The 57,671-nt window shown below is 39.1% G+C and carries 53 protein-coding genes and 1 rRNA gene (1 of these 54 running past the window's edge); 42 read left to right on the top strand and 12 right to left on the bottom strand.

Annotated features, from left to right (window positions below):
- The 3 genes from GWJ01_RS01535 to GWJ01_RS01525 form a co-directional block, all read left to right on the top strand.
- A protein-coding gene (locus GWJ01_RS01535; RefSeq protein WP_161710619.1) for a YgeY family selenium metabolism-linked hydrolase crosses the window boundary here: on the top strand, positions 1 to 243 show its end. The gene continues 942 nt to the left of window position 1, outside the view; only the last 243 of its 1,185 coding nucleotides appear in the window; its start codon lies off the left edge, out of view; it ends in the stop codon at positions 241 to 243.
- A gap of 72 nt (positions 244 to 315) precedes the next feature.
- Positions 316 to 1,902, top strand: a complete 1,587-nt coding sequence (locus GWJ01_RS01530; protein WP_161710618.1) for an N-acyl-D-amino-acid deacylase family protein — start codon at positions 316 to 318, stop codon at positions 1,900 to 1,902.
- A gap of 95 nt (positions 1,903 to 1,997) precedes the next feature.
- Positions 1,998 to 3,272, top strand: coding sequence for an MFS transporter (locus tag GWJ01_RS01525; protein ID WP_109394600.1), 1,275 nt, complete (start codon positions 1,998 to 2,000; stop codon positions 3,270 to 3,272).
- A 221-nt stretch (positions 3,273 to 3,493) separates the two neighbouring features.
- Here the strand turns inward: GWJ01_RS01525 and prfH are convergent, their stop codons facing one another.
- The 4 genes from prfH to deoC all read right to left on the bottom strand — a co-directional run bounded on the left by prfH (position 3,494) and on the right by deoC (position 7,058).
- Positions 3,494 to 4,105 carry a peptide chain release factor H gene (prfH, locus tag GWJ01_RS01520; protein ID WP_109401937.1) on the bottom strand — a complete coding sequence of 204 codons (612 nt, stop codon included), beginning with the start codon at positions 4,103 to 4,105 and terminating at the stop codon, positions 3,494 to 3,496.
- Positions 4,105 to 5,241, bottom strand: a complete 1,137-nt coding sequence (locus tag GWJ01_RS01515) for an RNA ligase RtcB family protein (protein ID WP_161710617.1) — start codon at positions 5,239 to 5,241, stop codon at positions 4,105 to 4,107. Before GWJ01_RS01515 ends, prfH begins: the two co-directional genes overlap by 1 nt.
- Before the next feature lie 316 nt (positions 5,242 to 5,557).
- Positions 5,558 to 6,334, bottom strand: coding sequence for a DeoR family transcriptional regulator (locus GWJ01_RS01510; RefSeq protein WP_109394595.1), 777 nt, complete (start codon positions 6,332 to 6,334; stop codon positions 5,558 to 5,560).
- A gap of 55 nt (positions 6,335 to 6,389) precedes the next feature.
- Positions 6,390 to 7,058 (bottom strand): deoxyribose-phosphate aldolase, encoded by a 669-nt coding sequence (gene deoC / locus GWJ01_RS01505; RefSeq protein WP_109394593.1) that lies wholly within the window; start codon positions 7,056 to 7,058, stop codon positions 6,390 to 6,392.
- A gap of 179 nt (positions 7,059 to 7,237) precedes the next feature.
- Between deoC and rbsK the strand changes: the two genes are divergently transcribed.
- The 12 genes from rbsK (at position 7,238) to ilvN (ending at position 18,924) form a co-directional block, all read left to right on the top strand.
- Positions 7,238 to 8,158 (top strand): ribokinase, encoded by a 921-nt coding sequence (gene rbsK, locus GWJ01_RS01500; protein WP_161710616.1) that lies wholly within the window; start codon positions 7,238 to 7,240, stop codon positions 8,156 to 8,158.
- A gap of 237 nt (positions 8,159 to 8,395) precedes the next feature.
- Positions 8,396 to 9,307, top strand: coding sequence for an N-acetylmuramic acid 6-phosphate etherase (murQ, locus tag GWJ01_RS01495; RefSeq protein WP_109401929.1), 912 nt, complete (start codon positions 8,396 to 8,398; stop codon positions 9,305 to 9,307).
- Between the two features lie 42 nt (positions 9,308 to 9,349).
- Positions 9,350 to 10,714, top strand: a complete 1,365-nt coding sequence (locus GWJ01_RS01490) for a PTS transporter subunit EIIC (protein ID WP_109401928.1) — start codon at positions 9,350 to 9,352, stop codon at positions 10,712 to 10,714.
- A 24-nt stretch (positions 10,715 to 10,738) separates the two neighbouring features.
- Positions 10,739 to 11,590: a MurR/RpiR family transcriptional regulator gene (locus GWJ01_RS01485; protein WP_109401927.1), complete on the top strand. Its 852-nt coding sequence runs from the start codon at positions 10,739 to 10,741 to the stop codon at positions 11,588 to 11,590.
- The gene (locus GWJ01_RS01480; protein WP_109401926.1) at positions 11,590 to 12,378 is read left to right on the top strand and encodes a sulfite exporter TauE/SafE family protein; all 789 of its coding nucleotides are present in this window, start codon (positions 11,590 to 11,592) and stop codon (positions 12,376 to 12,378) included. Before GWJ01_RS01485 ends, GWJ01_RS01480 begins: the two co-directional genes overlap by 1 nt.
- Positions 12,379 to 12,679: 301 nt before the next feature.
- Entirely contained in the window at positions 12,680 to 12,781 is a 102-nt protein-coding gene (speFL, locus tag GWJ01_RS19000; RefSeq protein WP_109372621.1) for a leader peptide SpeFL, read from the top strand.
- Positions 12,782 to 12,917: 136 nt separating this feature from the next.
- Positions 12,918 to 13,910: an ornithine carbamoyltransferase gene (gene argF, locus GWJ01_RS01470; protein ID WP_109401925.1), complete on the top strand. Its 993-nt coding sequence runs from the start codon at positions 12,918 to 12,920 to the stop codon at positions 13,908 to 13,910.
- A gap of 15 nt (positions 13,911 to 13,925) precedes the next feature.
- Positions 13,926 to 14,873, top strand: a complete 948-nt coding sequence (arcC, locus tag GWJ01_RS01465) for a carbamate kinase (RefSeq protein WP_161710615.1) — start codon at positions 13,926 to 13,928, stop codon at positions 14,871 to 14,873.
- A 104-nt stretch (positions 14,874 to 14,977) separates the two neighbouring features.
- Positions 14,978 to 16,489: a YfcC family protein gene (locus GWJ01_RS01460; protein ID WP_098941307.1), complete on the top strand. Its 1,512-nt coding sequence runs from the start codon at positions 14,978 to 14,980 to the stop codon at positions 16,487 to 16,489.
- A 242-nt stretch (positions 16,490 to 16,731) separates the two neighbouring features.
- On the top strand, positions 16,732 to 16,830 hold the full coding sequence (ivbL, locus tag GWJ01_RS18995; RefSeq protein ID WP_088493917.1) for an ilvB operon leader peptide IvbL: 99 nt from the start codon (positions 16,732 to 16,734) through the stop codon (positions 16,828 to 16,830).
- Between the two features lie 108 nt (positions 16,831 to 16,938).
- Positions 16,939 to 18,636 carry an acetolactate synthase large subunit gene (gene ilvB, locus GWJ01_RS01450; RefSeq protein ID WP_109401922.1) on the top strand — a complete coding sequence of 566 codons (1,698 nt, stop codon included), beginning with the start codon at positions 16,939 to 16,941 and terminating at the stop codon, positions 18,634 to 18,636.
- Between the two features lie 3 nt (positions 18,637 to 18,639).
- Positions 18,640 to 18,924 carry an acetolactate synthase small subunit gene (gene ilvN, locus GWJ01_RS01445; protein WP_098941305.1) on the top strand — a complete coding sequence of 95 codons (285 nt, stop codon included), beginning with the start codon at positions 18,640 to 18,642 and terminating at the stop codon, positions 18,922 to 18,924.
- A 70-nt stretch (positions 18,925 to 18,994) separates the two neighbouring features.
- On the opposite strand, the gene GWJ01_RS01440 is transcribed toward ilvN, so the two are convergent.
- Together GWJ01_RS01440 and GWJ01_RS01435 are read right to left on the bottom strand one after the other, a co-directional pair.
- Entirely contained in the window at positions 18,995 to 19,891 is an 897-nt protein-coding gene (locus GWJ01_RS01440; RefSeq protein ID WP_109401921.1) for a cation diffusion facilitator family transporter, read from the bottom strand.
- 212 nt (positions 19,892 to 20,103) lie between these two features.
- On the bottom strand, positions 20,104 to 20,682 hold the full coding sequence (locus tag GWJ01_RS01435) for a helix-turn-helix domain-containing protein (RefSeq protein ID WP_069368071.1): 579 nt from the start codon (positions 20,680 to 20,682) through the stop codon (positions 20,104 to 20,106).
- A 184-nt stretch (positions 20,683 to 20,866) separates the two neighbouring features.
- On the opposite strand from GWJ01_RS01435, the gene GWJ01_RS01430 reads away from it, so the two are divergent.
- Together GWJ01_RS01430 and GWJ01_RS01425 are read left to right on the top strand one after the other, a co-directional pair.
- Positions 20,867 to 21,613, top strand: a complete 747-nt coding sequence (locus tag GWJ01_RS01430; RefSeq protein ID WP_161710614.1) for a sulfite exporter TauE/SafE family protein — start codon at positions 20,867 to 20,869, stop codon at positions 21,611 to 21,613.
- Between the two features lie 200 nt (positions 21,614 to 21,813).
- Entirely contained in the window at positions 21,814 to 23,001 is a 1,188-nt protein-coding gene (locus GWJ01_RS01425) for an MFS transporter (protein WP_161710613.1), read from the top strand.
- Between the two features lie 102 nt (positions 23,002 to 23,103).
- Here GWJ01_RS01425 and tnpA read toward each other — a convergent pair whose 3' ends face one another.
- On the bottom strand, positions 23,104 to 23,529 hold the full coding sequence (tnpA, locus tag GWJ01_RS01420) for an IS200/IS605 family transposase (RefSeq protein ID WP_161710612.1): 426 nt from the start codon (positions 23,527 to 23,529) through the stop codon (positions 23,104 to 23,106).
- Between the two features lie 56 nt (positions 23,530 to 23,585).
- Here tnpA and GWJ01_RS01415 point away from each other — a divergent pair, with 56 nt between their 5' ends.
- The 5 genes from GWJ01_RS01415 (at position 23,586) to GWJ01_RS01395 (ending at position 30,403) form a co-directional block, all read left to right on the top strand.
- Complete coding sequence (locus GWJ01_RS01415; protein WP_161710646.1) at positions 23,586 to 24,755, top strand: RNA-guided endonuclease TnpB family protein; 1,170 nt, start codon at positions 23,586 to 23,588, stop codon at positions 24,753 to 24,755.
- A 753-nt stretch (positions 24,756 to 25,508) separates the two neighbouring features.
- Positions 25,509 to 26,855: an NCS2 family permease gene (locus GWJ01_RS01410; RefSeq protein ID WP_109401919.1), complete on the top strand. Its 1,347-nt coding sequence runs from the start codon at positions 25,509 to 25,511 to the stop codon at positions 26,853 to 26,855.
- 127 nt (positions 26,856 to 26,982) lie between these two features.
- Complete coding sequence (locus tag GWJ01_RS01405; protein WP_109401918.1) at positions 26,983 to 27,486, top strand: GNAT family N-acetyltransferase; 504 nt, start codon at positions 26,983 to 26,985, stop codon at positions 27,484 to 27,486.
- A gap of 392 nt (positions 27,487 to 27,878) precedes the next feature.
- Entirely contained in the window at positions 27,879 to 29,528 is a 1,650-nt protein-coding gene (locus GWJ01_RS01400; RefSeq protein WP_099660254.1) for a Na+/H+ antiporter, read from the top strand.
- A 2-nt stretch (positions 29,529 to 29,530) separates the two neighbouring features.
- Positions 29,531 to 30,403 (top strand): carboxylate/amino acid/amine transporter, encoded by an 873-nt coding sequence (locus tag GWJ01_RS01395; protein WP_109394575.1) that lies wholly within the window; start codon positions 29,531 to 29,533, stop codon positions 30,401 to 30,403.
- Here GWJ01_RS01395 and metR read toward each other — a convergent pair.
- Positions 30,318 to 31,271: an HTH-type transcriptional regulator MetR gene (metR, locus tag GWJ01_RS01390; RefSeq protein WP_075672279.1), complete on the bottom strand. Its 954-nt coding sequence runs from the start codon at positions 31,269 to 31,271 to the stop codon at positions 30,318 to 30,320. The two genes, GWJ01_RS01395 and metR, sit on opposite strands and share 86 nt — an antisense overlap.
- Positions 31,272 to 31,377: 106 nt before the next feature.
- Here metR and metE point away from each other — a divergent pair, with 106 nt between their 5' ends.
- Together metE and GWJ01_RS01380 are read left to right on the top strand one after the other, a co-directional pair.
- Positions 31,378 to 33,651, top strand: coding sequence for a 5-methyltetrahydropteroyltriglutamate--homocysteine S-methyltransferase (gene metE / locus GWJ01_RS01385; protein WP_161710611.1), 2,274 nt, complete (start codon positions 31,378 to 31,380; stop codon positions 33,649 to 33,651).
- A gap of 181 nt (positions 33,652 to 33,832) precedes the next feature.
- Positions 33,833 to 34,660, top strand: coding sequence for a hypothetical protein (locus tag GWJ01_RS01380; protein WP_161710610.1), 828 nt, complete (start codon positions 33,833 to 33,835; stop codon positions 34,658 to 34,660).
- Positions 34,661 to 34,738: 78 nt separating this feature from the next.
- Here GWJ01_RS01380 and GWJ01_RS01375 read toward each other — a convergent pair whose 3' ends face one another.
- Complete coding sequence (locus tag GWJ01_RS01375; protein WP_109394569.1) at positions 34,739 to 35,131, bottom strand: YidB family protein; 393 nt, start codon at positions 35,129 to 35,131, stop codon at positions 34,739 to 34,741.
- 374 nt (positions 35,132 to 35,505) lie between these two features.
- Between GWJ01_RS01375 and udp the strand changes: the two genes are divergently transcribed.
- The 10 genes from udp (at position 35,506) to tatC (ending at position 44,062) form a co-directional block, all read left to right on the top strand.
- Complete coding sequence (udp, locus tag GWJ01_RS01370) at positions 35,506 to 36,264, top strand: uridine phosphorylase (RefSeq protein WP_023583501.1); 759 nt, start codon at positions 35,506 to 35,508, stop codon at positions 36,262 to 36,264.
- A 148-nt stretch (positions 36,265 to 36,412) separates the two neighbouring features.
- Positions 36,413 to 37,195: a tyrosine-protein phosphatase gene (locus tag GWJ01_RS01365; protein ID WP_161710609.1), complete on the top strand. Its 783-nt coding sequence runs from the start codon at positions 36,413 to 36,415 to the stop codon at positions 37,193 to 37,195.
- A 71-nt stretch (positions 37,196 to 37,266) separates the two neighbouring features.
- A complete protein-coding gene (locus GWJ01_RS01360) occupies positions 37,267 to 37,797 on the top strand; it encodes a DedA family protein (RefSeq protein WP_161710608.1) in 531 nt (176 codons plus the stop codon).
- Positions 37,798 to 37,899: 102 nt separating this feature from the next.
- Positions 37,900 to 39,240, top strand: coding sequence for a DNA recombination protein RmuC (rmuC, locus tag GWJ01_RS01355; RefSeq protein ID WP_109394566.1), 1,341 nt, complete (start codon positions 37,900 to 37,902; stop codon positions 39,238 to 39,240).
- An 83-nt stretch (positions 39,241 to 39,323) separates the two neighbouring features.
- Positions 39,324 to 40,079 (top strand): bifunctional demethylmenaquinone methyltransferase/2-methoxy-6-polyprenyl-1,4-benzoquinol methylase UbiE, encoded by a 756-nt coding sequence (gene ubiE, locus GWJ01_RS01350; RefSeq protein ID WP_075672293.1) that lies wholly within the window; start codon positions 39,324 to 39,326, stop codon positions 40,077 to 40,079.
- A 1-nt stretch (position 40,080) separates the two neighbouring features.
- Entirely contained in the window at positions 40,081 to 40,722 is a 642-nt protein-coding gene (locus tag GWJ01_RS01345; RefSeq protein ID WP_075672295.1) for a ubiquinone biosynthesis accessory factor UbiJ, read from the top strand.
- On the top strand, positions 40,722 to 42,359 hold the full coding sequence (gene ubiB, locus GWJ01_RS01340; RefSeq protein ID WP_023583497.1) for a ubiquinone biosynthesis regulatory protein kinase UbiB: 1,638 nt from the start codon (positions 40,722 to 40,724) through the stop codon (positions 42,357 to 42,359). Before GWJ01_RS01345 ends, ubiB begins: the two co-directional genes overlap by 1 nt.
- 125 nt (positions 42,360 to 42,484) lie before the next feature.
- A complete protein-coding gene (tatA, locus tag GWJ01_RS01335) occupies positions 42,485 to 42,754 on the top strand; it encodes a twin-arginine translocase TatA/TatE family subunit (protein WP_006535549.1) in 270 nt (89 codons plus the stop codon).
- Between the two features lie 3 nt (positions 42,755 to 42,757).
- Positions 42,758 to 43,273, top strand: coding sequence for a Sec-independent protein translocase protein TatB (gene tatB, locus GWJ01_RS01330; protein WP_109394564.1), 516 nt, complete (start codon positions 42,758 to 42,760; stop codon positions 43,271 to 43,273).
- A 3-nt stretch (positions 43,274 to 43,276) separates the two neighbouring features.
- The gene (tatC, locus tag GWJ01_RS01325) at positions 43,277 to 44,062 is read left to right on the top strand and encodes a Sec-independent protein translocase subunit TatC (protein WP_109401912.1); all 786 of its coding nucleotides are present in this window, start codon (positions 43,277 to 43,279) and stop codon (positions 44,060 to 44,062) included.
- Positions 44,063 to 44,124: 62 nt separating this feature from the next.
- Here the strand turns inward: tatC and rfaH are convergent, their stop codons facing one another.
- Positions 44,125 to 44,625, bottom strand: coding sequence for a transcription/translation regulatory transformer protein RfaH (gene rfaH, locus GWJ01_RS01320; protein WP_109401911.1), 501 nt, complete (start codon positions 44,623 to 44,625; stop codon positions 44,125 to 44,127).
- Between the two features lie 288 nt (positions 44,626 to 44,913).
- Here rfaH and pepE point away from each other — a divergent pair, with 288 nt between their 5' ends.
- From pepE to fre, 3 genes are all read left to right on the top strand, one after another.
- Complete coding sequence (gene pepE / locus GWJ01_RS01315; protein ID WP_023583493.1) at positions 44,914 to 45,639, top strand: dipeptidase PepE; 726 nt, start codon at positions 44,914 to 44,916, stop codon at positions 45,637 to 45,639.
- 120 nt (positions 45,640 to 45,759) lie between these two features.
- Positions 45,760 to 47,229 (top strand): 4-hydroxy-3-polyprenylbenzoate decarboxylase, encoded by a 1,470-nt coding sequence (gene ubiD / locus GWJ01_RS01310; protein ID WP_109401910.1) that lies wholly within the window; start codon positions 45,760 to 45,762, stop codon positions 47,227 to 47,229.
- Positions 47,230 to 47,244: 15 nt separating this feature from the next.
- Positions 47,245 to 47,946 (top strand): NAD(P)H-flavin reductase, encoded by a 702-nt coding sequence (gene fre / locus GWJ01_RS01305; protein WP_109394558.1) that lies wholly within the window; start codon positions 47,245 to 47,247, stop codon positions 47,944 to 47,946.
- A gap of 142 nt (positions 47,947 to 48,088) precedes the next feature.
- On the opposite strand, the gene fadA is transcribed toward fre, so the two are convergent.
- Entirely contained in the window at positions 48,089 to 49,252 is a 1,164-nt protein-coding gene (gene fadA / locus GWJ01_RS01300; RefSeq protein WP_161710607.1) for an acetyl-CoA C-acyltransferase FadA, read from the bottom strand.
- 11 nt (positions 49,253 to 49,263) lie between these two features.
- Entirely contained in the window at positions 49,264 to 51,444 is a 2,181-nt protein-coding gene (gene fadB / locus GWJ01_RS01295; protein WP_109401908.1) for a fatty acid oxidation complex subunit alpha FadB, read from the bottom strand.
- A 267-nt stretch (positions 51,445 to 51,711) separates the two neighbouring features.
- Here fadB and pepQ point away from each other — a divergent pair, with 267 nt between their 5' ends.
- From pepQ to GWJ01_RS01270, 5 genes are all read left to right on the top strand, one after another.
- The gene (gene pepQ / locus GWJ01_RS01290; protein ID WP_109401907.1) at positions 51,712 to 53,046 is read left to right on the top strand and encodes a Xaa-Pro dipeptidase; all 1,335 of its coding nucleotides are present in this window, start codon (positions 51,712 to 51,714) and stop codon (positions 53,044 to 53,046) included.
- Positions 53,046 to 53,666 (top strand): IMPACT family protein, encoded by a 621-nt coding sequence (locus GWJ01_RS01285; RefSeq protein WP_161710606.1) that lies wholly within the window; start codon positions 53,046 to 53,048, stop codon positions 53,664 to 53,666. Before pepQ ends, GWJ01_RS01285 begins: the two co-directional genes overlap by 1 nt.
- Before the next feature lie 25 nt (positions 53,667 to 53,691).
- Positions 53,692 to 55,143 (top strand): Trk system potassium transporter TrkH, encoded by a 1,452-nt coding sequence (trkH, locus tag GWJ01_RS01280; protein WP_109394548.1) that lies wholly within the window; start codon positions 53,692 to 53,694, stop codon positions 55,141 to 55,143.
- Positions 55,144 to 55,163: 20 nt separating this feature from the next.
- Positions 55,164 to 55,694 (top strand): menaquinone-dependent protoporphyrinogen IX dehydrogenase, encoded by a 531-nt coding sequence (gene hemG, locus GWJ01_RS01275; RefSeq protein ID WP_161710605.1) that lies wholly within the window; start codon positions 55,164 to 55,166, stop codon positions 55,692 to 55,694.
- 419 nt (positions 55,695 to 56,113) lie between these two features.
- Positions 56,114 to 57,656 (top strand): 16S ribosomal RNA (locus GWJ01_RS01270).
- The last annotated feature ends 15 nt before the right edge of the window (positions 57,657 to 57,671 follow it).

Here is a 57,671-nt window from a genome sequence, read left to right as displayed (position 1 = left end):
GATCCTTATGTACAAAGCGTTTTAAAAGGGCTGCATGAATCGGGCTTTAACCCTACAGTCACACAATACTCTTTCTGTACTAACGGTAGTCACTATGCAGGTGAAGCGGGTATTAAAACCATTGGTTTTGGTCCATCCCGAGAAAACTTGGCGCACACCATTGATGAATATATCGAAATTGAACAACTAACAGGTGCTGCGAGCGGTTACTACAGCATTATGAATAGCCTTTACCACCTTTAATTCTTACGAAATAAATCCTTACTAGAAGAGTATCTGACAAAACAGTCAGATGCTCTTTGGAGAAATAACAGAATGAAAACAATATTTAAAAACGCCACTGTTATTGATGGAACAGGGGCAAGTGCATTTCAAGCTGATGTTGTGGTTAATGAAGGAAAAATAATAAAAATCGGCCAGTTTGATGCAAAAACAAATGATCAGATTATTGATGCAACAGGGAAAATAGTTTGTCCCGGTTTTATTGATACGCATACTCACTCTGATTTGTCTGCTCTGCTTAATCCTGCTTTATCCGCCAAAATTCGCCAAGGGATCACTACTGAATTGTTAGGGCAAGATGGTGTCGCGTTAGCACCATTGCCAGAACAATATATTTCAGCATGGCGCAAGAATATTGCAGGTTTAGATGGTGATTCTGACAGTATTGATTGGCATTTTAAGAATACCGAAGGTTACTTAGGTATGTTGGAAGCTAGAGGCTCTGCAACGAATCTTGCTTACCTTGTTCCTCATGGCAACATCCGAATGGAAGCGATGGGATTAGAAGGTAATCCTTCTACTCGTGAAGATGTCGCTAAGATGTGTGAGATCTTAGAGCGTGAATTAAAAGCTGGTGCATTTGGTTTATCAACAGGATTGATTTATATGCCTTGTGCCTTTGGTGATACGGCTGAAATGATCGAACTTTGTAAGGTGACAGCAAAACACAATGGTATTTTTGTCGTTCACCAGCGCAGTGAAGCTGACGATATTATTCAATCGACTCAAGAGCTTATTGATATTGCTAAAGCATCCGGTGTTTGGTTGCATATTTCCCATATGAAAGTTTGTGGTAAGAAAAACTGGGGATTAATCGATGAAATGCTTGGTATGTTAGATCAAGCACAAAAAGAGGGCATCCGTATCTCTTTTGACCAATATCCGTATGTAGCTGGTAGTACCATGCTTGGGGTGATCTTACCGCCTTGGGTTCACGCAGGAGGTACAGAAAAATTATTAGAGCGCTTAGCTTCTCCTGAATTGCGTAAAAAGATGATTGAAGATATCGAAAAAGGCATTCCGGGTTGGGATAACTTTATTGATTTCGCAGGGTTAGAAAATATTTATGTCACTAGTTCTAAAACAGAAAAAAACCAAGATGCCGTTGGCCTTAGCCTTGTAGAGCTAGGGGAATTGAGAGGTAAAGATCCGTACAACGCAACTTTCGATCTGCTATATGAAGAAGAAAATGCGGTAGGAATGGTGGATTTTTACGGTACAGAAGAACACGTTATCAAATTCTTATGTCGTCCTGAACAAAACGTATGTACTGATGGGTTAATGGGTGCAGGTAAGCCTCATCCCCGTGTATTCGGTGCATTCCCTCGTGTTTTAGGGAAATACGTCAGAGAAGAAAAATGTCTCACTTGGGAACAAGCTATCCGCAAAATGACAGGTAAACCTGCCGAAGTCCTTCGATTAACCGACAGAGGCTTAATTAAAGAGGGATATGCCGCAGATATTGTGATGTTTGATCCTGAAACCATTATTGATAAAGGTACGTTTGTTGAACCAAACCAATATCCAGAAGGGATCGACTTGGTAATGGTCAATGGTCGTATCGCATTAATTAATGGGGTCGAAAGTTACGCTTGTAGCGGTCATGTTTTAAGAGCATAGCCGCACAATAGCGCTCTTAAACGTTAAACCTTATCTCTGTTTATCACGGTTGTTATTCAACCGTGATGGTTTCCCCTTACCTGAGGAACAGGAAAATGAGTTCAAATATTATTCCAGACCTTCATCAGAAGAAAACATGGAAAGCTCGTTATACCGTTTTATCCTTAATTTGGTTAGCATGGTTACTTTCATTCTTAGATAGAATGGTAATGAGTGTTTCATTACCCTTTATTGGACGTGATCTTAATCTTGATACCACCCAACAAGGCTTAATAATCAGTGCGTTTTTTGTCGGTTATGCGGCATTCCAAATACCAGGTGGTTTCTTAGCTGACCGCTTCGGTGCGCGTAAAATCATGGCGATCGGTATTGCATGGTGGTCAGTATTCACCAGCTTAACGGGTATGGTGTTTACATTACCGTTAATGCTTGCCGTGCGATTCTTATTTGGTATTGGTGAAGGCTGTTTTCCCTCTGCCTCTTGGAAAATGATCTCAACTTATTTCCCATCTAAAGAGCGTGGTCGTGCAACGGCAATTCAATCAACAGTAAATACCTTAGGGCCAGCATTAGCTGTCATTGTTGCAGCGAGTATTATCGGTGCTTTTGGCTGGCATATGGTGTTTATTGTTTTAGGTATTCCGGGTTTATTAATTGCTGCAGGTATTTACTTCTTCACTCGTGATAATCCAAAAGATCATCCAAGTATTACTCAGCAAGATCTCGATGAATTAGCGGCAGATGGTACATTAACGGATAAACCTGTTGAAGCGGTACCTTTTAAAGACGTTTTAAAGATGCCAGTATTGTGGCAAATGGCAGCGATTTGGTTTCTGTTTGATATTACCTTCTGGGGATTCTCAACATGGTTACCAAGTTATTTAATTACTGTTCGTGAATTCTCTTTGGCTAAAACCGGGGTAATGGCGGCTATTCCATTCTTATTTGGTGCTGGTGGTACATTATTAGGGGGTTATGTTTCTGATAAATGTAAATCACAGCGTAAATGGTTATATATGGTTACCGCAGTGATTGCAGCAGGCTTCTTATATATGACATATACCGTTGAAAGTGCCGATATGGCTGTTGTATATCAGTGTATTTCAGCATTATTTATGTTCTTCGCCATGGCAATGTTCTGGGGTATTTTAATGGATACTATCCCGAATAAAATCATGGGCCGTGCTTCAGGAATTGTTAACTTCGGTGGGCAAATGGCGGGTGTGGTTTCCGCACCGGTGATGGGATTCTTAATTAAAGCCAGTGGCGGTAGTTATGACAGTGCATTTATGTTTATGATAATTGCATTGGTTGCCTCTGCTGTTGTGACGTTCACTGTTAAAATGAGAAATACACCAGCACCCGTTTAATTAATCAGTATTGATAACGTTTATATTTAAATAAGTGTGATGTTATTAAAAGAAATAAGATTAATTAAATAAAATAAATGTATTAACTGTAAGATTTATTTATTAAAACTCACTATACGCTTTATTGATTTTTTAATTTAAAAAATCTTATTGCAGGATACTTTTGTCTTAAAAAAGCCACGATTAAAAATCGTGGCTTTGCTTTTGTTAGATTAATAACATTATTTGTTTATTAGAACAAAGTCATTACCACTAAAACAGAGTGTGGCATCGCCACGAATAACTCGGTGATGGGCAATATGGCGTTGGCTATTTAATGAGGCGTGTTGCTTCCTCATATAAGCCTCTAAATGCCATGCAATAAGTTGTTTAGCGAGCTTTTTATTAGCGTGCTGACTACGCTCTGATTGCACTTTTACACTAATACCAGTGGCAATATGTGTTGCTCTGACCGCAGATTCTGTTTTGTTAACATGCTGTCCACCGGGGCCATTGGAACGCATGGTTTCAAAGACAATGTCTTTGTCATTAATTTCATCAGGTTGTTCAAAACAAGCAACACCAATAAACCAGTTTTTACGCTTATGTCGTGGTCGTAATGTGCTTGCACACTGCCATTGCACTGAACCTGCCCATTGTTGTGCGATAGCTTGTGCATCACTACCTTCAAGAGAAATTAACGCAGATTTTAAACCATGACGTGAAGGCTCTTTTTCAAGAACAGTAACCTTCACTTGCTGTTTTATCGTTGATTTCAAAAAGTAATTTAAGGCTTTTTCAACGGCTAAACAACACTCTTCAGGGCCTTGTGCGGAGGTGAATTGTAATAACATTACGCCATCTCCCCACTTGTTTTATAGGTGATCACCGGTTTTAAACGTGCAATAACTTCGACTAATCCAATGTTCACCATACTTTCAATCACAGTCTCAATTGATTTGTAAGATTGTGGTGCTTCTTCATAAATCAGCTGTTTATTGGCACAAATAATACGGCTACCTAATGCAGTTCGTGAAAGTTGTAAGGGTGTAAAACGGTGTGATAAACGGCCTTTACACTCGGTACGCATCCATTTTCTGCCTGCACCATGTGGTAATGAATGAAGGCTTAATTCAGACACAATTGGCTTAACAATATAGCTATAATCACCGCGTGAACCTGGAATAACGACCATATCGTGATGTGCCGGTGTTGCACCTTTTCGATGTAACCAGCCTTGTTGACCATATAACTCACAAGGCTCCACAAGATTATGATTTACATCAGAAATAACTTCACCTTGAGTACGGATTTGGCGCATCATTCTTTCACCAATAAGGCGACGATTAATCTTTGCATAATCAAGTGCATTATTGTGAGCTTGCAAATATTCATTTGCATCTTCGGTGTTAGTAATCAGCCCTTTATGACCAAACTGTTCTGTATGGGCACGTAAGATAGATTGTCCTAAGCCTCTCGATCCGCTGTGAACGAGTAGCAATAACTGTTTTTTATTGATACCACTTTCAGCGAAAAGCGTTTCATTGATCACTTGGTCAATTTGTTGGAATTCAGCAAAGTGATTACCACCACCAATAGAGCCTAAAGATCCAGCAAAAGGGTGGTTTTGCATTTCAGTCGGTAGATGTGTTTCTAACCATTCTGAAGGTGCGATATCACTCATTTCACTTAACTGTTTTTCTGCTTTATCTAAGTTAAGTTTGCTGTTTTTAAATTCAGTTTGAAAGAGTGTCATACCACAGCCAATATCATTTCCGACTAAGGCAGGGTAAAAACGATTAACAGAAAAAAAGGCTGCTCCAATAGGATAACCGCGACCTGGATGTAGGTCTGGCATACCTGCTACATAAGCCATATCAGGAAGTTGAGCCGTTGTTTCTAATTGTTGGATTGCTTTGCTTTCAATCCAAGTATTATCCGATGCGATATAACAAACGCTATCAGATAAATAATGAACACACTTGTCCATATACCAATCCATATAATGTAAAGGATAAAAAAATAAATTGATTGGCGGACAGCAAAAAGAAGGAAAAAAGGATTACTTCTGAGATTGTCCGCAAAGAGTATTCATATTTGTAGTTGTCATGGGATACCTCCTTGCGTTAATTAAAATGGGGAGAAATAATAAATCGCGGGCATAGTAACCACTTTTTTTTGCCTTGGCAATCAAAAAGTGGCGTGAATTTTCTTTGTTTTTATAAAAGAGAATAAATGTAATTTATTTAATTTAAGGCTAAATTTTTTTTATTATCTATTTTAGTTAGCTCTCTATTTTAAATTAATTAATAAATCACTTTTACTGAGCTTTTTCGGCAATAATCTTCGTAATCATCCGTCAATTTTCTATCTGTGATCACAACATCAAACTGAGCTAAATCGCCCATATTGCCTGTCGCTGTTTCATCAAAATAGTGATATTTGGTGAGTAAAATTTTACGAATAGATTTATCCATCGCTTTTTTCTTCATATAAAGATCGTCGATGTTATAACAGGTAACGCCAAAATCGAGATGAACACCTTCAGCTGAAATAAAAGCTTTCTTAGGATTAATGCTATCAAGATAAGAAGGTTGGGTAGGATTATAGAAAGAATCACTTTTAGGGCGATATTCACCTCCGCAGAGTAATACGGTGGCATTTTTCTTCTGGCTTAATGCCAAAAATACGCGATGAGAATAACAAATTCCGGTGAAATGCAGGTTATCGGGAATCAGCTCAATCAGTGTAGGAATAAGTTGTCCATTATCGAAAAAAAGAACATCGCCATCAGAGACCATACCTGCGGCAAGGTTAGGAATATGAAGTTCTTCGGTTTGATCCGGCGTAATAATACCAGAGGATGTTGAAATTAACCCTGAATGAGGCTGGGCTAATGCAACAACATAACCACCTAATAATGACATTGGAAAAGGGTTTTCGGCGTCAGAACTAAGGTCGCGCCTAATTGTCATTTCAGAAACTTCAAGGATCCTCGCGGCATCTTTAAGATGTATGCGACCTGAGCGTTTAATGCATTCACTGAGGCGGCGCAAACGTTCGTGCTGTTTGGTCTCTATCACCGAAGGATCCTTGTGTTATCGAATAGCGTACTCCAAGAAAATATACGCTAAATAATTAGTAGTTTGATTCAGGTGCATCTGAATCTGTTGCGATAGCGACACTTGCGCTAGCACCGATACGTGTTGCACCTGCTTTGATCATGTTTAATGCTGTTTGACGATCGCGAACACCACCTGATGCTTTCACGCCCACTTCATCACCCACTGTTTTACGCATTAATGCAACATGATGTTCTGTAGCGCCCATTGTACTGTATCCTGTTGATGTTTTCACAAAATCAACGCGGATCTCACGACATATTTCACAAACTAAACGTACTTCGTCGTCAGTTAATAAGCAAGTTTCTAAAATAACTTTCAGAGTTGTATTACCACAAGCTGCTTTTACTGCTTCAATATCTTGTTTTACGAAGTCTAAACGACCGCTTTTTAACATACCGATATTGATAACCATATCGACTTCTTGTGCGCCTTGACGAATAGCTTCAGCCGCTTCAAATGCTTTTGTTGCTGTTAAACCAGCACCAAATGGGAAGTCGATAACACAACATACTTTTACATCACTTCCTTTAAGGCAAGTTCTTGCTAAAGGGATGTAAGAAGTGTTAATACAAACAGAGAAGAAACCATGTTCAGCTGCTTCAGCACACAATTTCTTGATTTGTGCTTCAGTTGTATCTGCAGCAAGAAGGGTATGATCGATATAATTAGCTAATGGACGCATTGTATATTCCTTAATAAGAAGATTGTTATTTATCATTCATGTTAGTTTGGCAACATATTAGTGCTGTTTTAACGAGATAACAATCACAAATGATATTTAAATAACATGATACTGTTATATATCTATCAAAATGTCACTATTTTCACATTTATAAATTTAACATAAGAGTAAGAGGCGCTATGGATATCGCAGTGATTGGTTCAAATATGGTGGATTTGATCACCTATATAGATAGGATGCCAAAAGAGGGGGAAACCCTTGAGGCGCCGGCATTTAAGATTGGTTGTGGTGGTAAAGGAGCAAATCAAGCGGTTGCTGCTGCTAAATTAAATTCAAAAGTGATGATGTTAACAAAGGTTGGCGATGACATTTTCGCGGATAACACCATCATGAATTTAGGATCTTATGGCATTAATACACGCTATGTTGAAAAAGTACCGGGTACAACAAGTGGCGTTGCACCTATTTTTGTGACTTCTCAATCATCAAATAGCATTTTAATTGTTAAAGGTGCTAATCAGCATTTGTCGCCAGAAGATATTGATAGAGCGACCGATAGTCTGAAAAAATGCAAAATAATTGTACTGCAATTAGAAATCCCGCTTGAAACCGTCTATCACGCTATTGAGTTCGGTAACAAACACCATATTCCTGTGTTATTTAACCCAGCACCCGCTTCAAAAGAATTAGATCTTGATATTGCTGCTCGTTGTGACTTTTTTGTTCCAAATGAAACAGAGCTGGAAATTTTAACGGGGATGCCAATCACTACAATGGATGAAATTCGTGAAGCCGCCTGTTCTTTACTACATAAGGGTTTTAAGAATGTCATCGTTACATTAGGTGAAAAAGGGGCATTATGGATGAATGGCGAAATTGAGAAGTACATTCCTGCTATTGAAGTTGATGCAATAGATACCAGTGGAGCAGGCGATGCCTTTATTGGTTGTTTCTCTCATTATTATGTTCACACCAATAATATTGAAGAAGCATTAAATAAAGCCGTTATGTTTTCAGGCTTAAGCGTTACCGGAAAAGGTACGCAATCTTCTTATCCAAGCATTGAAGAATTTGGGCAGTTTTTATCACAAACAAAATAATATCCTTTCTCCACAATCACTTCTTTCTATCCTCTCAATTATCTAATTTATAAGATAATTGAGAGGATCATTTTAAAATCAATCAATTAAGTTATATTGATGTTCACTATTAAACTTATCTCTACATAAAAACTCGTGTTATGTGATTTATTTCACACCATCATGATAAATAGCGTTGAAATGTTATTTCATAAGATGTAGTTTTGATTGAAATTTGGTTTCATTGAGGTTGTTGTGATGAAAGAAGATGCATTGAGCGAATGTCTCAAAAATGAAAGTAATCAAGAAACAGCACAGTTTTCAGAATTAAGCGCTTTAGAGTTGGTCACGCTTATCAATAGTGCAGATATGACTGTTGCAAATGCCGTTAAAAAAGAATTACCCGTTATTGCTAAAGTAGTAGAAAAAATTACCGAAAGTTTGCAAAAAGGTGGGCGTATTTTTTATGTCGGCGCAGGAACAAGTGGTCGATTGGCGGTATTAGACAGTGCGGAATGTCCTCCTACTTTTGGTGTATCTCCTACATTAGTTCAGGCGATTATTGCTGGTGGTCATGATGCAATGCTAAAAGCGGTTGAAAATATTGAGGATAGCCAAGAAGCGGCAATTGAAGAACTTCAACGTCGTCATGTCAGTGATAAAGATGTGGTTATTGGCATTGCTGCAAGTGGTCGTACCCCCTTTACTGTCGCAGCTTTGCAATATGGTAAAAAGCTAAAAGCGTTGACAGTCTCCATTACCACTCGTGGCAAAAGTATGATGAGTGAAATTGCTGACTTATCTATTGCGCCAGATGTGGGGGCAGAGGTGTTAACCGGCTCCACAAGAATGAAAAGTGGCACAGCTCAAAAAATGATTTTGGGTATGTTAAGCACCAGCGTAATGACTAAACTTGGAAAAGTGCATAAAAACCTGATGGTGGATGTGATCGCGAGTAATGAGAAATTACAACGTCGTGCTGAAGGTATTGTCAGCGAAGTTTGTGGAATTTCAAATGAAAGAGCCAGAACGCTGTTACAAATGGTTAATTATCATCCTAGAAAAGCCATTTTAATGTACGAACTTCACTTGAGTGTGGAGCAAGTCGATCAAATTACACAGCAATATCCTTATCGCTCGCTACAACAGCAACTTGCCCTATTTAACTAATACCAATATGAATAAACACTCTGAACTTTAGCAGGCACATATATGGCTAATAAAATAGAACATCTCGACACGTTAGCAATAGAAATAGAAAAACACGCTGGTGGGTTTCAAAATGTGGCAACCCTAACACATTGTATGACCCGTATTCGATTGATTTTAAAAGATAGCTCGCTATTTGATGCGGATGCTTTAAAACAAGTCGAAGGCGTTAAAGGTGTTGTATTTAATGGCGAACAACATCAAGTGATTGTAGGAATGGGAACAGCAGCAAAAGTTTATTCCATTATGAATAAGCGTATGCAAAATAGCTCTGTAAGTAGTGAAGGTGAGCCTGTGCCAACACCAGTGAAAAAAGGCTTCTCTATTCGCCGTATGCTAAATACATTAGCAGCTATTTTTGTTCCGACAATTCCTGCTTTAATTGGTTGCGGTTTGATTATGGGGCTAATTAATATTATCCGTTTAGTCGCACCAGGCTTAGTTGAGCAATTCCCCGAGCTATTTAAATTATTCAAATTAATTGGTAGTACGGTATTTGCCTATCTCTCTATTATGATTGGGATAAATACAGCTAAAGAGTTGGGAGCATCAACCTCGATTGGCGCTGTAATGGCAGGATTATTAGCCATGCCAGGGCTTGCAGATATCACTTTATTTGGTGAGAAATTACAGCCAAACAGTGGTGGTATTTTTGCGGTATTAATGGTGGTAGTGTTCTCTTCAAAATTAGAGTTATGGTTTCGTAGTATTGTTAAAGAGAGTCTCGATCTTATCTTAACGCCGTTTGTGACTATTTTAGTCTCTTCACTTGTGGCGATTATGATATTCCAACCAATTGGTCATTATCTTAATCAGTTATTAGCACAGGGCGTTTCATTATCACTTTTAAATCAAGGTGGTGGCGCAGTTGTAACGGGGGCAGCGTTAGGGGGAAGTTTCTTATTTTTACTCTTAACTGGATTACACCAAGGGTTAATTCCTATTCATACCGAAATCTTAAATACTTTTGGTTTAAATTACCTGTTCCCTATTTTAGCTATGGGTGGAATGGGGCAAGTAGGCTCTTGTTTTTGGGTTTACTTACGCACTAAAAATCAGCGTTTAAAGAAAACATTAATGGGTGCATTACCTGTTGGTATTTTTGGTGTCGGTGAGCCTTTATTATTTGGTGTTTCTCTTCCATTAGGAAAACCGTTTGTCGCGGGATGTATTGGTGGCGCTGCTGGTGGTGCATTAATGGCATATTTCCAAGTTGGGATCATTATTCCATTTGGTACTGCTGGGTTATCATTAATTCCGTTAGTTGGTGATGGGCAAATTATTAAATTCCTGATCGCAGTATTAGGTGCATGGATTGTCGGTTTTATTGCCAGTATGCTAATGGGATTTACGGATCCAGAGAAATAAGTCAGAAATAAAAAGGATAACAGAATGTCGACACTGACCAAAAAGCTTGAAAGTTTGCTAATACAAGGCAAAGGCACGGAACAACGTATTGCTCATTATTTATTAGAGAATAGTGAAAATATTGCCAGTATGAATGCCGCTGATCTGGCACTTAAAGCAGGTGTAAGTAGTGCTTCTGTTATCCGTTTCTCTCGTCAAATGGGATATCGTGGTTATCCTGAATTCAAAATTGATTACCTTTCAGAAGAAAAGCAACAAAAAAGTAGTGGCGATATTCTTTATGGCAATCTTGCGAAAACAGACTCGACAGAATTAATTATTTCCAAAACCGGACATCTGTTTACCAGCGCTATTTTGGATTCATTGGCTTTGTTAGATCCCAATACTATTGATGTGTTAGCTGAGAAAATGGTATCAGCAAAACGTATTGTATTGTTTGGTATTGGCGCATCGTCGGTTGTGGCAAGTGATATTTTTCATAAATTAATTCGTGTAAATAAAAACACGTTATTTAGCCCAGATCTTCATGCTCAACTGGCTTATTCCGCTAATTTATCTGCTGATGATATTGCTGTTGCTGTCACGGCTAGAGGGAATACGGTGGATATTAATCGAATGCTGAAATCAGCAAAAGATGAAGGTTGTTTAACGGTGGCATTAACGCGTTTTGGGCAAGATGAAGCAACGCGATTATCTGATTATACGTTGCCTTATTTTTATGACGAACAGCACTCTCAATTAGGGGTGATCACGCCACAAGTTTTACAGATGGTCGCCTTTGATGTGCTGTTTTTTAAATATATGACATTAGCCAGTCAGTCAGCAGAAAAAGCCTTATTAAAAGGGCGAGAAGCTGTTATGCAAGGAAATCAATAATGTTACTTATCACCACATTAGCGGTGGGTGCGGCTATTGGTTTAGTTATCAGTACGACGGGTGTCGGTGGTGGTGTTATTGTTTTACCTGTACTGACCTATTTCTTTGGCATGAATGCGTTAATGGCAGTGGCAACGGCTAATTTATTATCCATGTTGATGAAAGTCACTTCGTCTTATATGCATTTTCGCCTTGGAAATATACCCTTTAAAAGGGCGATGATTGTATTAGGAATAATGCTACCAAGTACCTTCTTGGCCAGTGTTTTAGTTAATTATTTAGGTTCGCTAGAGCAGTATCAGCAACAAGTTGAATGGGGAATTAATGCACTCGTTGTCAGTGCTATTGTTTTTTCTCTCTTTCTCTTTGTTCAGAGAATGTTTTTCTCATTACCTCCCGTTGTCGTTGAAAATACAGCGTTAGCTCCTTTAAATATAAAAGCACTATTACTTCCTGCGATTGCAGCAGGTGTTATTTTAGGTGCAACAGGGGTGGGGGGTGGTGTCGTTGTATTACCGCTATTGCTACGTTATGCCAACCTCTCTATTAAGCAAGCCATTGGTACCTCTATATTTACCACAACATTGTTATCGGGATCTTCAGCACTCGCCTATATGCAAGATGGGCATACAGATATTCATTTGGCACTGTTGTTATTTTTAGGCTCGTTGATCTCTATTCCACTGTCTAAGTGGCTATTAATCAGAATGCCTGACAGGGTTTTTCAGTATGCAACTTTGATTTTAATTATTTGTAGTGCCGTGATGATGTTAGCTAAATTATTCTAGTATTAAAATGTATCATTAATGTTAACTATAAACGCGTAATTTAAATAATAGCAAAATAGAAATAATTTTTTATTAGCTTTTTTTCTATTATCTTATTAATTTAATTGAGGTCGTTATTAATATAAAAACGATTATCCAATTTTTATTTGTGTGTTAATAGAATGTATTTTTGATGATTTATTTTTACTGATATATGGTTTTTATCGTAAATAGATAATTGAGATGATAGTCACATTAATGTTAATTCCTATATGTTTCACTGTAACCTCATTTAATACCTATAAGTGAAGGTACTAGTATTATGGAAAATAATAATAGGAAAACACCTCATATTAGACGTATTGCCCACATTATGATGTATAAACAACGTCAGTGCTTCCATTTTTCTGTTTTTAACGGATAAACTCTCTTTCTATACTTTAAAAATATAAAGTATACTTCTTAATAATCTAGGTTATTGAGGAAGGTTTTCTATTTTTTAAATAACAAACTATTTTTTAACTCTATTATTATCAGAATAATTAGGAGATAGGATTATTATGTCTATTAATATTAAAGGTAGAAGTTTTTTAAAATTACTCGACTTTTCATCAGCTGAAATTCAATATTTATTAAAGCTTTCTAAATATTTTAAATCATTAAAAATGGCAGGTATTCCTCACCGCTCTTTAGAAGGTAAAAATATCGTTTTATTATTTGAAAAAACCTCAACACGTACACGTTGTGCCTTTGAAGTTGCGGGTTATGATTTAGGAATGGGGGTTACTTATCTTGATCCTGGCTCATCACAAATGGGGAAAAAAGAGTCTATTGAAGATACTGCGCGTGTGTTAGGGCGTTTCTATGATGGTATTGAATATCGTGGTTTTGATCAGTCATTAGTTGAAGAATTGGCAGCAAAATCAGGAGTACCTGTATGGAATGGTCTTACCGATAAATTCCATCCAACTCAAATGTTGGCGGATATGCTGACAGTTGAAGAAAACTTTGGTCATTTAAAAGGGCTTAAGCTGACTTTCTTTGGTGATGCTCGCAATAACGTTGCTAACTCTTTAATGGTAGTTTGTGCGAAATTAGGCTTACATTTTACCGCATGTGGCCCAGCATCTTTAATGCCAGAAGAGCAACTTGTGAAGGAATGTTGTGCAATTGCAACTGAAAACGAAGGCTCTATTACATTGACAGAAGATATCGAGAAAGGGGCAAAAGACGCGGATGTTCTCTATACCGATATTTGGGTTTCAATGGGTGAGCCAGACAGTGTTTGGGATGAGCGTATTCGTTTATTAAAATCTTATCAGGTTAATGAATCTATGATGAAAATAGCAAATCCTCACGCTATTTTCTTACACTGTTTACCTTCATTCCATGATCGTTTAACAACTATTGGTGAAGATATTTATCAAAAATTTGGCTTGAGTGAAATGGAAGTGGCAGACAGTGTTTTTGAGTCTCGCCAATCAAAAGTTTTCGACCAAGCTGAAAACCGTATGCATACCATTAAAGCAGTTATGTTTGCGACGTTAAGCTAAAGCAAGGAGTTAACAATGCCTAAGAAGGTATTTATTGCTTTAGGGGGAAATGCACTGGGCAGTACGCCACTAGAGCAAAAGCAGATAGTGCGGAAAACCGCAAAGCCGATTGTAGATTTGGTTGAGAAAGGCTACCAAGTCATTATTGGTCACGGAAATGGTCCGCAAGTTGGGATGATCAATTTAGCTATGGATTATGCATCGCAACAGAACATTGGCACGCCTTATATGCCATTTGCTGAATGCGGTGCCATGAGTCAAGGCTATATCGGCTATCATCTACAACAGGCTATTAATGATGAATTATGTACGAGAAATCTGAATAAAAATCATGGTTGTGCGACCATTGTGACGCAAGTGGTTGTCGATAAAAACGATCCTGCTTTTTTAGCACCTACAAAACCGATTGGCGCGTTTTATACTCAACAGCAAGCTGAGGCTATCCAAAAAGAGCATGGTTTCCACTTTATGGAAGATGCAGGGCGTGGATATCGTCGAGTTATTCCATCACCTAAACCGCTAGAAATTGTGGAATCACCAATTATTAAACAGTTAGTTGAACGCAATATTGTGGTGATCACGGTTGGCGGAGGTGGTATTCCCGTTATTCGAAAAGGAGAGTTATTAGAAGGTATTGATGCTGTTATTGATAAAGATAACTCTAGCGCTAAATTAGCTGTCGAATTAAAAGCAGATATTTTATTAATATTAACGGCTGTTGATAAAGTCGCTATTAATTTTAATAAACCAGAGCAAATGAATTTAGATAAATTAACCCTTTCTCTGGCTCAGGAATATATTTCTCAAGGGCAATTTGCTAAAGGAAGTATGTTACCTAAAGTCGAGGCTTGTCTTAATTTTCTAAAGGAGAGTGGTAAAGGTGTACAAGCGATTATTACTTCTTTAGATAATGCATTATCTGCTTTAGAAGGAAAAACAGGCACAACAATTATTTCTGATTAATATCATATTTATCATCATTCTAAATTTAATTCTAAAAATAAACACTGCCAGTTAGATATTATTTCTACTGGCAGAGTTACCTCTTATTTAAGTCGAGGGCGCTTATGAAACTTAAAAAGTTTGCGTTTCCGACCGCATTTACTATTTTATTTGCAATTACAGTAATTGTGGTTGGCTTAACGTGGATTATTCCGGCTGGTGAATATCAACGATTAAGTTATAACTCAACAGAGCCATCATTAGTGGTTGCGAAAATAGATGGTTCTCATGAAGTGTTACCTGCAACTCAAGCCACATTAAATGATTTAAATGTCTCTATTGAGATTGAGAAATTCACGGATGGGACAATTAAAAAACCGATAGCGATACCAGGAACCTATGAACGCGTAGCACAGCAACCCAAAGGGATAATGGATATTACCGAAAGTATGGTGAAAGGGACGATAGAAGGGGCTGATGTTATTGTTTTCATTCTTGTCTTAGGGGGGCTTATTGGGGTTGTTAATAAAACTGGCGCATTCAATGCAGGTTTAACAGCACTGGCAAATCGAACCAAAGGTAAAGAGTTTTTAGTGGTATTTGGCGTCACGATTATATTATCCATAGGCGGGACAAGTTGTGGGATTGAAGAAGAAGCTGTCGCCTTCTATCCCATATTAGTGCCTATATTCTTAATCTTGGGTTATGACGCTATTGTGTGTGTCGGGGCTATTTTCCTAGCCTCTTCGATGGGGGCAGGGTTTTCAACTGTAAATCCGTTCTCAGTAGTTATTGCATCAAATGCTTCGGGGATCAGTTTTATTGAAGGGATCGGCTTTCGTACTATTGGCTTAGTCATTGGTACGATTGGTGTTTTGGTTTATTTATATTGGTATTGCAAGAAGATCAAAAAAGATCCGGCTTTCTCTTATAACTATGAAAATGCCGAGAGTTTTAAACAGCGCTTTTTAAGTAATTACGATCCTAATGAGATATTAGAATTTTCGTGGCGTCGTAAAGTGATCCTCTGCTTATTTGTTGCTGCTTTTCCTATTATGGTTTGGGGTGTTATGGATATGGGCTGGTGGTTCCCACAAATGGCAGCTCTTTTCCTTGCTATCGCTATCATCATAATTTTCCTTTCTGGATTAAAAGAGAAAACAGCCATTGATGGATTTATTCATGGAGCATCTGAACTCGTTGGTGTTTCATTAATTATTGGTTTAGCACGCGGTGTTAATCTTGTGATGGAACAAGGTAAAATTGCCGATACTATCCTTGAGTTTATGTCTCATATGGTTGCAGGAATGCCACCAAGCCTCTTTTTATTAGCACAGCTCGTTGTTTTTATCTGTTTAGGTTTTATTGTTCCTTCCTCTTCAGGTCTTGCAGTTTTAGCGATGCCAATTATGGCGCCATTAGCCGATGCAGTCGGTGTTCCTCGTTATATGGTGGTATCAGCATATAATTGGGGACAATATATTATGTTGTTCTTAGCGCCTACAGGGCTGGTGTTAGCGACATTGCAAATGCTAGATATCTCCTATAACAAATGGCTTAAATTTATTATGCCGATGGTGATATTTATGTTTGTACTTTCAGCAACACTGTTATTGGTTCAAGTTGCTTTTTTATAAAATTGAATTGATGTGTTTACGTTACTAAATGGATTTTTGGTTATTCTGTAATGTGAAATTAATCTAGTTTTTTATGCTGCAATCGGGGTTGTTTTTTGATTTTCACTAGAAGTGATCTATCTCTCGTTTTTAGCGGTGATAAAAAATAAACCGAAAAAAAAGGTTGTTAATTTGTAGAAGTTATGTTTTTTTAAATATAGATAACACGTAAACACATCATTAAATTAATTGATAGGTAACCCATGATCATCACTAATCTACTACAAAGCCTACGACTAACAGCGCACATCGCGGCTGTGGTTGTCGTGCGTGTGGTGGTGGTCGTCGGCAAAGCGCCGTAACGGGTCCGAATCAACACAGTTTCGAAACCCCGCCGGCGAACTAACCGGGCGGGGTTTTTCTTTTCTACCTGCCCATCAAGTCCGGCTTAGAACAAAGGACAGATACAAATGGGTGATCAACAAGAAAACGCCACAACAAGTAGAACGTTTACTGGTGCGCAATTAATCGTTTATTTACTGGAACGGCAAGGCATTACGACAGTCGCGGGGATCCCTGGTGGTGCAGCGCTTCCGTTGTATGACGCATTGAGCCAAAGTAAATCTATTCGACATATCTTAACTCGCCATGAACAAGGTGCCGGTTTTATTGCACAAGGTATTGCCCGTGCAAATGGTAAACCTGCTGTTTGTATTGCTTCGAGTGGACCGGGTGCGACAAATTTAGTAACAGCAATTGCTGATGCTAAGCTTGATTCCATTCCTTTAGTTTGTATTACTGGTCAGGTATCTTCAGCGATGATAGGGACTGATGCTTTCCAAGAAGTTGATACTTACGGCATGTCTATTCCAATTACTAAACATAACTATTTAGTTCGTGATATTGCTGAGTTACCTGAAATTATTTGTGATGCGTTTCGTTTAGCGATGTCAGGAAGACCGGGCCCTGTTTGGGTTGACGTACCAAAAGATATTCAGCAAGCCAAAATTACATTAGAAGCGTTACCGCCTATTCCACAAAAAGATCCAGTTCCCGCATTTAATACTGATTTAGTGATACAAGCAGCGCAGATGATTAATCAGGCTAAGAACCCTGTTTTATATTTAGGTGGTGGGATCATCAGCTCTGAAGCATGTAAAGAAGCAATTGAATTAGCAGAGAAAAACAACCTGCCAACAACAATGACTTTAATGGGGTTAGGATTAATGCCACCTTCGCATCCACTGTATTTGGGAATGTTGGGTATGCATGCGACTCGTAGCACCAATTTTATTTTAGAAGAAGCCGATCTGTTGATTGTATTGGGGGCTCGATTTGACGATCGTGCCATTGGTAAAGCCGAGAAGTTTTGCCCTAATGCCAAAATTATTCATGTTGATATCGATCGCGCTGAAATTAGTAAGATCAAACGCCCTGATATTGCGATCCATGCTGATGCGAAATCAGTGTTATCACTGTTATTACCATTGATTAATACAAACAAACGTAATGGATGGATAGAGCGGGTTACGACACTGAAACAAGAATATCCATTAGAGATGAAAAACTCTGAAAACATCTTAAGTGGTTATGGTATCGTATTAGCGGCAGCAAATTGTGTTGATGATGATGCCATTATTACAACAGACGTTGGGCAGCATCAGATGTGGGTAGCACAAGCGTATCCGTTAAATCGACCTCGACAATGGTTAACGTCTGGCGGTTTAGGTACGATGGGATTTGGTTTGCCAGCAGCAATTGGCGCCGCATTAGCTGAACCAGATAAAAAAATCCTCTGCTTCTCAGGGGATGGTAGCATTATGATGAATATTCAAGAATTTGCTACGGCGGCTGAGCACCAATTAGATATCAAAATTATTTTGATAAATAATCAGGCGTTAGGATTGGTTCACCAACAACAAACACTGTTTTTTGAAGAGCGCATTTATGCTGCCGCTTACCCTTATCAAACCGATTTTATTCGTATTGCACAAGGTTTTGGCTTAGATACCTGTGACTTAAATCAGGAAGCGGATCCTGCGAGTGCGCTGAAAGCAGCGATTGAAAAACCGGGGCCGTGTTTAATTCATGTAATGATTGATATTCATGAAAAAGTATTCCCAATGGTACCGCCAGGGGCGGCAAATATTGAGATGATAGGAGCTTAATTTATGTCACAACAATCACAACCTATCGCGCTGGAATTGATTGTTCGCAATCACCCCGGTGTTATGACCCATATATGTGGGCTATTTGCTCGCCGTGCATTTAACGTCGATGGTATTTTGTGTTTACCGATGAAAAATAGCGATAAAAGTCGTATTTGGCTATTAGTGCAAAAAGATGATCGTCTAATGCAGATGGTGAGTCAGGTAGAAAAGCTTGAAGACGTAAAAGAAGTGAGATTCAGCGATGATTTACGTGTTTTTGAGCAAATGGAAAATTATTTAAATTAATACAGATTGGCTCTCTCTTTAATCATTAAGAGCGAGCCAGAATTTTATGAGTGTATAAATTTATTCTGTTTTAGTGGTGATTTTCTTCAAGATGTTGTCTGTCTTCACATTCCATCTGTAACGTAATATGGTTGATATGGAATTGCTCACGAAGTTGTTGCTCAAGGTGAATTCTGAGTTCTTCATGATTGGCATTAGGTTGATAAACGATGTGCCCACTTAAAATAAGTTTACTTTGTGTGAGTGCCCATAAATGCAAATCATGAGAGCCCACAACATCAGGGTTATTATTAATTGTTTCAGTAACCTGAATAAGATCGATACCGCGAGGCACGCCCTCAAGTAAAATATTCAGACATTCTTTAAGTAATATCCAAGTTCGAGGGAAAACCATAAAACCGATTAACACGGCAATAATAGAGTCAACAAGCTCCCAACCTGTAAGCCAAATAATGACCGCTCCAATAATTACGCCAATTGAGCCCAGCATATCGGCCCAAACTTCTAAGTATGCCCCTTTTACATTAAGGCTTTCATCCTTTGTACTGGTGAGTAACTTCATTGAAATCAGATTAACAACAAGACCTATTGACGCAATGATAAGCATACCAACAGATTGAATATCAGGAGGCGAAGATAAGCGTTTATAGGCTTCATATAAAATATAGAAAGCGACTGCCATTAAAATAAGTGCATTCATGGTTGCAGCTAATATTTCAAAGCGTGCATAACCATAAGTTCTAAAAACATCAGCGGCTTTTCTGCCTGCATGAATAGCGATCAGTGCAAGTAAAAGTGCGAAAGCATCCGTCATCATATGCATGGCATCGGAAATTAATGCCAAGCTACCAGTTAAATAACCGCCAATAAATTCGACTAACATAAATGATGATGTTAAGCCGAATGTAATTAATAATCGCGATTCAGGTAGTGTTTTTACATCCGCATGTTCATGATTTCCACTCATTGAAGTTCCTTATTATCCGAATAGCATTATTAAAAACATAGCTGAAAATAAAGAAAAATAAATTAGATAAAGGGAGAATTTCTAGACAACTTGAAGCGAATACAGAGACATTAAATGAAGGAGTATTGATAGCTAAGTTCACACGATAATTAAAACCAGTTAAATGATTTACTAATTATCGTGTGAGTAATAAAGCTAGGGCAATAAATTGATTAAGGACGATGGTGGTAATGTTGTTGATTTGGACTAGACATAATCACAGATGCGCGCAAATGTCCTTCTACACAAATATAAGAGTGGGGGGCATTACCATGAAAAGCGTAAAAATCACCCGTTTCTAATAAAACCGTTTCGTCGTTATCAAAACGCATCATTAATTTACCAGAATAGACCATGATGTGTTCTTGAGTGCCATCAGCGTGAGCAGGGCTATTAATAATCGCGCCATGCTTCATCTCGATATGCCAAATCTCAGTAATATTGCCGATACCAATACGGAATTTAAACTCTTGAGCATAATCACCAACGATAGGTTTATGTCGTTCTAAACGAGGGTACTCTTCACGTGTAAAACTAAATAAATCTCCCAAAGGAAAGCCAAGCGCTATCGCGATAGCCTCTAAGGTATCGATTCTAGGATTAGAATCACCTGATTCTAATTTTGACAATGCAGCCTTGGATATTCCCGATTTTCTTGATAACTCATTAAGTGACAAGTTTCGAGATTGTCTTAATTGTTTGACTTTATTACCAAGGTATTCATTCGTTTTTTTAGGAGGTTGTGGGTTCATTGCCAATTCAAAATATCGTTAGTTTAAAAGTGTCATTCCGAGTAGATAATAACACTAATTAACCGTATTCGGAAAAATGAGATCCTGTTTCTGCTGTATTTTGTGAATCGTCTTACGATCACTGTTCGATTTTTAGTAATTACGCTAATATCCTTCAATAAATGATAATTATTCAAGGTTTGTTATGATGGACTTGCTTAGTTGGTCTGATCTTTTTATTTGCCTACTTACCTTATTTTTTGCTTACGTTATTTTCGGTATGGCTGGATTTGGCTCGGCGTTAATTGCTGGTCCAGTATTAGCACTTTATTTACCTCTTTCAATGATAGTGCCTTTATTGGCATTAATCGATTTAAGTGCAGCTATAGTGAATGTCGTAAGGGATGGTAAACAGGCTGATTTTAAAGAGATACGCTATCTTATTCCGCTTATTATTATTGGTAGTCTTGTCGGTGCGACAATTTTATTAACCACACGTCCTGATTTACTTTCTCTTCTTTTAGGTATCTTTGCCACTTGCTATGCAATCTATGCACTATTTTGGAAAAAACAAGAAAGCCAATTTTCTCAACGCTTGGTTTATCCTTTTGGGTTAATTGGTGGGGTATTTAGCGCATTGTTTGGTAGTGGTGGTTTTTTATATGCGATCTATTTATCAGGTAGGATTGCAGACAAAAATAAGTTTCGCATCACACAAACCACATTGATTGGTTTTAGTACACTAACGCGGGTGGTGATTTTTTTATTTGCGGGTATTTATTGGCAATTGGATATTCTTAAGTTAGCGGTTATTTTCTTACCAGCTATGTTTGCTGGTGTATGGTTAGGACGAAATTTAACATTACAGATGTCAAAAGCACGATTTATGAGTGTGATTTATGCCATTGTATTGGTATCGGGTGCTGTGCTTATCTACCGTTATTTTTCTTAAGCGTTGTAGGACAAATGACGGTGAAGTGAGAATATTGTGAAAGGCAAAGATCTTCGTGAGTCAAATGGAGATCTTTCTCTGATTAACGTTACTTTTTAAGCATGTTTATCTATTTCTTATCCCCTATAATATAACAATATTTTATTTAACCTCCTTCCTTTTATTACAGAGGTTTCTGTTATTCACAGAAACAAAATAACATGTCACATCAAAATTATCGCCAATCCGAAGTTTTTGCGATAACAACTATCACGGTAAGTATTGGCGTTATCGGGATTGTTATCGGATTAACTATTCCTATGGTTGCACTGCGCCTCAACTTAGCGGGTATTAGTGAATCTATCATTGGACTTATTTCTGCAGCGCCAGCTATTGGGATGTTAGTTGTTTCACCTTTTGCTCGGCGTATTGTGCAATGGGTTGGTAAACGCTTTGCCATGCTATTAGCCACCATTGTTTCTGCAATCAGTTTGTTACCCTTAATGGGAAGCTTACCTCTAGAGTTGTTATTTCCTTTACGATTAATCACTGGCATTGCCAGCGGTGTGATGATTTGTTTAGGCGAAACGTGGATCAATGAGCTTTCACCTGATAATAAACGAGGGCGAATTTTAGCGGTATATACCACGGTATTTACTATTAGTCAGTTATTAGGTCCTTCAATTATTGCGCTATATGGAGTTGCAGATAAGACACCTATTTTAATTAGTGTCTTTATTCATATTATCTCTATTGTCCTGTTTTTAATGATGGATCAGAAAACAGGAGATAAATTACCAAAAGATACGCAAGAGCCGAATTTTTCTATTATTCGTTTTGTTAAAGTTGCACCCGCAATCTGTGGCGGTATTGTATTTTTTGCTTTTTTTGATGGCACCGTACTTTCAATGTTTCCTATTTATGGTCTAAGTGTGGGACATACTGAAGCGATTGTAGCCATGATGATAAGCGCTATTTTAGCCGGTGACGCCATTATGCAAATGCCGTTTGGCTGGCTTGCTGACCACATGAACAGGACACGGTTATATCGAATTTGTGGTGTAGTTACTCTACTCGCAAGCTTATTATTGCCTATCACGATGTCTCATACATTTTTGATTTGGCCTTTATTACTGGTGCTGGGTGCAACAGCGGGTGCGATATACACCATTGCGTTGGTACAAATAGGGCAATATTTCTCAGGTAATGACTTGATGGTCGCTAATGCGTCAGCTGCGATGTTATGGGGAATAGGTAATTTATCTGGGCCTTTGCTGGCTGGCGCATTGTCAGAAATTTCTTCATCTTCACTACCATTTTTATTGGTTGCTATGACAGGCTTATTCTTAGTATCAACGATGGAACGTTGGAATCTAGGCGTTGAAGCTCTCAATAGTAGCTCATCTTAATATCATTTCTTCTCTATCGTATTCCATTTAGCAAAATCTGCCGTAAACCCTCGCCCAATACGGGCGGGGATATAAGGTGAAAAGCCCGAAGGGCTTTAAAGATCAGTCAGAGGTTGACTGGCTCTGAACATAGGCTCTGAGTGTTTCAATCGTCGCACCTCCGGCACTACAGACGAAGTACGATCTTGACCAAAGAAGCCCAGTTTTGCCTTGCATTCGTAAATGTGTGTTTTGCTGGCGCAATAGCCGCGATGATACTGATTTCAGATTGTTGACCATCACACTGACCGCCAGTTTTGGGGGGTAAGCAACCAGCAGATGCACATGGTCAGGCTCTCCGTCCATCTCAATAATTTCGCATTCAAGTTTTGCTGCAGCGGAGCCAAAAGCTTCACGCAGTTGAGCGATCATTTGTCCGTCAAATAGCTTACGTCGATACTTCGTCGTAAAGATCAGATGCACAACCAGCTTGCTGACACTGTGCCTTTTGTGGAGGAAACCCTCCAGCGCTTCACATCGTTTACTCAATTGATATTCTCTCTTAACCTATTAATATAAAAGCATTATATCAATGAGCGCTAATTATATTAAGAGCAACAAAAATACGCATCTACCCGACACCAGAGCAGGCTGAATATCTCAATGCTCAGTTTGGTGCGGTTCGTTTCGCGTACAACAAAGCTCTGCATATCAAGAAACACGCTTACCAGCGACACGGCGTAAATTTAAACCCGCGTAAAGACCTCAAACCACTGCTTGCTGTGGCGAAGAAATCCCGCAGATATGGATGGCTTAAAGAATATGATTCTATTGCGTTGCAGCAGGCGGTGATTAATCTCGATGTGGCTTTTTCCAATTTCTTTAATCCGAAATTAAAAGCGCATTTCCCTGCATTCAAACGTAAACACGGCAAACAATCGAGCTATCACTGTGTTGGGGTGAAAGTGCTGGATGATGCTGTCAAAATTCCGAAAATTCCGGCGATTGAAGCACGATTGCATCGTGAAATCACGGGCACGTTAAAAAGCATTACTATCAGCCGTTCCGCAACGGGGAAATATTACGCCTCGTTACTCTGTGACGACGGAATGGAAGCGCCAGCGAAGCCCGCACTGATATCAAACGTGACGGGGCTCGATATGGGGCTGACGCATTTTGCCATCAAATCGAATGGCAATAAAATTGCTAATCCGCGCCATCTTATCAATGCCAGCCACAATCTGCGCCGGAAGCAGAAAACCCTCTCCCGCAAGAAAAAAGGGAGCGCTAACAGACGCAAAGCCAGAATACAACTAGCCACCGTTCACGAACGTGTAGCCAATGCCCATGTCGATTTCCAGCACAAGTTATCTCGCGCAATTGTTGACGAAAACCAAGCGGTAATTGTCGAGACGCTGAAAGCGGCAAATATGATGAAAAACCCTCATCTGGCTCGTGTGATAGGCGATGCGGGATGGTCTGGATTTATCACCAAACTGGAATACAAAGCAGCAGAAAAAGGTGTTCATGTGGTGAAACTGGATCAATGGTTCGCCAGTTCGAAAACCTGCCATTGTTGCGGTCACAGGATGCCAGAAATGCCATTACATAAGCGCATATGGCAGTGTCCAGAGTGTGGAGTTGAACATGACCGCGATATCAACGCGGCGATCAACATCGAATGCAAGGGCATACTGGAATTACAAGCGGCGGGACTCGTCGTTTCTGCCCATGGAGCCCTGCGTAAATCCGTCATACAGACGGTTGCGGCCTGAGAAGTGGGAAGCTTCGCCCGACAGGGCGGGGAGCAGTCACGGTGTTAGGAATACGATAGAGGAACTCTCCCTTTTCTCGATTTCTAAATATTAATATTTTATCTTTTTGTTTTTTATAAATTATTATAATTGTGTTTCGTAATTGTACTTATTTTAAAATTTATTAAGAATAATCTAGAAATGTCTATATTGAATAGAAAGCAATTTGCTAAAACAACATTTATTCATCTAATGTTAGAAGTAGAAGATAGCAATATCTTCAGATAAAAATAACGAATACTGCAAACCATTAATCGCCACACATTGGGAACGAGAGGTATTATTTATCTAAGCAACTTATTAAGGTTACTAATAATAGATAAATATACCTAGTTATTATCTTGTTTAAAACAAATCTAGTAAAAACAATTAATTAAGTTAACTTCTACTGTGGGATAAGAATGATATTGGATGATTGTACAAAAGTAGAATGATGAGGAAAGTAGGCAACTGCTTTCCTCTTTTTCCTTTTTTTCTGACTTTAAATTATCTTTTTATGACATTTTTATTAAAAATGTATTTTTTTGCTTGATTCTTACCCTAAAAGCACCAGATAATCGTTTGCGTCAAATTCTCTCACTCAATCCACACGAAAAACCAAACGTTTGCTTTTGACTCCCTCTTAAGATTTTTATCAATAAGAGGTTATTTTAATTTATACGTAATCGTTTTCGTTTTTTGGAGAGTGAACCGTTTTTATGTCAGAGGAATGTAATGTCTGCTAATCAATCAGCAACCACAGGTAAACTGGATAGCTATTTTAAACTTACAGCTCGCGGTACAACTGTTCGCAAAGAAATGATCGCCGGTTTGACGACATTTTTGGCGATGGTGTATTCCGTGATTGTTGTTCCTAGCATGTTAGGACAAGCCGGTTTTCCACATACCGCGGTTTTTATCGCAACCTGTTTAGTCGCGGGATTGGGCTCTCTTCTAATGGGATTGTGGGCAAATCTTCCTATGGCAATTGGTTGTGCTATTTCATTAACCGCATTTACTGCTTTCAGCTTGGTCTTAGGACAAAACATCTCTGTGCCTGTTGCTTTAGGTGCCGTGTTTTTAATGGGGTGTTTATTCACCGTATTCTCATTAACCGGCATTCGTACTTGGATCTTAAAAAATATTCCGACAGGTATTGCTCATGGTGCAGGAATAGGGATAGGTTTATTTTTACTTTTAATTGCTGCCAATAGTGTTGGGCTTGTCGTTAAAAACCCATTTGATGGTTTGCCTGTGGCAATGGGTAAATTCACTTCATTTTCTGTTCTGATGTCACTTGCAGGATTAGCCGCTATTTTCGGATTAGAAAAACGTAAAGTTCCGGGTGGTGTATTATTGGTGATTGTTGCCATTTCTATTATTGGGCTGATTTTCGATCCTAATGTGAAATATCAAGGCATCTTTAAAATGCCTCAATTAGGTGAAGATGGGCTTTCTTTATTGTTTGCGATGGATATTAAAGGTGCCTTACAGCCTTTAGTTTTACCAAGTGTTCTTGCGTTAGTGATGACTGCGATTTTTGATGCAACAGGGACTATCCGTGCCGTTGCCGGTCAAGCAAACTTATTAGATAAACGCGGACAAATTATTAATGGCGGAAAAGCACTGACTTCAGACTCCGTCAGTAGCATTTTTGCGGGTGTGATTGGTGCGGCTCCTGCTGCGGTTTATGTTGAATCAGCTGCAGGAACAGCCGCTGGTGGTAAAACAGGATTAACCGCAACAGTGGTAGGTATTTTATTTTTACTGATCCTTTTCTTATCACCTCTCTCTTATTTAGTTCCAGCTTATGCAACGGCACCTGCGTTAATGTATGTAGGTTTATTGATGCTAGGTAATGTCACTAAGTTAGATTTCAGTGATTTTGTTGATGCAATGTCAGGCATGGTATGTGCTGTGTTTATTGTTCTAACATGTAATATCGTCACCGGTATTATGTTAGGTTTCGGCTGTTTAGTGATTGGTCGTGTCTTTGCAGGTGAATGGCGAAAACTCAATATTGGTACAGTATTAATTACTATTGCTCTAGTGGCATTTTATGCGGGTGAGTGGGCAATTTAATTTGAATAATCGGTTTTAAAGACAAAAGGCGGAATATATTTTTATTCCGCCTTTTTGCTATTTATTTATCTACTTTTATTCGCTATTGTCGAAATTAAACCTAGTAATTAAATAGTTGGTCGAATATATGCAAAAAATAAAAATTCGCCATGGCGAACCAGACGACGCAGTCGCAATTCAACAGCTATATACACATCCTGATTTATATATTTGCACTTGCCAATTTCCTTTTCCTTCAGTCACAATGTGGAAAAAAAGATTACTCGAATTTACAGAACAAAATATTCCTAATTTTGTAGCAACTATTGATGGTCAAGTTGCGGGACATTTAGCTCTGATAATCGATAATCATCCTCGTCGTCGCCACATTGTCAGTTTTGGTATTGGTGTTGGCGCTGAATACTCTGGGAAAGGTGTCGGTAAGTTACTTATCAATACAGCAATTGATTATGCTTTCAATTGGTTAGCTGCCACACGATTAGAATTAGAAGTGTATTCAGATAACGAAAGAGGTTTGCATCTCTATAAGAAGTTAGGCTTTGAAGTTGAAGGTATACGCCGTAAAGCTGCCTTTAGAGAGGGTAAATATTGTGATGTTGTTATGATGTCGATGTTACGAACAATTGAATAATCATCAGCATTGTGTGTTCGCTCTCAAATTTAATCGTTAGTGTTATTTACCTATTATTTTTTACTTAATGACTTAAAATTTTACGTTTTTATATGATCTATTACGTTGCTTAAGCTGTAAAAGAGAAATAAAAAACGTATGCTTTCTATAATTAATGCCGTTAATAAATAAAGAGCAATAAATTGGGTACAATGTGCGGTGTTAGATACGATTAGTCTTAATTTTTAAATATTCTCACAGAGTCTGTGTGGGATTTGTTTAAAATAAGCGTAGAAGCATAGTAGAAGCATAGATAAAGAAAACTATGGTACGTGAATTTTACATAATGTGTTTCTTTATCTTTCGGTAGATTTTCCTTATTACAAGGATAAAAATAGGCATGTAAGGGTAACATGGAAATTTTCTTTACTATTTTAATTTTAATACTGGTGGTTTCAGTTTCGGGAGTTATTACAAAATTAATTCCCTTTCGTGTTCCGTTACCATTAATACAGATTGTGATAGGGGCTTTATTGGCATGGCCTCAGTTTGGTTTACATGTCACTTTTGATCCTGAATTGTTCCTCGTTCTATTGATCCCACCTTTGCTTTTTGTTGATGGTTGGAAAACACCGACACGAGAATTTATCCAAAATGGGCGTGAGATTTTTATTCTTGTGCTTGTTTTAGTGATGGTGACAGTCGTTGGTATCGGTTATCTGATTTATTGGATGATGCCAAGTATTCCTCTTATTTCTGCATTTGCATTAGCAGCCGTACTTTCGCCAACGGATGCGGTCGCACTTTCGTCCATTGTCGGCAAAGGGCGAATACCTAAGCGAATAATGGGTATTTTAGAAGGTGAAGCATTAATGAATGATGCTTCAGGTCTGGTTGCCTTGAAATTTGCGGTTGCTGTAGCAATGGGCACAATGGTGTTTACTGTTGGCGGTGCAACGCTAGAATTCTTTAAAGTTGCTGTGGGGGGATTACTCGCAGGTATCGGAGTCACCTTGCTTTACAGTAAATCTCTACGATTAATGAGTCGTTGGAGTGGAGACGATCCTGCTACACAAATCGTCTTTATGTTGCTGTTGCCTTTTGCCTCTTATCTTATTGCAGAACATATTGGTTTTTCAGGTATTTTGGCCGCTGTTGCCGCTGGTATGACTATCAGTAAATCAGGCGTTATTCGCAATGCACCTCTTGCAATGCGTTTACGTGCTGACAGCGTGTGGTCAATGCTTGAATTTGTTTTTAACGGCCTTGTTTTTATCATGCTTGGCTTACAACTTCCTATTATCTGGACCAGCTCTGTTATTCAAGCAGATCTTGACCCTGAAGTTGAAGTCTGGATGTTGTTTGCAGCAGTTTTCGTTATCTACTTTGCACTGTTGATCCTGCGATTTACCTGGTTATGGCTAATGAAGAAAATTAGTAGGATCTTTATGAAAAAGCACCCACTCGATTTCGCTAATTATACAACGCGTGAGTTGTGGCTATCGTCATTTGCTGGTGTTCGTGGTGCTATTACGCTTGCGGGTGCGCTATCTATTCCACTATTTTTAACCGATGGCAGTACATTCCCGGGGCGTTATCAAATTATCTTTATTGCTGCTGGCGTTATTTTACTGTCGATTTTAGTGGGTATTATTTCTCTTCCTTTCCTATTAAAAGGCGTGAAAGCAACCGACAAAGAAGCTGACAAAAATGAAGTTCGTTATGCACGTAAAGTGATGGCTGAAGTGGCAATTGTCAGCCTGAATAAAATGGAAGAGCGCTTAGCAGCAAGTACAGAAGAACAGTTAGATGCTGAAGAAATTAATGAAGTTGCTTCGCGTGTAACGGGTTATCTAAGACGTAGAACCGCTGATCAAGATGAAATGGTTCATAACATGTTAGAAGAAGATCTCGAAAGACGCTTTCGCCTAACGGCTTTACGCGCTGAACGTGGTGAGCTTTACCATCTAAGAGCAACACGAAAAATCAGTAATGAAACCCTTCAATTATTGCTGCATGAGTTAGATTTAATGGAAGCGTTGTTAGTAGAGAAAGATAATTAATTATGTGGTTGCTTGTTATTACAACCCTGTTGTGGGCGGCCTCTTTTAGCCTGATCGGCGAGTATCTCGCGGGTCAGGTTGATAGCTGGCTCTCTGTTTTGATCCGAGTTTCTTTGGCGGCTTTGGTCTTCTTGCCTTTCTTACGCTGGAAGGGAATTCGCTTTAAGGTGATTTTGCTTTATATGCTCGTGGGGGCTTGCCAACTCGGTATTATGTATCTGTTTGTCTTCCACGCTTATAACTATTTGACTGTTGCTGAATTTTTACTTTTTACTGTATTAACACCGCTTTATGTCACGCTAATTTATGATTTATTAGAGCGTCAGAAATTACGTTGGGGTTATGCATTTAGCTCATTATTAGCAGTATTAGGTGCGGCAATTATTCGCTATGACCATTTAAGTGATGATTTTTGGTATGGATTGTTATTAGTGCAACTGGCTAATATTTTCTTTGCTATTGGTCAGGTGGGTTATAAACGGTTAATGGAAGTACATCCTATTCCTCAACATCATGCATTTTCTTGGTTTTATCTTGGTGCAGTTGCGGTTTCATTAGTTGGTGCATTGTTTTTTGCCGATTGGCAGAAAATGCCAACAACATCGCTACAATGGGGGGTTTTACTCTGGTTAGGGATTGGCGCTTCTGGAATAGGGTATTTCATGTGGAACTATGGTGCCACACAAGTAGATGCTGGAACCTTAGCTATTATGAATAACATGATGGTTCCAGCAGGGTTATTAGTGAATTTCTCTATTTGGCAACAACATCCAGATTGGCCAAGTTTCATCATAGGCGCGAGCCTGATTGTTGCATCACTTTGGATCCATCGACGCTGGATACGCCGACCTGCTTTACAAAAGGAAGATTGTTAACAGCGTGCTGACCTGATAAGCGAATAAACTCTCGAATTGCCGGTTGATGTTGCTCTCCACTACGGTTAGCGGCATATAACCGGCTCCATAATCCCTCTCCTAATGTTTTTGTAACAACTAATCCTTGTTTTTCAAAGTTCTCAACAGCCCAATGAGGTAACGCAGCAATACCCATACCGGCTGCAACCATTTGAATTAATAACAACGTATTATCGACGTGTTTAAAATGTGGTGTGATCCCTGCTGGCTGCAAGAAATGGCGCCATACATCAAAGCGCTCTCTTTGTACGGGATAAATAAACAGGGTTTCTGCAATTAAATCTTGTGGCTGAATATGTAAGCGATTAGCAAGAGGATGGTCTGGCGATAAAACTAATTTCACTTCATAGTCAAATAACGGAGTGTAATGTAAACGAGGATCATCCAAGATATCGGAGGTTAGCACCACATCTAATTCACGCTGTAATAGTGCGGGTTGTGGATCGAATGTCACTCCCGAATGAAAATCAACAGTCACTTCAGGCCATGTTTGACGATATTGCTGTAATGCAGGCGTTAACCATTGAATACAACTATGGCATTCGATAGCAATATTCAAATTCACACTACCCGGCTCATTACACGCTTCAATCGCCCTACGAACGATAGGCAATACTTCTTCTGCTAATTTAACGAGCACTTCCCCTTGTGAAGTAAAGCGCAGTGGTTGGCTTTTACGTACAAAAATTCGATAACCAAGGCGATGTTCTAATTCACTAAATTGATGTGAAAGAGCCGATTGTGTTTGATGCAATTGATTTGCTGCATTGGCAAGAGAGCCTGTGTGCTTCAATGCTAAGATCGTTTTTAAATGTTTTATTTCTATCATGAGAAACCTTCAGGTTGTTGATGAAAAATTTGCGCTTGTGATTTATACACTACCTGTAGATTATGGATGTGTAAACATCTAGACGGCTAAAAACAGGATTTTAATTATGACAATTCGCAATCACACACTCGGTTTCCCTCGTATTGGCTTAGATAGAGAGCTCAAAAAGGCGCAAGAAAATTATTGGGCAGGCAAGATTTCACAGGAAGAATTGGTTGCAGTGGGTAAAGAACTTCGCGCTCGCCATTGGCAACAACAAGCAGATGCAGGTATTGAATTATTACCTGTCGGTGATTTTGCTTGGTATGACCAAGTATTAGGTACAAGCCTACTGTTAGGTAATGTGCCACCTCGTCATCGTAATGAAGATGGCTCACTCGATCTTGATACTCTATTTAGAGTCGCTCGTGGTAGAGCACCAACAGGTAAACCTGCTGCTGCATCTGAAATGACGAAATGGTTTAATACTAACTATCACTATATCGTACCGGAATTTCAGCAAGGTCAGTCATTTACCTTTGCATGGAAAGAGTTGCTAGAAGAAGTCGATGAAGCATTAGCACTGGGTTATAAAGTAAAACCTGTTTTACTCGGTCCTGTGACTTACTTGTGGTTAGGTAAAGTGAAAGGCCCTGAATTTGATAGATTAACGCTGTTAAAAGATATTTTACCTATCTATCAACAAGTCCTTACTGCATTAAAAGAGAAAGGCATTGAATGGGTGCAAATTGATGAGCCTGCATTGGTACTCGATTTACCTGTTGAATGGCAAAATGCGTACCAAACAGCTTATCAAGCATTAACGGGACAAACTAAATTACTGCTGACAACCTATTTTGATGGTATTTCTCATCATCTTGATATTATTAAAAATTTACCTGTTAATGGGCTTCATGTTGACATTTCAGCTGGGCTAGATGATTTGCAACATTTACACCAAGCGTTACCTAAAGACTGGGTACTGTCATTAGGTGCCATTAATGGTCGAAATGTTTGGAAAGCAGATTTAAGCGCACGTTATCAGCAAGTGATTGCGCTAAAAGATAAGCGTCCTTTGTGGATCGGAACATCATGTTCATTACTGCATAGCCCAATTGATTTAAATGCAGAGACGAAACTTGATGATGAAGTAAAAAGCTGGTTTGCTTTTGCTGTTCAGAAATGTGAAGAAGTGACTTTGTTAGCCAAGGCATTGAATGCACCAGAAGGTGAGTATGATGAACAATTAGCACAGTACAGTGCGCCAATTCGTCAACGTCAGCACTCGACTCGTGTGCATAATGCAACAGTTGAGGCTCGTTTACAGGCAATTGAAGCACAAGATAGTGAAAGAAATTCACCTTATACTCAACGTGCAGAAGTACAACGAGCTCGATTTAATCTGCCATTATGGCCTACGACCACGATTGGCTCATTCCCGCAAACAACAGAAATTCGTACTGTTCGTTTAGATTTTAAGAAAGGGCGTATAGATACGGCAGCTTATCGCACAAATATTAGTGAACATATTAAGCAAGCAATATCAGAACAAGAAAACCTTGGTCTTGATGTATTAGTTCATGGCGAAGCTGAACGTAATGACATGGTGGAATATTTTGGTGAACATTTTGATGGTTATGTGTTTACGCAAAATGGCTGGGTACAAAGTTATGGTTCACGCTGTGTAAAACCACCAGTGATTATCGGTGATATTAGTCGCCCAGCACCGATTACTGTAGATTGGGCAACGTACGCGCAGTCATTAACGGAAAAGCCAGTTAAAGGCATGCTTACAGGTCCTGTGACAATTTTATGTTGGTCGTTCCCTCGTGAAGACGTGACGCGCGAAACAATTGCAAAACAGATTGCGTTAGCACTGCGTGATGAAGTGGATGATTTACAAAAAGCGGGTATTGGTATTATTCAAATTGATGAGCCTGCATTACGTGAGGGATTACCACTACGTCGTAATGAGTGGCAGGCTTACCTTGATTGGGCTGTCGATGCCTTTAAATTAAGTGCTGCCATTGCTGATGATGAAACACAAATTCACACGCATATGTGTTATTGCGAGTTTAATGACATCATGGATTCTATTGCGGCACTGGATGCGGATGTTATTACTATTGAAACTTCACGTTCAGATATGGAGCTGTTAGAAGCCTTTGAACACTTTGATTATCCAAATGAAATTGGACCAGGTGTTTACGATATTCATTCACCTAATGTGCCAAATGTGGAATGGATCGTTGGTTTATTAAGAAAAGCGCAATCTCGAATTCCTGCAGAGCGTTTATGGGTGAATCCAGATTGTGGATTAAAAACACGAGGCTGGCCTGAAACACGCGCAGCATTAGCGAATATGGTTGAGGCGGCTAAGTATTTGCGTCAGAGCATATAATAAAATAATTAATCGTTCATTAGCCTGTTATTTTTGACCTGCTACTTTAGATAAGTCGCATAGTCAAAATAGCAGGCTAAATTTATATAAAATAAAAAAGAAAGGTATTCATTAAAACTTAGAGTAAATCTGATTATTGATATTCATTAGAGTTGCTATACTGCGAAAACTCTCTATTTTTATGGATATAATTATTGTGCAAACTAGCATTAAACTTTCGGATAAAGTATTAGATGCTTTTCCATCTCGACCTTTGAAATTAGTTCCACTAAGAGGAGACGGTGGATTATTTCGCACCTTATTCTTAGTTATTTTCATGCTAGCAATGACGGTATTTAGTGCTTATCAAATTCCCAATATTCTTTATGATTATAAGATCAGTGAGAATGCAGTACCTGTTGATGCTACGGTGAAGGGTTCTTGTCGCTCGCAACTCTTTGTTCTGACTAACTGTAGTGTTGATTTACGTTATAAAGGTAATGAAGTTTCGCGTAATTTTACTTTTTTAGATTTAGGTCCCAAAGATGTGTTAGTTGAACCCGTCGTTGATGCAAATGATCTAAGTAAAATGACCGTTGATGTGGCGATAGATAATGTTTGGCTTCGGTTAATTAGCTCTATTATTTTTATCGGCTTATTTGGTTTTAGTGTGATCTTTTTTATTTATCGTCAAATACTGACGAGTAAAGTAAGAAAAGCATTATTATCAGTGGGAACTCAGCCTTTAAAATTAATAGCTATTCCCGCAAAAATGGTTGTGAGTAATAAGCAATTTATTGCCACTTATCATCTTAATTTAGAGGGTAAAGATATCCGTATCGCTTATTCAGGAAATAAGAAAACACCTCCTATTGTAATTGAGCAAAATGGAAATACTTATGTATTAGCCGTTTATTCGCCACAACAGAATATCCCTTATGCTTTAGATGTGCCTTTAGAGCGCATTCAGGCAACGCCTGAAGAGAAACAACGTTTTCATGAAGCGTTGATTGAAGAAGGTTTGCTGTAATCAACTTTGATTATTAAGAATGTGATGCGTTTTCTCTTATGAAATGTAAGGGAAAACGCATTAAAACACTTTGTTTATTTAGCCACCGAAAATCTTCGCTTTTAAAATATCCATACCAGCACTGACTAAATCTAAATCTTGAGGTATAACGCCATCCGGAGTGACTTTATCAATTAATTTAGGTAAGTATTGCGCAGCCATTTCAGAAGCTTCAGTCGCATTTAAATTAATTTTTGACGCCAGTTCGTTAATAACAGGGGATGAAAAAACCGCTACGATTTGTTCAGCACTGATAGGTAAATTGGTATTGGTACTTATCCAAGATTGAATAAGCTCACTTAAACCCGCTGTATCAAATTGCTTTACTAAGCCTTCAATACCACCTTGAGATCCAATCCACTCAAGGACAGTTTTATATTGATTGATTTTTTCGCCACCTAGTAGGCTCGCAATTTGGTTAAATAAGCTCATGTTTACTCCAGTGACGATGTGTTTGTCACATTAGGTGTTTATATTTTAAGGGCGGGTAGTGTACGCGTTTTAAAGCTACTCGTCATACTTTGAGTTTTAAGAGTATATATTTGATAGGGTGTTTATTGCATCTATACTAGTAATTAGGATGGATGTATGAGTATCGTGAATGATTGAAGTCAGCGAATATTGATAATATATTCGCTGAAAATGTATTTTTAATGCTGTTTTTCGCGATATCGATCACAATTTTATGAAATTGTTACTTTGATTAGTGTCTCGTAAGTGATGTTGGTCACTAAAAAAGTCTAAAAAACTGATACAGTAACTTTTAATTTAATGATCATTGGTTTTGTCCCATTGAGGAGTCCGATATGTCTGATGTATTTCACTTAGGTTTAACCAAAAATGACCTACAGGGTGCCACTTTAGCAATTGTTCCAGGTGATCCTAAGCGTGTCGAAAAAATTGCAAAATTAATGGATAACCCAGTTCATCTGGCTTCTTTACGTGAATACACGTCATGGCGTGGCGAAATTGATGGCAAAGCTGTCATTGTTTGCTCAACAGGTATCGGTGGTCCATCTACCTCTATCGCAGTTGAAGAATTAGCACAGTTAGGTATCCGTACTTTTTTACGTATTGGTACAACAGGTGCAATTCAAGAGCATATCAATGTAGGTGATATTCTTGTCACTACTGCTGCGGTTCGTTTAGATGGCGCAAGCTTACATTTCGCACCAATGGAATTCCCAGCTGTTTCTGATTTTGAATGTATGAACGCACTGTACAAAGCCGCTAAAGACAATGGTTCAACTGTACACGTAGGTGTTACTGCATCTTCAGATACATTCTATCCAGGACAAGAGCGTTACGACACCTATACAGGCCGCGTTGTTCGCCGTTTCAAAGGCTCTATGAAAGAGTGGCAAGAAATGGGCGTAATGAACTATGAAATGGAATCTGCAACATTATTAACAATGTGTGCAAGCCAAGGTTTACGTGCAGGTATGGTTGCGGGTGTTATCGTAAATCGTACTCAACAAGAAATTCCAGATGCGGAATTACTGAAGAAAACTGAAAATAATGCACTAGGCATCGTTATCGAAGCCGCTCGCATTTTAATGAAATAAGTCTTTTTTAATCAAATATGAAAGCCCTTAATACATAAGTATTAAGGGCTTTTTTTGTATGGTAATTCATCATGTTAATGTGTTAACAGGCGCTAATTTCTGTTAAGGTCTTTGAGGTCTTAACAATACAACAATGAGAAGAGGCATTATGACTGATATATTACAAACACATCCTTCGGTGTTGCCTTTAGTCGGCGGAATTAACTTTCGTGATTTAGGCGGTAAAAAATTGAGTAATGGTGGTGTTATTAAACCTGGAATGCTCTTCCGCTCTGGCTCGCTGGATAGATTAACCAATACAGACCAATCTCTTCTCATTGATAAAAATCTTTTTCAAATCATTGATTATCGTGATAGTGGCGAAATTGTTGATAAACCCGACCGTGTCTGGGACGGTGCGCAATATTATCATGCTCCTGCCAATCCGTTATCTAAAGAAGTCTCTGCCAATCTTGAAAAGCTGACGCCTGAAATACTCGAGCAATTTGATGCTAAAGCTTTTATGTTTCAGCTATATAAATTGTTACCTATTAATAACCCTGCCTATAAACAATTAGCTACGTTATTAACGCAACCCGAAAAAGGGGGCGTAGTGCAACACTGTGCAGTAGGTAAAGATAGAACAGGTGTTGGCTCAGCTTTAGTGTTATTCGCACTCGGTGCATCTTTAGATGTGGTAATGGAAGATTACTTGCTAACCAATGAAACATTAGCGCCTTATCGCGCTTATCTTTTAGAAGAACATGCCAAAACAATGAGTGATAACATTGTTGATAAATTTGCTTATGTTTATTCGGTACAAGAAGAGTTTCTGCAAACGGCATTGGTGAGTATTAATCAGCATTACGGTAATGTGGATACTTGGCTGGAAAAAGATATCGGTTTAGATGCTTCTAGCCGAGATGCCTTACAAAATTATTTTCTAGAATAATGAAGTGATTTATATTCGGTTAATCAGGATATTTTATTTCACTTAGGTTAACCGAATTTAAGGTCTCTATTTTGACAGTACAAGACATTATTCATACCATCACTCTCTTTGTAAAAGAGCACGAGATCTGGGCTATTCCGATCGTGTTCTTTCTTGCTTTTGGTGAGTCACTCGCGTTTATCTCTTTACTTATTCCCGCCACGGTTATTTTATTGGGGTTAGGTGCCTTAATTGGTGAAAGTGGTCTGTTTTTCTGGCCGATTTGGCTTGCTGCTGCATTAGGCGCGTTCTTTGGTGATTGGGTGTCGTACTGGGTAGGATTTCACTATAAAGACGGGGTGAAAAATTTATGGCCAATTTCACGTTCACCACAAACATTGGTTAGAGGTCACCAATTCTTTAATCGCTGGGGAATTTGGGGTGTGTTTATTGGACGCTTTTTTGGGCCTTTTCGTGCAATTGTCCCGTTAGTTGCGGGTATTTGTGCGATGCCACAACGTTATTTTCAAATTGCTAATTTAACATCAGCCATGATTTGGGCTTTTGGCATTTTGGCGCCCGGTGCTTTTGGTTTGCAATGGCTTGCGAAATGGATGGGATAACTGCGTCCTTTATCGCAAATCAAGCCATGATGTAAATTGTTGCTAGACAATATTACCTATGCGTTTTAACGTAGCCCGCTGGAAAGTAAAAAGGTCACTTTAGTGGATATTCAGTTGTTATATGGGATCATTGGTTTATTAGGTGGTGTACTTGTTGGAGGCGCGCTGGTTTGGTGGTCTATCCAACAACGTTTATCCGATAAAGAAGCCATGCTACGTGAAAATCACACACAGCTTGCTATCGCCCAAGAAAAAGCGGTAATTATCCCTTCTTTACAACAACATATAGAACAATTAGAGCAAGAATTACGAGCTCAGCGAGAAATTATTACTTCTCAAGAAGCTGAATTAAGAGAAGTGACAACTCGCTGGGAAGAAAGCAGAATATCCGCAGAAGAAAAACAACGATTATTAATAAATAGTGAGCAACGGCTTGCAACGCAGTTTGAGAACTTAGCTAATCGTATTTTCGAACAAAGTGGACGTAAAACTGAAGAGTTAAATCGCCAAGGGTTGACGCATTTACTTTCCCCCTTTCGTGAACAGCTCGAAAGCTTTCGGCGACAAGTTCAAGATGGTTTTGGGCAAGAAGCCAGAGAACGACATACCTTGGTTCATGAAATTCGCCAGCTTCAACAATTGAATGTAAAAATGGCGCAAGAAGCCGTTAACTTAACCAATGCCTTAAAAGGGGATAATAAAGTTCAAGGCAACTGGGGTGAGACGGTATTAGCACGTATATTAGAATCTTCAGGATTACGTGAAGGTCACGAATTTGAAACACAGGTGAGTATTCGACATGAAAATGGTAGTCGCTATCAACCTGATGTAATTGTGCATCTACCTCATGGTAGAGATGTTATTATCGACGCTAAAATGTCACTGGTGGCATATGAAAAGTATTTTAGTAGTGATAATGATAGTGAACGTAAACAAGCGCTTTATGCACATGTGAACTCAATTAAAGCGCATATTAAAGGATTGAGTGTAAAAGATTATCATAAACTACCAGGTGTAATGTCTTTAGACTATGTTTTAATGTTTATACCTATTGAGCCCGCTTATCTTGTTGCAATTGGTCATTCTCCAGACTTGCTAGAAGAAGCATTGAAAAACAATATTATGTTAGTTGGGCCATCTACTTTACTTGTTGCTTTGCGTACAATAGCCGCATTGTGGCGTTATGAATATCAAAGCCAAAATGCGCAAGAAATTGCAGACAGAGCGGCTAAAATGTATGACAAATTAAGACTTTTCGTTGATGATATGCAAGGGCTAGGAAATAGTATTCAAAAAGCGCAGTCTGGCTATCTATTAGCGATGAAAAAACTCTCTGAAGGTCGTGGAAATCTAATCAGTCAAGCGGAAGGCTTTAAATCCTTAGGGGTTGAGATAAAAAAAACGATTGATAATGATCTCATTGAAAAATCAGCATCTGATTGATTTGATAAAATAAAGAGATAAAGATTTCTGAAAACGACCAGTACTGAATTTACTAAATTTTGATTAATTAGCGGGCAAATAATATGACTCAACAAACTAAGGAAACAACAGATTTTGGTTTCCAAACCGTTGACAAAGATGATAAACAAACCATGGTTGCAAGGGTTTTTCACTCTGTCGCGTCTAAGTATGATTTAATGAATGACTTGATGTCTTTTGGTGTTCACCGCATTTGGAAACGTTATACTATTGAAGCAAGTGGTGTTAGACGTAACCAACGTGTCCTTGACCTTGCTGGTGGTACTGGTGATTTAACAGCTAAATTTTCTCGTCTTGTGGGTGAAAACGGAGAAGTTGTTTTAGCTGATATCAATGATTCTATGTTGAAAATGGGGCGTGAAAAGCTACGCGATCACGGTATTGTGGGTAATGTTAACTATGTACAGGCAAATGCTGAAGAGTTACCTTTCCCTGATAACCATTTTGACTGCATCACTATCTCCTTTGGCTTACGTAATGTGACTGATAAAGCGAAAGCTTTACGTTCTATGTTCCGTGTATTAAAGCCAGGTGGACGTCTGTTGGTGCTAGAATTCTCTAAACCTGTTCTTGATCCTTTAAGCAAGATTTATGATGCTTACTCTTTTCATATCCTACCAAAAATTGGTCAAGTGATTGTGAATGATGCTGAAAGTTACCGTTATTTAACGGAGTCAATTCGTATGCATCCAGACCAAGAAACACTAAAAGGTATGATGGAAGAAGCCGGATTTGATCAAGTTACCTATACCAATATGACCGGAGGTATAGTTGCCTTACACAAAGGATTTAAATTCTGAGATGGAAAAAGCCACTTTTTCTCATGATATTGCTTCTCAAGTACTGTATCCGCTACTAACAGCATCAATGGAAACAGCACTTAATCACGTTTTATATCAGGAAAATGTGCTTAAACCTGCCCGCAATCGTCTTGCGGGCAAAGTGTTGGCGCTTTCTATCAATGAGTTTCCTCGTTCCATCTACTTAGTCTTTAGTGAACAACAAGTTGACGTATTAAGTCAGTGGGATGATGAAACTGATTGTTTGATAAAAACAAAATTATTAACCCTGATTAAGCTTCGTGACCGTCAAAAAATGTCAGAACTAATTAACCGTGGTGATATCACTATTGATGGTGATATGCAGGTTGTTCAAAATTGGTCTGCATTATTGGATATGGCGCAGTGGGACCCCGCGCAATATTTAGCTCCTTATATCGGTGATATTGCGGCACAAAGTCTGACTGTTGTTGCAGGAAAGGGGGTTCAGTTATTTTCTTCACTCTTAAGTCACCAAAAAGATTATTTACGTGACGCATTAATTGAAGAGTGGAAAACCGCACCTAGTGCATTAGAAACAGTCCATTTTTATGATGAAATAGAAGAACTTGCACAGCAAACAGCCGAGCTGGAAAAACGGTTAGGCACATTGGAGAAAAAATAATGCTCCTTAGTGAGTTAAAGCGCCTCTATCATATTATTCAGGTATTTTTATCTTATGGGCTTGATGAGTTAATTCCTAAACACCGAATTACTTTACCTGCAAGATTAGGATGCCGAGCACTATTTTGGATCAAAAATAAACATCCAGAAAAACCATTAGGTGAACGCTTACGACTCGCATTGCAAACATTAGGCCCTGTTTGGATTAAATTAGGCCAAATGTTATCAACTCGACGTGATCTTTTCCCTCCTCAAATCGCTGACCAGCTTGCATTATTGCAAGACAAAGTAGCTCCTTTTGATGGTAAGAAAGCACGACAATATATCGAAAACTCATTTGGTGGCCCTATCGACCAATGGTTTGATGATTTTGATGAAACTCCACTGGCTTCAGCCTCTATTGCGCAGGTTCACACTGCAAAATTAAAAGAAAACGGCAAAGAAGTGGTACTAAAGGTTATTCGCCCTGATATTCAACCAGTGATAAAAGCAGATATTCGTTTGATGTATCGCTTGGCAAATTTATTACCGTTTTTGCCTGATGGTCGTCGTTTACGACCAAAAGAGGTGATCCGCGAATACGAAAAAACATTACTCGATGAGCTAAATTTACTGCGTGAAGCGGCTAATGCTATTCAATTACGTCGTAATTTTGAAAATAGCTCTATGCTGTATATTCCTGAAGTGTATTCAGATTATTGCCATGAAAATGTGATGGTAATGGAGCGTATTTATGGTATTCCCGTTTCTGACATTGAAGCGTTGAATGCACAAAAGACGAATATGAAACTTCTTGCAGAGCGTGGTGTAAAAGTCTTTTTCACTCAGGTGTTTAGAGACAGTTTTTTCCATGCTGATATGCATCCTGGTAATGTGTTTATTAGCTATGATCACCCTGAAAATCCATATTATATCGGTATTGATTGCGGTATCGTTGGCTCATTAAATAAAGAAGATAAACGCTATTTAGCTGAGAATTTCTTAGCATTTTTTAACCGCGATTATCGGAAAGTTGCAGAGTTACATGTTGATTCAGGCTGGGTACCAGCAGATACCAATGTAGAAGATTTTGAATTTGCGATCCGTACTGTGTGTGAGCCTATTTTTGAAAAACCACTTTCTGAGATCTCATTTGGGCATGTGTTACTTAACCTTTTCAATACAGCTCGTCGTTTCAATATGGAAGTACAACCGCAGTTAGTTTTACTTCAAAAAACATTGCTTTATGTTGAAGGATTGGGTCGCCAGCTATACCCACAATTGGATTTATGGAAAACGGCAAAACCTTTCTTAGAAGATTGGTTACATAGTCAGATTGGTATCACGGCACTAGTGAATGGTATAAAGAGCAAAGCACCTTACTGGATTGAAAAAATGCCAGAGATACCAGAGTTGGTTTATGATAGTCTGAAGCAACATAAAAATATGAAGTTAACGCTAGACAAATTGACGGAACAAATAAGTTCGCAAAGAGTCAAACAGAGACAGTCTCTATTTTTATTGGGTATAGGTACAACACTGTTTTTATGCGGTAGCCTGTTTTTTGTTTCTGGTTTTAAAACATTATTCAGTGTTTTTATCAGTTTAGGCCTTCTTGCATGGATTTTGGGTTGGTTTAGATCTGGTAATGCACAATAAAAACACATCAAAGTTTGTCTTTGAGCAAGTTAAAAGATGAATTCGGGATTCCCGAAAATTGAATTCGTTGTATATAATGGGCACTGTTATTAAGTATAACCCCGAAAATAGTTGAGGAACATAAAATGGGCGGTATTAGCATTTGGCAATTACTCATCATCGCTGTCATCGTTGTCTTATTATTTGGTACAAATAAACTGCGCACATTGGGCTCAGATTTAGGTGCATCAGTAAAAGGCTTTAAAAAAGCGATTGGTGACGAAGCTGCAGATAAAGACACCAACAACGCTGAAAAAACAAATAACGACGCAGATTTTGATACTAAAAATTTAGCGCAGAAGACTTCAACAGAAGAGAAGTCTACAACTGAGAGCAAAAATAAAGAGCAGGTGTAAACCGTGTTTGACATTGGTTTTAGTCAGCTGCTATTGGTCATGGTGATTGGTCTTGTTTTTCTGGGGCCAGAACGTTTGCCCGTAGCAGTAAAAACAATTGCTGGCTGGGTAAGGGCGCTACGCTCTTTGGCTGCGAATGTGCAAAATGAACTGACTCAAGAACTAAAACTTCAAGAACTCCAAGAGAGCTTGAAAAAAGTTGAAGAGAAAGCGAATTTGCAAACGCTATCGCCAGAGCTGAAAGCGTCCATGGATGAGTTAAAAGAGGCTGCACAGTCTTTGAAACAAACTTATCAAACACCTACAACGCCAGACTCCACGAAAGAGCAGTCTGTAAAAACCGACTCTACGGAACAGTCACCTTCTGATTTAGCCGCACTTGCTGAAACTGATGAAGTTAATGATGATGCTAATCGCCATAAACCTGTGGCAGAAAGTGTTACAAAGACAGAAGTTCCTGTTACTCAACCAGTAACATTAGAGAAAAAAACAACTGATCAGGTCAATGGTGAGCATTAAAACATGGCAGTAAATGATACCCAACCGCTGATCAGCCATTTAATAGAACTACGCAAGCGTTTGATGTATAGCTTGGTGTCAGTTCTTGTGGTTTTTTTAGCGCTGGTTTATTTTTCTAACGATATCTATCAATTAGTCTCGGCTCCATTACTCGAGAAGTTGCCAAAAGGGTCAAATATGAGTGCGACAGATGTTGCCTCTACATTTTTGACTCCGATTAAATTGACAATCATGGTATCCGTTTTTGCTTCTGTACCTGTTATTCTTTATCAGGTATGGGCTTTTATCGCACCAGCATTGTATAAACACGAACGTCGCTTAATGCTGCCATTACTTGTTTCAAGTACAGTATTATTCTATCTCGGTATGGCGTTTGCTTATTTTGTTGTGTTCCCTCTTGCATTTGGCTTCTTTGTTAATACAACCCCTGAAGGGGTTAACTTTATTCCAGACATCAGTAAATATCTTAGCTTCGTGATGACGCTCTTTATGGCGTTTGGTGCTGCTTTTGAAGTACCTATTGCGATTATTTTACTGTGCTGGAGCGGCGTAACGACACCCGATGCTTTAAAGAAAAAACGTCCTTATATTCTTGTGGGTTCCTTTGTCGTAGGTATGGTATTGACACCTCCAGATGTTTTCTCTCAAACCTTACTCGCAATACCTATGTACTTACTGTTTGAAATCGGTGTCATGGTATCGCACTTTTATGTAGGTAAGGGAAGAAGAGCACCTGAAGAAGAGCTTGAGGAAGCAGAGGCGGAAACTGAAGCAGAACAGCAAAAATAATTTTAGAAACGATTTTCTAAAATAATATGATATTAACCCAGCAATTGCTGGGTTAACTTTATCTAGAGCGACTCTTTTTTAAATTCTTTATTTCCCACCGATTTTTTCACTTCACTATTTAATATATTTAAAAGCAAAATTGAACGGGCCTCACCATCTGGCTCTTGGTATATGGCTTTGATCCCTTGAAAAATACCATCTGTAATTAACACACTGTCACCACTATGAGGCACATTTTCTTCACTATAAATTAGCGAAGAAAGCTGCGGTATTTGCAGTGTGTCAATTACATCTTGTGGAACAGTGACAGGATATTGCCCAAAGCGAACAAATGAATTTACCCCACGCGTTGAGTTAATGGTCGTGGTATGGATCACTTCAGGATCAAACTCAATGAAAAGGTAATTAGGGAAAAGCGGTTCTGTTACGGTAGTGCGCTTTCCTCTTAATACTTTTTCTATGGTTACCATAGGTGTAAAACAGCCCACTTGCTGACGTTCTAAGTGTTCGATAGCTCGAGGGATTTGCCCTCGTTTACAATACAGCAAGTGCCAGTTTTTCATAATAGAGACAATAGGTTAGTTAAATTTAATTTAAGTGATGATAGCAAATTTATAATTAAGGTAACAGTATCTATCAAGGATTAAATAAAAAATAGAGTAACGTGGTTTTATACTGAAAAAAGAACAAAAAAGCCGTGTTTATACGCAATAAAAAGGCTTGTTTTTGTGACTTTCAATTGGATCTCGGATAGAGGTAACAAGTTGACAAAAAAGTGATGGTAAAAACAAGAAAAAGCTTTCAAGATAATTATCTTAGAATTTTGTTTATAATTATAAAGAGGTTCTGTAATGGAAGTTTTTTTATTAAGTAACGGAAAAATTGCCGGGGATCCACGTTGGTTAAGTTATGCAAAAGATAATATCGATAGCATGATTAAAAAACGCGGTATTCGTTCTGCTGTATTAATTGCCTATGCCGTTATTCGTTCCGATCATGATCAACGTGCTCGTGATTTATCTGAAGTGTTAGGTATTGAAGTTACTTGTATTGAACATTTTGATTCAGAAGTTGATGCAATCAACAATGCAGAATGTATTTTAGTCAGTGGTGGTAATACTTGGTTATTAAACCAAATGTTGCATGAAAAAGGATTGGTTGTTCCAATTCAACGTGCGGTACGTGAGCGCAATATTCCTTATATTGGTTGGAGTGCAGGTTGTAACGTTGCAACACCAACAATTCGTACCACTAATGATATGCCAGTACGCTCTTCTGTTATTATGCCTTCATTAGGTTTATTCCCTGTTCAAATTAACCCACATTATATTGATGCTTCTATCAGTGGTCATATGGGTGAAACTCGCGATGAGCGTATTGCAGAGTTTTGCGCCATTAACCCTGAAGAGATTGTTGTGGCTATCCGTGAAGGTAGTTACTTATATATTCAAGGTGAAGAATTACATTATTACAGCGCTAAAAATGAAGGTTTTAAAATCTTCCAACATGGAAAAACATTCCCTGAACAGTTTGATACTAAATTGCTTTCAGAGTGGGTTCCATTCCGCTGTTTATAACCATAGTGAACGCTACTAAATAAAAAGCATTGCATTTTAGTGAGTTATGCGTTTAGCTTATAGCGTCTCAAAGAGGGCATTGGCCCTCTTTTCTTTCACTCACTGGCTCGTAAGGTTATGATGAAATACCGCGATTTAAGAGATTTCCTTTCATTATTAGAAGAAAAAGGTGAATTAAAACGTATCACCTATGAAATAGATCCCTACCTTGAAATGACCGAAATAGCGGACAGAACTTTACGTGCCGGTGGGCCAGCGCTGTTGTTTGAAAACCCTAAAGGGTTTGATATGCCAGTGCTTTGTAACTTATTTGGTACACCAGAGCGTGTAGCAATGGGGATGGGGCAAGATGATGTTAAAGCCCTACACGAGGTTGGAAAGCTATTAGCTTTTCTAAAAGAGCCTGATCCTCCGAAAGGTTTTCGTGATCTCTTTGATAAGTTACCTAAATTTAAGCAAGTTTTAAATATGCCAACAAAACGCTTGAATAAAGCCCCTTGTCAGGAGGTGGTTTTAACAGGTGATGATGTTGATTTAACAAAGATCCCTGTTATGCATTGTTGGCCTGAAGATGCGGCGCCTTTGATTACTTGGGGATTAACGGTGACTCGCGGTCCATTGAAAGAGCGCCAAAACCTAGGCATTTATCGTCAGCAAGTGCTGGGTAAAAATAAAGTGATTATGCGCTGGTTATCGCATCGTGGTGGTGCTTTAGATTTTCAAGAGTGGTGCCAAAAACACCCCGGCGAACGGTTCCCAGTTTCCGTAGCATTAGGGGCAGATCCTGCCACTATTTTAGGTGCGGTAACACCTGTGCCAGATACCTTATCTGAATATGCATTCGCTGGTTTATTGCGTGGTAATAAATCAGAAGTTGTAAAATGTCTTTCAAATGATCTTGAAGTACCAGCAAGTGCTGAAATTATTCTTGAAGGTTACATTGAACCCGGAGAATTAGCCCCAGAAGGACCATATGGTGACCACACAGGATATTATAATGAGATTGACTCTTTCCCTGTGTTTACCATTACGCATTTAACACGCCGTAAAGATGCAATTTATCATTCAACATATACCGGACGTCCGCCTGATGAACCCGCAGTATTAGGTGTTGCGTTAAATGAAGTACTTGTTCCGATTTTACAAAAACAGTTTCCTGAAATTGTAGATTTTTATCTACCTCCTGAAGGGTGTTCTTACCGTTTAGCGGTTGTGACAATGAAGAAACAGTATGCAGGTCATGCTAAACGCGTAATGATGGGAGTTTGGTCTTATTTACGGCAATTTATGTACACCAAATTTGTGATTGTTTGCGATGATGATGTCAATGCAAGAGATTGGAAAGATGTGATTTGGGCAATCACAACAAGAATGGATCCTGCGAGAGATACCATTATGATGGAAAATACACCTATTGATTATCTCGATTTCGCTTCACCTGTTTCTGGATTAGGATCAAAAATGGGCCTTGATGCTACCAACAAATGGCCGGGTGAGACAGATAGAGAATGGGGTAGACCTATTGTGATGTCAGATGAAGTTAAGCAACGAGTCGATACTATTTGGGAACAGCTCGATATTCTTAAATAATAACAGAGGAACAACATGGCAATACTGAATTGTAAAGTCTCACTTGTTGAGCCGATGACAGATACGGTTTATCGGGTAAGACTATTACCCGATGGCGAATTTGATTTTCAGGCTGGGCAATATCTTTTAGCGGTTATGGATGAACGTGATAAACGTCCTTTTTCTATTGCATCTATACCTGAAAATAAAGACTTTATTGAACTTCATATTGGTGCGTCTGAACTCAATCTTTATGCGATGGCTGTGCTTGATGTGATATTAGAAAAACAGCAGCTTACCATTGATATCCCTCATGGAAATGCGTGGTTTCAAAAAGAGAGTCAACGGCCTCTATTATTAATTGCTGGCGGTACCGGATTTTCTTATACCCACTCAATTTTATTGGCTGCACTAGCTGAAAATCCACAGCGACCTATTACGATTTATTGGGGCGGAAGAGAAAGCGTTCATCTCTATGATCTTAATGAATTACAAGAATTATCAGAATTGTATACTTCTTTAACAGTTGTCCCCGTGGTTGAACAACCTGATGAAGCATGGCGAGGCCGAAAAGGTACAGTATTAACGGCAATAAGCGAAGATTTTGGTGATTTATCAGAATATGATATTTACATCGCAGGACGATTTGAAATGGCCAAAATCGCCAGAGATCGTTTTTGTAATGAACGCAATGCAGATAAAACACGCCTATTTAGCGATGCTTTTGAATTTATCTGATAACGTTTTACCTCGTTATTATCGATTTTGTTTTTAAAACCATAAAAAAAACCCGCCCCTGACGGCGGGAAAATGGTTTTTAACCATGCAATCGAAAAGAATACTTTCCTAACGATAAGAACGTGGATATACAGATACCGAGTTAAACACGTTCTATAATCGTTGCAATACCTTGCCCTAATCCAATACACATTGTGGCTAAGCCAAATTGCGCATCTTTACGCTCCATAATATTTAATAATGAAGTGGTTATTCGAGATCCTGAACAACCTAAAGGATGTCCTAAGGCAATTGCTCCGCCATTTAGATTAATTTTGTCATCGATACTATCGAGTAAATTCATCTTCTTCATGCAAGCTAATGATTGTGCTGCAAAAGCTTCATTTAGTTCAAAAATATCAATATTACCTAATGTTAATCCTGCTTTTTTCAACGCAATTTCTGTTGCAGGAACAGGGCCGTAACCCATAATTGCTGGATCACATCCTGTCACTGCCATAGCACGAATAACGGCGCGAGGTTTTAAATTATGCTCTTTGGCGTAACGTTCACTGGTGATAAACATGGCGGATGCACCATCAGAGACCGCAGATGAATTACCTGCTGTGACAGAACCAGTCGCGGGATCAAATACAGGCTTAAGTTGCGCTAATTCCTCAAGGCTTGGGTTATAACGAATAACTTCGTCACTTTTTACATTGATAAAATTACCCGTTGCATCGTGGCCATTGATAGCCACTATTTCATGATCAAAATAGCCTTGCTGTGTTGCAAGAGCTGCTAAATGGTGCGAGCGATAAGCAAATTTATCTTGTTCTTCGCGTGAAATTTGGAATGATTTTGCTAGCATTTCTGCTGTTAATCCCATTGAAAATGAGGCCTTAGCAACAGAAAGATTAAGTGATGGATTAAAATCCGCATTATAAGTCATTGGTACATGACCCATATGCTCAACACCACCGATTAATGCTACTTGACTATCACCCAACATAATTTGGCGTGCACCATCATGGAGTGCTTGCATTGATGAGCCACATAACCGGTTAACTGTAACTGCAGGAATCTTGTGTGGAAGTTCAGCCAATAACGCCGCATTACGAGCAATATTAAAACCTTGCTCTAAAGTTTGTTGTACGCAACCCCAAATCACATCGCCAATATCATTAGGATTAATATTAGGATTACGTTTTAGTAGTGCTTGCATCAGGTGAGCAGAGAGATTTTCCGCTCTGATATGGCGAAATGCACCGCCTTTTGAGCGTCCCATTGGAGTACGAATACCATCAATTATGACAACCTTTTCCATTTCATATCTCCTTAAGCGAGTTCTCTGATGTTAACATCTACTTTTGCGGGTTTTGGATAATAGGTTTCATTGCGTTGTGCTTTTTGTTTTAAGCTTTCAGGGATTTGATAAAGTGGCCCTAATGATGCGTATTGCTGTGCATCTGCAACAAATTGCGCTAATCCAACAGTATCAAGGTAACGGAATACACCACCGCGGAAAGGAGGGAAGCCTAAACCATAAACTAAAGCAATATCGGCTTCTGCTGGTGAGGCAATAATACCTTCATCTAAACAACGGATAACTTCATTGATCATTGGGATCATCATGCGAGCGATAATTGCGTCTTGGCTAAACTCTTGCGTTTTGCCTGCATTTTGTTGGATAAGTGTTTGAATTTGACCATCAACCGATTTCTGTTTTTTACCTCGTTTATCAACAGAGTAATTATAGAAACCATGATTATTTTTCTGGCCATATCGCTGTTGCTCATATAAAAGGGCAATCGTATCTCGCTCAATTGCGCCCATTCTATCAGGGAAACCTTGAGCCATTACGGCTTGAGCGTGATTTGCCGTATCAATACCAACAACATCAAGTAGGTATGCAGGTCCCATAGGCCAGCCAAATATCTTTTCCATCACTTTATCAACAGCAATAAAATCAGCACCATCTCTTAGTAAGAGAGAGAATCCTGCAAAGTAAGGAAAGAGAACTCGGTTTACAAAAAAGCCGGGACAATCATTAACAATAATCGGTGTTTTGCCCATTTTACTGGCGTAACTGACAATCCGATTAATGGTTTCTTCACTGGTTTTTTCGCCTTTAATAATTTCAACTAATGGCATGCGATGAACAGGGTTAAAGAAGTGCATTCCACAGAAATTCTCAGGACGCTTTAAGGATTTTGCGAGTAATGAAATGGGAATGGTTGAAGTATTGGAAGCAAGGATCGCGTTATCAGCTAATAGTGCTTCTGTTTCTGCAAGCACAGTTGCCTTTACTTTGGGATTTTCAACAACTGCTTCGACAACAACATCCGCATCACTAACAGAGGCATAATTTAGTGTTGGTTGAATAGAGGCGAGAGTTTTCGCCATATCTACGGCACTCATTCGGCCTTTTTCTTGGCGTTTTTGTAACAGGCTTAACGCTTCATTCATACCCAATTCAAGGGATTTGGGGTTAATGTCTTTCATTACAACAGGAATACCTTTTAAGGCTGATTGATAGGATATTCCTCCTCCCATGATCCCAGCACCTAATACGGCGGCCTGTTTAGGTAATTCGGCATGACGTTTTTTCGTGATATTTTTGACGTACTGATCATTAAGGAAAATACCGACTAAGGCTTTTGCAACATCAGTGCGTGTGAGCTTAACAAAGTTTTCAGTTTCGAGAGCCAGTGCCTCATCTCTATTTAGGAAGGCTGCTTTTTCAATAGTTTTTACAGCGGTGATAGGTGCAGGATAGTGAGGGCCAGCCACTTTCATCACCATACCTTTAGCTACACTGAAAGACATTTTATGTTCAAGTTCTGTTAGCCTTAATGGTGCTATTTTTGGATGACGTGCCGCTTTCCAATCAATTTTGCCTTCAATTGCTTGCTCAATTAATGAAATAGCACTTTCTTTTAAATTTTCTAGAGGAACAATTGCTTGGATTAATCCATTTTGAAGTGCTGTTTGAGCATCAACATCTTTACCCGCAGTAATAATTTCTAATGCGTTATCAACACCAATCAAACGAGGAAGGCGTACGGAACCACCAAAGCCCGGCATGATCCCAAGTTTCGTTTCTGGTAAACCGATACGTAAATCAGGAGAAGCAATACGAAAATCAGTAGCAAGTACGCACTCGCAGCCACCGCCAAGTGCATAGCCATTAATCGCGGAAACGGTAGGAACAGGTAAGTCTTCAAGTCGACTAAAAATCTGATTAGAGAAATGTAGCCACTGAGATAATTCTTCTTCAGGGGCATCAAAAAGGGATAAAAACTCAGTAATATCAGCACCGACAATAAAAGCCGGTTTTTCTGAACGCAAGATAACGCCTTTTAGGCCTGGTATTACTTCTAATACCGTTAAAGCCTCGTTTAGCATCGCAACCGTTTTGGTATCTAATTTATTAATAGAACCTTTGGCGTTAAAAATGAGTTCAACAATACCTTGTTTCACCCAATCGGCTTGAATATTTTCGCTTTGATAGAGCATTTGTATTCTCCCTAAATATATAGACTGGTATGACCAGATATTAAGAGTGTGAATACTATGTTAAATAAATGCAAATATTTGATTAAAAAACTGCAAGGGTGATCACAGTGAAATTATTCAACTTATTGAATTTTATGTTGTTGCTTAGTTTGTTAAAAAGAAGGGAGATAAATCGGTAATAATCTATTTTTGTTATGGGGTTAGCCACTAAAAGAGTTGGCGTGTTAAGCTGAATCATTAACAATGAATAAGATAAGGTAATTAATAATGGAAAAATTGCTCTCTCTGTACCAAGAACATATCAAAACTCTACAAAATCGTACTCGTGATGCTTTATCCAGACACCATCTTGATTCTGTATTAATTCATTCTGGTGAACCTATTCGAGTTTTCCTTGATGACAGTGATTATCCTTTTAAAGTGAATGCGCATTTTAAAGCATGGGTACCTGTGACCGATGTACCACATTGCTGGTTATTAGCGGATGGTGTTAATAAACCTAAATTATGGTTCTATTCCCCAGTTGACTATTGGCACAGTGTTGAAGCTTTACCAAATAGCTATTGGACTCATGAAATTGAGTTAATTCATCTTAAAAATGTTGATGATATTCAAAAAGAGCTTGCACCTTATATTAATAAAAATACTGCTTATATTGGCCCAAATACGCAGCGAGCAGAATCATTAGGTGTGAGTATTGATAATATCAACAATCAATCTCTTCTTAATTATTATCATTACTATCGTGCCTATAAAACAGGTTATGAATTAGCTTGTATGCGTGAAGCACAAAAAATGGCCGTCAACGGACATATTGCTGCTCGCGAAGCATTCCAAGCTGGATTAAGTGAGTTTGATATTAATATGGCGTATTTAATGGCAACAGGTCATCGTGATATCGATGTACCTTATGGCAATATTGTCGCCTTAAATGAACACGCTGCTGTTTTGCATTACACAAAGTTAGATCATGAATCACCAGATGAATATCGTAGTTTCCTTATTGATGCGGGGGCAGAGTATAATGGTTACGCAGCCGATATCACTCGTACTTATAGCGCAAAAGAAAATCATGAATTTACTTCTTTAGTTAAAGATATGAATGATGCACAACAAGCGTTGATTGCAACGATGAAAGCAGGTGTGCGTTATACTGAATATCATGTTCAAATGCATCAACGTATTGCTGGATTACTTAATAAGTACGGCATTGTTAAAGGTGTTAGTGAAGAAGAGATGGTGAGCGCTGGATTAACTACACCATTTTTACCTCATGGTTTAGGGCACGCTTTAGGTCTGCAAGTTCATGATGCGGCTGGTTTTATGCAAGATGATAAAGGAACCCATTTAGCAGCTCCTGCAATGTATCCATTTTTACGTTGCACACGTATTGTTGAACCGAGCATGGTATTAACAATTGAACCTGGGTTTTACTTTATCGACTCTCTGCTAGCGCCTTGGAAAGAAGGGAAATACAGTACTCATTTCAATTGGAAACTGATTGAACATTTCAAACCATTTGGTGGTATTCGTATTGAAGATAATATTATTATCCACGATAACAAAATTGAAAATATGACCAGAGATTTACACTTAGCCTGATGAAAGCATATTTGATCCCCGCTGAAACCGTAGAATTCAGTGAAGAAATAAAGAAGAGTCGTTTTATTACATTTATTGCTCACACTGAAGGTATTGATGCAGCAAAAGCTTATATCCAGTCTATTAAAGAGCAATTTCCTGATGCCCGACACCACTGTTGGGCTTTTGTTGCAGGAAGACCCGATGACTCACAACAGTTAGGTTTTTCTGATGATGGTGAGCCAACAGGTACTGCGGGAAAACCTATTCTTGCACCCCTTTTAGGGAGTGAAGTGGGAGAGGTTACCGCAGTGGTTGTTCGGTATTTCGGTGGGATCAAATTAGGAACCGGCGGGTTAGTTAGGGCTTATGGCAGTGGCGTTCAACAAGCATTAAAGCTTTTGCCAACAAAAACGAAAGTGCCACAGTTGCGTTTTTGTGTAGCGTGTGAATATTCACTTGTTTCATTACTTGAACAAGTCGTTGAACAATATCATGGGCAAGTACTTTCAAGTGAATATACTGATAAAGTCACTTTTATACTTTCATTGCCTGCTGTGCATAGCGGTGAAGTTGAAGTTAAACTACGAGATATAAGTCGTGGCAGTATGCAATTAATCCCGTTAGATAAAAATGAATAATCTTTGCTACCAAGGAAATCGCTAAATGCATTTTCGTTCAATAACCCGTATTGTCGGACTGCTTGTTATCTTATTTTCTGTCACGATGATCATTCCCGGTATTGTCGCATTAATATATCGAGATGGTGCAGGGCGTGCATTTAGCCAAACATTTATTGTTGCATTGATCATTGGATTAATGCTGTGGATCCCCAATCGACAGAAAAAAAGTGAGCTTAAGCCTAAAGAAGGCTTTCTTATTGTTGTCTTATTTTGGACGGTACTGGGTAGTGTAGGGGCATTGCCGTTTATCTTTTCTGAACAACCTCACCTTTCTATTACTGATGCCTTTTTTGAGTCTTTCTCTGGACTGACTACGACTGGTGCCACGACGCTTGTGGGGCTAGATTCATTACCTAAAGCTATTTTGTTTTACCGCCAAATGCTCCAATGGTTAGGCGGGATGGGGATCATTGTATTAGCTGTCGCTATTCTTCCACTTTTAGGTGTTGGGGGCATGCAGTTATATCGCGCAGAAATGCCAGGGCCATTGAAAGATAATAAAATGCGCCCTCGAATTGCAGAAACAGCGAAAGCACTTTGGCTTATCTATGTCTTATTAACCATCATTTGTGCCTTAGCATTATGGATTGCAGGTATGGATGTGTTTGATGCTATTTCTCATAGCTTTTCAACTATTGCAATTGGTGGGTTTTCTACTCACGATGCCAGTATCGGTTATTTTAACAGCCCAACCATTAATATCATTATTGGTATATTCCTTTTGATCTCTGGTTGTAACTTTGGTTTGCACTTTGCCGTATTAACGGGAAGAAGCTTAAATATCTATTGGCGTGATCCTGAATTTCGTATGTTTATCTCAATTCAATTAGGATTAGTCATTATCTGTAGCGGTATTCTATGGCTTTATTCTGTATATGACACAGGGTGGATAACTATAAATCAGGCTTTTTTCCAAGTTGTCTCTATGGCGACAACGGCAGGTTTTGCCACGGATAGCTTTGCACAATGGCCTGCATTTTTACCTCTTCTATTATTATGCTCGGCATTTATTGGTGGCTGTGCAGGATCAACGGGTGGGGGGCTGAAAGTCATTCGTATCTTGCTTTTATTCCTACAAGGGAATCGTGAATTAAAACGTCTTGTTCACCCCAATGCGGTTTATACCATCAAACTTGGTCATCGAGCATTACCTGAACGTATTATTGAAGCCGTGTGGGGATTCTTCTCTGCTTATGCGTTGGTATTTATTATTAGCTTAATGTTGTTGATAGCGACAGGTGTTGATGAATTTTCTGCATTTTCTGCTATTGCAACCACATTAAATAATCTTGGCCCTGGATTAGGTATTGTCGCTGACAACTTCACGACAATGAATCCAGCTGCAAAATGGATACTTGTCGTGACAATGCTATTTGGACGACTAGAAGTTTTCACACTATTGGTTTTATTTACCCCAACGTTTTGGCGTGATTAACCTAATACAAGGAGTAATGTATGAGCGCACTATTGCTGTATTGTAGTACCGATGGTCAAACTAAAAAGATAATGATGCAAATTGCGAATGAATTAAGGCAACATGGTCATGAATGTGATGTGAGAGATTTAACCTCTGTTCAGCAGAGTTTAAATTTGTCTGCTTATAGTAAAGTCTTAGTCGGCGCTTCTGTCCGCTATGGTTATTTTAATAAAGCCCTCGATAAATTTATTACTCGCCATCTTACACTGTTAAATAATATGCCGTCAGCATTCTTTGGCGTTAATCTTACGGCAAGAAAAGCTGAGAAGAATACACCAGAGACTAATTCCTATATACGTAAGTTCTTAGATAAGACGCCTTGGAAGCCAACCTTAACAGGTGTATTTGCCGGTGCTCTTTATTATCCTCGTTATAAATGGATTGATAGAGTCATGATCCAGTTAATTATGAAGATGACTAAAGGCGAAACTGATCCAACAAAAGAAATTGAATATACGGATTGGAATAAAGTAAGCGAATTTGCGACGTATTTTGCCAAAATTGAGTGATATTTAAACTTTACTGTGGGGTTTTTATACGTCTTGTTGGAGTTTTGAACGAACAGAAAATTATTTTAAAAAAAACACTTGCGCTAATCCGGGAACTCCCTATAATGCGCATCCACTGACCGACGATGAGCTGACAACAGCCACGAAGGATAGCGAAGAGAAAAGAAAAAAGTTTGAAGAAACTCTTGACTCTTCAGAGGAATAACGTAATATACGCCTCCTCGCAACAACGCAGAAGACCGGAAACGGCAGCGAATGTTGCACTGCTCTTTAACAAATTATCAGACAATCTGTGTGGGCACTCGCAGAGACGATATCTTCTAAAATATTAGATGTATCAAGTCTTGAAGAGTGAACAACAAAAGTAAATTCATTTATGAATAGCTAAGTTTTCGATTTCTTTGAGCATCAAACACTTTTAATTGAAGAGTTTGATCATGGCTCAGATTGAACGCTGGCGGCAGGCCTAACACATGCAAGTCGAGCGGTAACAGGAGAAAGCTTGCTTTCTTGCTGACGAGCGGCGGACGGGTGAGTAATGTATGGGGATCTGCCCGATAGAGGGGGATAACTACTGGAAACGGTGGCTAATACCGCATGACGTCTACGGACCAAAGCAGGGGCTCTTCGGACCTTGCGCTATCGGATGAACCCATATGGGATTAGCTAGTAGGTGGGGTAATGGCTCACCTAGGCGACGATCTCTAGCTGGTCTGAGAGGATGATCAGCCACACTGGGACTGAGACACGGCCCAGACTCCTACGGGAGGCAGCAGTGGGGAATATTGCACAATGGGCGCAAGCCTGATGCAGCCATGCCGCGTGTATGAAGAAGGCCTTAGGGTTGTAAAGTACTTTCAGCGGGGAGGAAGGTGTTAAGATTAATACTCTTAGCAATTGACGTTACCCGCAGAAGAAGCACCGGCTAACTCCGTGCCAGCAGCCGCGGTAATACGGAGGGTGCAAGCGTTAATCGGAATTACTGGGCGTAAAGCGCACGCAGGCGGTCAATTAAGTCAGATGTGAAAGCCCCGAGCTTAACTTGGGAATTGCATCTGAAACTGGTTGGCTAGAGTCTTGTAGAGGGGGGTAGAATTCCACGTGTAGCGGTGAAATGCGTAGAGATGTGGAGGAATACCGGTGGCGAAGGCGGCCCCCTGGACAAAGACTGACGCTCAGGTGCGAAAGCGTGGGGAGCAAACAGGATTAGATACCCTGGTAGTCCACGCTGTAAACGATGTCGATTTAGAGGTTGTGGTCTTGAACCGTGGCTTCTGGAGCTAACGCGTTAAATCGACCGCCTGGGGAGTACGGCCGCAAGGTTAAAACTCAAATGAATTGACGGGGGCCCGCACAAGCGGTGGAGCATGTGGTTTAATTCGATGCAACGCGAAGAACCTTACCTACTCTTGACATCCAGAGAATCCTTTAGAGATAGAGGAGTGCCTTCGGGAACTCTGAGACAGGTGCTGCATGGCTGTCGTCAGCTCGTGTTGTGAAATGTTGGGTTAAGTCCCGCAACGAGCGCAACCCTTATCCTTTGTTGCCAGCGCATAATGGCGGGAACTCAAAGGAGACTGCCGGTGATAAACCGGAGGAAGGTGGGGATGACGTCAAGTCATCATGGCCCTTACGAGTAGGGCTACACACGTGCTACAATGGCAGATACAAAGAGAAGCGACCTCGCGAGAGCAAGCGGAACTCATAAAGTCTGTCGTAGTCCGGATTGGAGTCTGCAACTCGACTCCATGAAGTCGGAATCGCTAGTAATCGTAGATCAGAATGCTACGGTGAATACGTTCCCGGGCCTTGTACACACCGCCCGTCACACCATGGGAGTGGGTTGCAAAAGAAGTAGGTAGCTTAACCTTCGGGAGGGCGCTTACCACTTTGTGATTCATGACTGGGGTGAAGTCGTAACAAGGTAACCGTAGGGGAACCTGCGGTTGGATCACCTCCTTACCTAAGAGATACGTG

It is taken from the genome of Proteus sp. G2618, from assembly GCF_009915995.1.
GTDB lineage: Bacteria > Pseudomonadota > Gammaproteobacteria > Enterobacterales > Enterobacteriaceae > Proteus > Proteus terrae.
The sequence above is the reverse complement of the archived record's forward strand: the minus strand, read 5'-3'. Positions and strand labels throughout refer to the sequence as shown.

Bases quoted from the DNA above. Each gene is read 5' to 3' on its own strand.
- GWJ01_RS01530 (WP_161710618.1), top strand. From the start codon at position 316: ATGAAAACAATATTTAAAAACGCCACTGTTATTGATGGAACAGGGGCA.
- GWJ01_RS01525 (WP_109394600.1), top strand. From the start codon at position 1,998: ATGAGTTCAAATATTATTCCAGACCTTCATCAGAAGAAAACATGGAAA.
- prfH (WP_109401937.1), bottom strand. From the start codon at position 4,105: ATGTTATTACAATTCACCTCCGCACAAGGCCCTGAAGAGTGTTGTTTA.
- GWJ01_RS01515 (WP_161710617.1), bottom strand. From the start codon at position 5,241: ATGGACAAGTGTGTTCATTATTTATCTGATAGCGTTTGTTATATCGCA.
- deoC (WP_109394593.1), bottom strand. From the start codon at position 7,058: ATGCGTCCATTAGCTAATTATATCGATCATACCCTTCTTGCTGCAGAT.
- rbsK (WP_161710616.1), top strand. From the start codon at position 7,238: ATGGATATCGCAGTGATTGGTTCAAATATGGTGGATTTGATCACCTAT.
- murQ (WP_109401929.1), top strand. From the start codon at position 8,396: ATGAAAGAAGATGCATTGAGCGAATGTCTCAAAAATGAAAGTAATCAA.
- GWJ01_RS01490 (WP_109401928.1), top strand. From the start codon at position 9,350: ATGGCTAATAAAATAGAACATCTCGACACGTTAGCAATAGAAATAGAA.
- GWJ01_RS01485 (WP_109401927.1), top strand. From the start codon at position 10,739: ATGTCGACACTGACCAAAAAGCTTGAAAGTTTGCTAATACAAGGCAAA.
- GWJ01_RS01480 (WP_109401926.1), top strand. From the start codon at position 11,590: ATGTTACTTATCACCACATTAGCGGTGGGTGCGGCTATTGGTTTAGTT.
- speFL (WP_109372621.1), top strand. From the start codon at position 12,680: ATGGAAAATAATAATAGGAAAACACCTCATATTAGACGTATTGCCCAC.
- argF (WP_109401925.1), top strand. From the start codon at position 12,918: ATGTCTATTAATATTAAAGGTAGAAGTTTTTTAAAATTACTCGACTTT.
- arcC (WP_161710615.1), top strand. From the start codon at position 13,926: ATGCCTAAGAAGGTATTTATTGCTTTAGGGGGAAATGCACTGGGCAGT.
- GWJ01_RS01460 (WP_098941307.1), top strand. From the start codon at position 14,978: ATGAAACTTAAAAAGTTTGCGTTTCCGACCGCATTTACTATTTTATTT.
- ivbL (WP_088493917.1), top strand. From the start codon at position 16,732: ATGATCATCACTAATCTACTACAAAGCCTACGACTAACAGCGCACATC.
- ilvB (WP_109401922.1), top strand. From the start codon at position 16,939: ATGGGTGATCAACAAGAAAACGCCACAACAAGTAGAACGTTTACTGGT.
- ilvN (WP_098941305.1), top strand. From the start codon at position 18,640: ATGTCACAACAATCACAACCTATCGCGCTGGAATTGATTGTTCGCAAT.
- GWJ01_RS01440 (WP_109401921.1), bottom strand. From the start codon at position 19,891: ATGAGTGGAAATCATGAACATGCGGATGTAAAAACACTACCTGAATCG.
- GWJ01_RS01435 (WP_069368071.1), bottom strand. From the start codon at position 20,682: ATGAACCCACAACCTCCTAAAAAAACGAATGAATACCTTGGTAATAAA.
- GWJ01_RS01430 (WP_161710614.1), top strand. From the start codon at position 20,867: ATGATGGACTTGCTTAGTTGGTCTGATCTTTTTATTTGCCTACTTACC.
- GWJ01_RS01425 (WP_161710613.1), top strand. From the start codon at position 21,814: ATGTCACATCAAAATTATCGCCAATCCGAAGTTTTTGCGATAACAACT.
- GWJ01_RS01410 (WP_109401919.1), top strand. From the start codon at position 25,509: ATGTCTGCTAATCAATCAGCAACCACAGGTAAACTGGATAGCTATTTT.
- GWJ01_RS01405 (WP_109401918.1), top strand. From the start codon at position 26,983: ATGCAAAAAATAAAAATTCGCCATGGCGAACCAGACGACGCAGTCGCA.
- GWJ01_RS01400 (WP_099660254.1), top strand. From the start codon at position 27,879: ATGGAAATTTTCTTTACTATTTTAATTTTAATACTGGTGGTTTCAGTT.
- GWJ01_RS01395 (WP_109394575.1), top strand. From the start codon at position 29,531: ATGTGGTTGCTTGTTATTACAACCCTGTTGTGGGCGGCCTCTTTTAGC.
- metR (WP_075672279.1), bottom strand. From the start codon at position 31,271: ATGATAGAAATAAAACATTTAAAAACGATCTTAGCATTGAAGCACACA.
- metE (WP_161710611.1), top strand. From the start codon at position 31,378: ATGACAATTCGCAATCACACACTCGGTTTCCCTCGTATTGGCTTAGAT.
- GWJ01_RS01380 (WP_161710610.1), top strand. From the start codon at position 33,833: ATGGATATAATTATTGTGCAAACTAGCATTAAACTTTCGGATAAAGTA.
- GWJ01_RS01375 (WP_109394569.1), bottom strand. From the start codon at position 35,131: ATGAGCTTATTTAACCAAATTGCGAGCCTACTAGGTGGCGAAAAAATC.
- udp (WP_023583501.1), top strand. From the start codon at position 35,506: ATGTCTGATGTATTTCACTTAGGTTTAACCAAAAATGACCTACAGGGT.
- GWJ01_RS01365 (WP_161710609.1), top strand. From the start codon at position 36,413: ATGACTGATATATTACAAACACATCCTTCGGTGTTGCCTTTAGTCGGC.
- ubiE (WP_075672293.1), top strand. From the start codon at position 39,324: ATGACTCAACAAACTAAGGAAACAACAGATTTTGGTTTCCAAACCGTT.
- GWJ01_RS01345 (WP_075672295.1), top strand. From the start codon at position 40,081: ATGGAAAAAGCCACTTTTTCTCATGATATTGCTTCTCAAGTACTGTAT.
- ubiB (WP_023583497.1), top strand. From the start codon at position 40,722: ATGCTCCTTAGTGAGTTAAAGCGCCTCTATCATATTATTCAGGTATTT.
- tatA (WP_006535549.1), top strand. From the start codon at position 42,485: ATGGGCGGTATTAGCATTTGGCAATTACTCATCATCGCTGTCATCGTT.
- tatC (WP_109401912.1), top strand. From the start codon at position 43,277: ATGGCAGTAAATGATACCCAACCGCTGATCAGCCATTTAATAGAACTA.
- rfaH (WP_109401911.1), bottom strand. From the start codon at position 44,625: ATGAAAAACTGGCACTTGCTGTATTGTAAACGAGGGCAAATCCCTCGA.
- pepE (WP_023583493.1), top strand. From the start codon at position 44,914: ATGGAAGTTTTTTTATTAAGTAACGGAAAAATTGCCGGGGATCCACGT.
- ubiD (WP_109401910.1), top strand. From the start codon at position 45,760: ATGAAATACCGCGATTTAAGAGATTTCCTTTCATTATTAGAAGAAAAA.
- fre (WP_109394558.1), top strand. From the start codon at position 47,245: ATGGCAATACTGAATTGTAAAGTCTCACTTGTTGAGCCGATGACAGAT.
- fadA (WP_161710607.1), bottom strand. From the start codon at position 49,252: ATGGAAAAGGTTGTCATAATTGATGGTATTCGTACTCCAATGGGACGC.
- fadB (WP_109401908.1), bottom strand. From the start codon at position 51,444: ATGCTCTATCAAAGCGAAAATATTCAAGCCGATTGGGTGAAACAAGGT.
- pepQ (WP_109401907.1), top strand. From the start codon at position 51,712: ATGGAAAAATTGCTCTCTCTGTACCAAGAACATATCAAAACTCTACAA.
- GWJ01_RS01285 (WP_161710606.1), top strand. From the start codon at position 53,046: ATGAAAGCATATTTGATCCCCGCTGAAACCGTAGAATTCAGTGAAGAA.
- trkH (WP_109394548.1), top strand. From the start codon at position 53,692: ATGCATTTTCGTTCAATAACCCGTATTGTCGGACTGCTTGTTATCTTA.
- hemG (WP_161710605.1), top strand. From the start codon at position 55,164: ATGAGCGCACTATTGCTGTATTGTAGTACCGATGGTCAAACTAAAAAG.